This window comes from Sphingobacterium lumbrici (assembly GCF_006476045.1).
Lineage (GTDB): Bacteria > Bacteroidota > Bacteroidia > Sphingobacteriales > Sphingobacteriaceae > Sphingobacterium > Sphingobacterium lumbrici.
The window spans coordinates 1-57,671 of the sequence record NZ_SRZY01000032.1; the positions used below are offsets into that span (position 1 = coordinate 1).

The 57,671-nt window shown below is 38.6% G+C and carries 58 protein-coding genes and 1 pseudogene (1 of these 59 running past the window's edge); 35 read left to right on the plus strand and 24 right to left on the minus strand.

Features of this window, described 5'->3' with window-relative positions; translation table 11 throughout:
* Positions 1 to 89 precede the first annotated feature (89 nt).
* The gene (locus E4F24_RS12770; RefSeq protein ID WP_235891226.1) at positions 90 to 899 is read right to left on the minus strand and encodes a PDDEXK nuclease domain-containing protein; all 810 of its coding nucleotides are present in this window, start codon (positions 897 to 899) and stop codon (positions 90 to 92) included.
* Between the two features lie 65 nt (positions 900 to 964).
* Positions 965 to 2,215 carry a site-specific integrase gene (locus E4F24_RS12775; protein ID WP_140939413.1) on the minus strand — a complete coding sequence of 417 codons (1,251 nt, stop codon included), beginning with the start codon at positions 2,213 to 2,215 and terminating at the stop codon, positions 965 to 967.
* Between the two features lie 290 nt (positions 2,216 to 2,505).
* Between E4F24_RS12775 and E4F24_RS12780 the strand changes: the two genes are divergently transcribed.
* The 3 genes from E4F24_RS12780 to E4F24_RS12790 all read left to right on the plus strand — a co-directional run bounded on the left by E4F24_RS12780 (position 2,506) and on the right by E4F24_RS12790 (position 4,847).
* The gene (locus E4F24_RS12780) at positions 2,506 to 2,733 is read left to right on the plus strand and encodes a hypothetical protein (protein ID WP_140939415.1); all 228 of its coding nucleotides are present in this window, start codon (positions 2,506 to 2,508) and stop codon (positions 2,731 to 2,733) included.
* A gap of 537 nt (positions 2,734 to 3,270) precedes the next feature.
* Positions 3,271 to 4,437: a cysteine desulfurase family protein gene (locus E4F24_RS12785; protein ID WP_140939417.1), complete on the plus strand. Its 1,167-nt coding sequence runs from the start codon at positions 3,271 to 3,273 to the stop codon at positions 4,435 to 4,437.
* Positions 4,438 to 4,520: 83 nt separating this feature from the next.
* On the plus strand, positions 4,521 to 4,847 hold the full coding sequence (locus E4F24_RS12790; RefSeq protein WP_140939420.1) for a HesB/IscA family protein: 327 nt from the start codon (positions 4,521 to 4,523) through the stop codon (positions 4,845 to 4,847).
* A gap of 23 nt (positions 4,848 to 4,870) precedes the next feature.
* Here E4F24_RS12790 and E4F24_RS12795 read toward each other — a convergent pair whose 3' ends face one another.
* From E4F24_RS12795 to E4F24_RS12810, 4 genes are all read right to left on the minus strand, one after another.
* The gene (locus E4F24_RS12795) at positions 4,871 to 6,379 is read right to left on the minus strand and encodes a carbon-nitrogen hydrolase family protein (protein ID WP_140939421.1); all 1,509 of its coding nucleotides are present in this window, start codon (positions 6,377 to 6,379) and stop codon (positions 4,871 to 4,873) included.
* A gap of 13 nt (positions 6,380 to 6,392) precedes the next feature.
* Positions 6,393 to 8,957, minus strand: coding sequence for a glycoside hydrolase family 2 protein (locus E4F24_RS12800; RefSeq protein WP_140939423.1), 2,565 nt, complete (start codon positions 8,955 to 8,957; stop codon positions 6,393 to 6,395).
* A 325-nt stretch (positions 8,958 to 9,282) separates the two neighbouring features.
* A complete protein-coding gene (locus tag E4F24_RS12805; RefSeq protein WP_136902346.1) occupies positions 9,283 to 9,603 on the minus strand; it encodes a DUF3467 domain-containing protein in 321 nt (106 codons plus the stop codon).
* 17 nt (positions 9,604 to 9,620) lie between these two features.
* Positions 9,621 to 10,739 carry a M42 family metallopeptidase gene (locus tag E4F24_RS12810; protein WP_140939425.1) on the minus strand — a complete coding sequence of 373 codons (1,119 nt, stop codon included), beginning with the start codon at positions 10,737 to 10,739 and terminating at the stop codon, positions 9,621 to 9,623.
* A 126-nt stretch (positions 10,740 to 10,865) separates the two neighbouring features.
* Here E4F24_RS12810 and lgt point away from each other — a divergent pair, with 126 nt between their 5' ends.
* Positions 10,866 to 11,702, plus strand: a complete 837-nt coding sequence (gene lgt / locus E4F24_RS12815) for a prolipoprotein diacylglyceryl transferase (protein WP_140939427.1) — start codon at positions 10,866 to 10,868, stop codon at positions 11,700 to 11,702.
* A 67-nt stretch (positions 11,703 to 11,769) separates the two neighbouring features.
* On the opposite strand, the gene aroQ is transcribed toward lgt, so the two are convergent.
* Entirely contained in the window at positions 11,770 to 12,186 is a 417-nt protein-coding gene (aroQ, locus tag E4F24_RS12820) for a type II 3-dehydroquinate dehydratase (protein WP_140939429.1), read from the minus strand.
* A 46-nt stretch (positions 12,187 to 12,232) separates the two neighbouring features.
* Entirely contained in the window at positions 12,233 to 13,867 is a 1,635-nt protein-coding gene (locus tag E4F24_RS12825; protein WP_140939431.1) for a gliding motility protein RemB, read from the minus strand.
* 295 nt (positions 13,868 to 14,162) lie between these two features.
* On the opposite strand from E4F24_RS12825, the gene E4F24_RS12830 reads away from it, so the two are divergent.
* The gene (locus E4F24_RS12830) at positions 14,163 to 15,578 is read left to right on the plus strand and encodes a glycoside hydrolase family 125 protein (RefSeq protein ID WP_140939433.1); all 1,416 of its coding nucleotides are present in this window, start codon (positions 14,163 to 14,165) and stop codon (positions 15,576 to 15,578) included.
* Positions 15,579 to 15,633: 55 nt separating this feature from the next.
* Complete coding sequence (gene murI / locus E4F24_RS12835) at positions 15,634 to 16,458, plus strand: glutamate racemase (protein WP_140939435.1); 825 nt, start codon at positions 15,634 to 15,636, stop codon at positions 16,456 to 16,458.
* A gap of 20 nt (positions 16,459 to 16,478) precedes the next feature.
* Here the strand turns inward: murI and E4F24_RS12840 are convergent, their stop codons facing one another.
* Complete coding sequence (locus E4F24_RS12840; protein ID WP_140939438.1) at positions 16,479 to 16,901, minus strand: SufE family protein; 423 nt, start codon at positions 16,899 to 16,901, stop codon at positions 16,479 to 16,481.
* 67 nt (positions 16,902 to 16,968) lie between these two features.
* Positions 16,969 to 18,192, minus strand: a complete 1,224-nt coding sequence (locus E4F24_RS12845) for an aminotransferase class V-fold PLP-dependent enzyme (protein ID WP_140939441.1) — start codon at positions 18,190 to 18,192, stop codon at positions 16,969 to 16,971.
* A 269-nt stretch (positions 18,193 to 18,461) separates the two neighbouring features.
* Here E4F24_RS12845 and E4F24_RS12850 point away from each other — a divergent pair, with 269 nt between their 5' ends.
* The 3 genes from E4F24_RS12850 to E4F24_RS12860 all read left to right on the plus strand — a co-directional run bounded on the left by E4F24_RS12850 (position 18,462) and on the right by E4F24_RS12860 (position 23,034).
* Complete coding sequence (locus E4F24_RS12850) at positions 18,462 to 19,457, plus strand: acyl-ACP desaturase (RefSeq protein WP_140939443.1); 996 nt, start codon at positions 18,462 to 18,464, stop codon at positions 19,455 to 19,457.
* Between the two features lie 378 nt (positions 19,458 to 19,835).
* The gene (locus tag E4F24_RS12855) at positions 19,836 to 21,158 is read left to right on the plus strand and encodes an NAD(P)/FAD-dependent oxidoreductase (protein WP_140939445.1); all 1,323 of its coding nucleotides are present in this window, start codon (positions 19,836 to 19,838) and stop codon (positions 21,156 to 21,158) included.
* Positions 21,159 to 21,351: 193 nt separating this feature from the next.
* Complete coding sequence (locus E4F24_RS12860) at positions 21,352 to 23,034, plus strand: DNA polymerase/3'-5' exonuclease PolX (protein WP_140939447.1); 1,683 nt, start codon at positions 21,352 to 21,354, stop codon at positions 23,032 to 23,034.
* Positions 23,035 to 23,147: 113 nt separating this feature from the next.
* On the opposite strand, the gene fabV is transcribed toward E4F24_RS12860, so the two are convergent.
* Both fabV and E4F24_RS12870 read right to left on the minus strand, forming a co-directional pair.
* Complete coding sequence (gene fabV / locus E4F24_RS12865) at positions 23,148 to 24,347, minus strand: enoyl-ACP reductase FabV (protein WP_140939449.1); 1,200 nt, start codon at positions 24,345 to 24,347, stop codon at positions 23,148 to 23,150.
* Positions 24,348 to 24,709: 362 nt separating this feature from the next.
* On the minus strand, positions 24,710 to 25,180 hold the full coding sequence (locus E4F24_RS12870) for a Dps family protein (RefSeq protein ID WP_140939451.1): 471 nt from the start codon (positions 25,178 to 25,180) through the stop codon (positions 24,710 to 24,712).
* 184 nt (positions 25,181 to 25,364) lie between these two features.
* On the opposite strand from E4F24_RS12870, the gene E4F24_RS12875 reads away from it, so the two are divergent.
* The 6 genes from E4F24_RS12875 to E4F24_RS12900 all read left to right on the plus strand — a co-directional run bounded on the left by E4F24_RS12875 (position 25,365) and on the right by E4F24_RS12900 (position 29,687).
* Positions 25,365 to 27,140: an RluA family pseudouridine synthase gene (locus E4F24_RS12875; RefSeq protein ID WP_140939453.1), complete on the plus strand. Its 1,776-nt coding sequence runs from the start codon at positions 25,365 to 25,367 to the stop codon at positions 27,138 to 27,140.
* A 29-nt stretch (positions 27,141 to 27,169) separates the two neighbouring features.
* Positions 27,170 to 27,409, plus strand: coding sequence for a pentapeptide repeat-containing protein (locus E4F24_RS14045; protein WP_262709001.1), 240 nt, complete (start codon positions 27,170 to 27,172; stop codon positions 27,407 to 27,409).
* 68 nt (positions 27,410 to 27,477) lie between these two features.
* Complete coding sequence (locus E4F24_RS12885) at positions 27,478 to 27,933, plus strand: SRPBCC domain-containing protein (RefSeq protein ID WP_140939457.1); 456 nt, start codon at positions 27,478 to 27,480, stop codon at positions 27,931 to 27,933.
* Positions 27,934 to 28,069: 136 nt separating this feature from the next.
* Positions 28,070 to 28,444, plus strand: a complete 375-nt coding sequence (locus E4F24_RS12890; protein WP_140939459.1) for a MauE/DoxX family redox-associated membrane protein — start codon at positions 28,070 to 28,072, stop codon at positions 28,442 to 28,444.
* A 166-nt stretch (positions 28,445 to 28,610) separates the two neighbouring features.
* Complete coding sequence (locus E4F24_RS12895; RefSeq protein WP_181182489.1) at positions 28,611 to 29,141, plus strand: DUF1697 domain-containing protein; 531 nt, start codon at positions 28,611 to 28,613, stop codon at positions 29,139 to 29,141.
* 24 nt (positions 29,142 to 29,165) lie between these two features.
* Positions 29,166 to 29,687, plus strand: a complete 522-nt coding sequence (locus E4F24_RS12900) for an SRPBCC family protein (protein WP_140939463.1) — start codon at positions 29,166 to 29,168, stop codon at positions 29,685 to 29,687.
* 111 nt (positions 29,688 to 29,798) lie between these two features.
* Here the strand turns inward: E4F24_RS12900 and E4F24_RS12905 are convergent, their stop codons facing one another.
* Together E4F24_RS12905 and E4F24_RS12910 are read right to left on the minus strand one after the other, a co-directional pair.
* Positions 29,799 to 30,131 carry a HopJ type III effector protein gene (locus tag E4F24_RS12905; protein ID WP_140939465.1) on the minus strand — a complete coding sequence of 111 codons (333 nt, stop codon included), beginning with the start codon at positions 30,129 to 30,131 and terminating at the stop codon, positions 29,799 to 29,801.
* A 207-nt stretch (positions 30,132 to 30,338) separates the two neighbouring features.
* Positions 30,339 to 31,007, minus strand: a complete 669-nt coding sequence (locus tag E4F24_RS12910) for a tetratricopeptide repeat protein (RefSeq protein ID WP_140939467.1) — start codon at positions 31,005 to 31,007, stop codon at positions 30,339 to 30,341.
* 307 nt (positions 31,008 to 31,314) lie between these two features.
* Between E4F24_RS12910 and lon the strand changes: the two genes are divergently transcribed.
* A complete protein-coding gene (gene lon, locus E4F24_RS12915; protein WP_140939469.1) occupies positions 31,315 to 33,786 on the plus strand; it encodes an endopeptidase La in 2,472 nt (823 codons plus the stop codon).
* 50 nt (positions 33,787 to 33,836) lie between these two features.
* Here lon and E4F24_RS12920 read toward each other — a convergent pair whose 3' ends face one another.
* Positions 33,837 to 35,666 (minus strand): alpha-L-fucosidase, encoded by a 1,830-nt coding sequence (locus tag E4F24_RS12920; RefSeq protein ID WP_140939471.1) that lies wholly within the window; start codon positions 35,664 to 35,666, stop codon positions 33,837 to 33,839.
* 178 nt (positions 35,667 to 35,844) lie between these two features.
* Here E4F24_RS12920 and E4F24_RS12925 point away from each other — a divergent pair, with 178 nt between their 5' ends.
* The 4 genes from E4F24_RS12925 to rimK all read left to right on the plus strand — a co-directional run bounded on the left by E4F24_RS12925 (position 35,845) and on the right by rimK (position 39,133).
* On the plus strand, positions 35,845 to 36,345 hold the full coding sequence (locus E4F24_RS12925) for a ribonuclease H family protein (protein ID WP_140939473.1): 501 nt from the start codon (positions 35,845 to 35,847) through the stop codon (positions 36,343 to 36,345).
* Between the two features lie 191 nt (positions 36,346 to 36,536).
* The gene (locus tag E4F24_RS12930; RefSeq protein WP_140939476.1) at positions 36,537 to 37,715 is read left to right on the plus strand and encodes an AIR synthase related protein; all 1,179 of its coding nucleotides are present in this window, start codon (positions 36,537 to 36,539) and stop codon (positions 37,713 to 37,715) included.
* Positions 37,716 to 37,721: 6 nt separating this feature from the next.
* On the plus strand, positions 37,722 to 38,153 hold the full coding sequence (locus E4F24_RS12935) for an ATP-dependent zinc protease family protein (RefSeq protein ID WP_140939478.1): 432 nt from the start codon (positions 37,722 to 37,724) through the stop codon (positions 38,151 to 38,153).
* A gap of 47 nt (positions 38,154 to 38,200) precedes the next feature.
* Positions 38,201 to 39,133, plus strand: coding sequence for a 30S ribosomal protein S6--L-glutamate ligase (gene rimK, locus E4F24_RS12940; protein ID WP_140939480.1), 933 nt, complete (start codon positions 38,201 to 38,203; stop codon positions 39,131 to 39,133).
* A 68-nt stretch (positions 39,134 to 39,201) separates the two neighbouring features.
* Here the strand turns inward: rimK and rplT are convergent, their stop codons facing one another.
* The 4 genes from rplT to thrS all read right to left on the minus strand — a co-directional run bounded on the left by rplT (position 39,202) and on the right by thrS (position 42,383).
* The gene (rplT, locus tag E4F24_RS12945) at positions 39,202 to 39,546 is read right to left on the minus strand and encodes a 50S ribosomal protein L20 (protein WP_140939483.1); all 345 of its coding nucleotides are present in this window, start codon (positions 39,544 to 39,546) and stop codon (positions 39,202 to 39,204) included.
* 103 nt (positions 39,547 to 39,649) lie between these two features.
* Entirely contained in the window at positions 39,650 to 39,850 is a 201-nt protein-coding gene (rpmI, locus tag E4F24_RS12950; protein WP_136902235.1) for a 50S ribosomal protein L35, read from the minus strand.
* Positions 39,851 to 39,884: 34 nt separating this feature from the next.
* A complete protein-coding gene (gene infC / locus E4F24_RS12955; protein WP_394344471.1) occupies positions 39,885 to 40,409 on the minus strand; it encodes a translation initiation factor IF-3 in 525 nt (174 codons plus the stop codon).
* A gap of 48 nt (positions 40,410 to 40,457) precedes the next feature.
* Positions 40,458 to 42,383, minus strand: a complete 1,926-nt coding sequence (thrS, locus tag E4F24_RS12960; protein WP_140939487.1) for a threonine--tRNA ligase — start codon at positions 42,381 to 42,383, stop codon at positions 40,458 to 40,460.
* Between the two features lie 209 nt (positions 42,384 to 42,592).
* Here thrS and rlmF point away from each other — a divergent pair, with 209 nt between their 5' ends.
* Positions 42,593 to 43,501: a 23S rRNA (adenine(1618)-N(6))-methyltransferase RlmF gene (gene rlmF / locus E4F24_RS12965; RefSeq protein WP_140939489.1), complete on the plus strand. Its 909-nt coding sequence runs from the start codon at positions 42,593 to 42,595 to the stop codon at positions 43,499 to 43,501.
* Between the two features lie 48 nt (positions 43,502 to 43,549).
* The gene (locus tag E4F24_RS12970) at positions 43,550 to 43,894 is read left to right on the plus strand and encodes a hypothetical protein (protein ID WP_140939491.1); all 345 of its coding nucleotides are present in this window, start codon (positions 43,550 to 43,552) and stop codon (positions 43,892 to 43,894) included.
* A 280-nt stretch (positions 43,895 to 44,174) separates the two neighbouring features.
* Here the strand turns inward: E4F24_RS12970 and E4F24_RS12975 are convergent.
* Together E4F24_RS12975 and E4F24_RS12980 are read right to left on the minus strand one after the other, a co-directional pair.
* Positions 44,175 to 44,417: pseudogene (locus tag E4F24_RS12975) on the minus strand (IS66 family transposase); the annotation flags it as partial.
* Positions 44,418 to 44,457: 40 nt separating this feature from the next.
* Positions 44,458 to 45,054 carry a hypothetical protein gene (locus E4F24_RS12980; RefSeq protein ID WP_140939493.1) on the minus strand — a complete coding sequence of 199 codons (597 nt, stop codon included), beginning with the start codon at positions 45,052 to 45,054 and terminating at the stop codon, positions 44,458 to 44,460.
* A gap of 146 nt (positions 45,055 to 45,200) precedes the next feature.
* Between E4F24_RS12980 and E4F24_RS12985 the strand changes: the two genes are divergently transcribed.
* From E4F24_RS12985 to E4F24_RS13010, 6 genes are read left to right on the plus strand one after another with little or no spacing between them, the layout of a single operon-like run.
* Positions 45,201 to 45,836, plus strand: coding sequence for a cysteine peptidase family C39 domain-containing protein (locus E4F24_RS12985; protein WP_140939495.1), 636 nt, complete (start codon positions 45,201 to 45,203; stop codon positions 45,834 to 45,836).
* 26 nt (positions 45,837 to 45,862) lie between these two features.
* Positions 45,863 to 46,558, plus strand: coding sequence for a hypothetical protein (locus tag E4F24_RS12990; protein ID WP_140939497.1), 696 nt, complete (start codon positions 45,863 to 45,865; stop codon positions 46,556 to 46,558).
* A 2-nt stretch (positions 46,559 to 46,560) separates the two neighbouring features.
* Positions 46,561 to 47,256 (plus strand): hypothetical protein, encoded by a 696-nt coding sequence (locus E4F24_RS12995; protein ID WP_140939499.1) that lies wholly within the window; start codon positions 46,561 to 46,563, stop codon positions 47,254 to 47,256.
* Positions 47,257 to 47,258: 2 nt separating this feature from the next.
* Positions 47,259 to 47,951: a hypothetical protein gene (locus E4F24_RS13000; protein WP_140939501.1), complete on the plus strand. Its 693-nt coding sequence runs from the start codon at positions 47,259 to 47,261 to the stop codon at positions 47,949 to 47,951.
* A gap of 2 nt (positions 47,952 to 47,953) precedes the next feature.
* Positions 47,954 to 48,382 carry a hypothetical protein gene (locus E4F24_RS13005; protein ID WP_140939504.1) on the plus strand — a complete coding sequence of 143 codons (429 nt, stop codon included), beginning with the start codon at positions 47,954 to 47,956 and terminating at the stop codon, positions 48,380 to 48,382.
* 37 nt (positions 48,383 to 48,419) lie between these two features.
* Complete coding sequence (locus E4F24_RS13010) at positions 48,420 to 48,623, plus strand: DUF1016 N-terminal domain-containing protein (RefSeq protein ID WP_394344477.1); 204 nt, start codon at positions 48,420 to 48,422, stop codon at positions 48,621 to 48,623.
* A gap of 106 nt (positions 48,624 to 48,729) precedes the next feature.
* On the opposite strand, the gene glmM is transcribed toward E4F24_RS13010, so the two are convergent.
* Positions 48,730 to 50,112, minus strand: a complete 1,383-nt coding sequence (gene glmM, locus E4F24_RS13015) for a phosphoglucosamine mutase (protein WP_140939508.1) — start codon at positions 50,110 to 50,112, stop codon at positions 48,730 to 48,732.
* Positions 50,113 to 50,406: 294 nt separating this feature from the next.
* On the opposite strand from glmM, the gene E4F24_RS13020 reads away from it, so the two are divergent.
* Together E4F24_RS13020 and E4F24_RS13025 are read left to right on the plus strand one after the other, a co-directional pair.
* Positions 50,407 to 51,003, plus strand: coding sequence for a phosphatase PAP2 family protein (locus tag E4F24_RS13020; protein WP_140939510.1), 597 nt, complete (start codon positions 50,407 to 50,409; stop codon positions 51,001 to 51,003).
* On the plus strand, positions 51,000 to 51,821 hold the full coding sequence (locus E4F24_RS13025; protein WP_140939512.1) for a ZIP family metal transporter: 822 nt from the start codon (positions 51,000 to 51,002) through the stop codon (positions 51,819 to 51,821). Before E4F24_RS13020 ends, E4F24_RS13025 begins: the two co-directional genes overlap by 4 nt.
* Here E4F24_RS13025 and E4F24_RS13030 read toward each other — a convergent pair whose 3' ends face one another.
* Positions 51,822 to 52,292, minus strand: a complete 471-nt coding sequence (locus E4F24_RS13030) for a MarR family winged helix-turn-helix transcriptional regulator (protein WP_140939514.1) — start codon at positions 52,290 to 52,292, stop codon at positions 51,822 to 51,824. It lies immediately after the preceding gene.
* 113 nt (positions 52,293 to 52,405) lie between these two features.
* Between E4F24_RS13030 and E4F24_RS13035 the strand changes: the two genes are divergently transcribed.
* From E4F24_RS13035 to E4F24_RS13045, 3 genes are read left to right on the plus strand one after another with little or no spacing between them, the layout of a single operon-like run.
* The gene (locus tag E4F24_RS13035; RefSeq protein WP_140939516.1) at positions 52,406 to 52,645 is read left to right on the plus strand and encodes a FeoA family protein; all 240 of its coding nucleotides are present in this window, start codon (positions 52,406 to 52,408) and stop codon (positions 52,643 to 52,645) included.
* A complete protein-coding gene (gene feoB, locus E4F24_RS13040) occupies positions 52,645 to 54,747 on the plus strand; it encodes a ferrous iron transport protein B (RefSeq protein ID WP_140939518.1) in 2,103 nt (700 codons plus the stop codon). Before E4F24_RS13035 ends, feoB begins: the two co-directional genes overlap by 1 nt.
* Positions 54,748 to 54,753: 6 nt before the next feature.
* Positions 54,754 to 54,900 (plus strand): FeoB-associated Cys-rich membrane protein, encoded by a 147-nt coding sequence (locus E4F24_RS13045; protein ID WP_216629184.1) that lies wholly within the window; start codon positions 54,754 to 54,756, stop codon positions 54,898 to 54,900.
* Positions 54,901 to 54,916: 16 nt separating this feature from the next.
* Here the strand turns inward: E4F24_RS13045 and dinB are convergent, their stop codons facing one another.
* Positions 54,917 to 55,990, minus strand: a complete 1,074-nt coding sequence (dinB, locus tag E4F24_RS13050; protein WP_140939520.1) for a DNA polymerase IV — start codon at positions 55,988 to 55,990, stop codon at positions 54,917 to 54,919.
* A 171-nt stretch (positions 55,991 to 56,161) separates the two neighbouring features.
* Between dinB and E4F24_RS13055 the strand changes: the two genes are divergently transcribed.
* Together E4F24_RS13055 and E4F24_RS13060 are read left to right on the plus strand one after the other, a co-directional pair.
* A complete protein-coding gene (locus E4F24_RS13055) occupies positions 56,162 to 57,037 on the plus strand; it encodes a carbon-nitrogen hydrolase (RefSeq protein ID WP_140939522.1) in 876 nt (291 codons plus the stop codon).
* A gap of 48 nt (positions 57,038 to 57,085) precedes the next feature.
* A protein-coding gene (locus tag E4F24_RS13060) for an agmatine deiminase family protein (RefSeq protein ID WP_140939524.1) crosses the window boundary here: on the plus strand, positions 57,086 to 57,671 show its 5' portion. The gene runs 461 nt beyond the window's last position; 586 of the gene's 1,047 nt are visible here — the first part of the coding sequence; it begins with the start codon at positions 57,086 to 57,088; the stop codon falls past the right edge of the window.

Sequence of the window (57,671 nt, forward strand, 5' to 3'; positions counted from 1 at the left end):
ATGTCTTTTACAAATTTTTCAGTACTCTTTTTCTTTGGAGTTTCCATATCTAAATCTAATTGTTTTTCTTGAAAACTCTCCTTAAGTTTTTATAATAGTGTGTCCACTTTTTGCTGACGATTTACAGTTTTGATTTCAATAATGACAAAGCATTGCAAAATGCGGTTGTAAAATACCAAGTCCACAAAAAACTCATCGCCCTCAATATGTATTCTTTTCTGTCTTGCTATAAAAGAAAACCCATTACCTAACTCTAACAAAAATTCCTGTAAGTGTGTGATAATGGCACTTTCCAAATCTCTTTCGTAATAAGATGCTTCTCTTTTCAGTCCCAAAAACTCCAAATACATAGGGTCTTTGATAATTTCTTTTGCATCAGAAGGTAATTTTTCATTTTTGGCAACCGCTAAAACACTTTCTTTATCGTTGCTCAACAAAATCCGTTCGTACAAACTACTGTAAATCTGGCGTTCCAACTGCCTTACCGTCCAATTGTTCTTTATGGTTTCAGCGATATAAAACTCTCTTTTATCCTGACTATCAACACTTAAAAGTAGCTTGTATTGGCTCCAACTCAATTGTGCATACAGTGTATGCACATTCTCAAATGTGCGGTAAAACTGTCTGTAAAGGTTTATTTGTCTTGTAGAAAAACCACTTCCAAACTCTGGTTGCAGTTGTTCTGAAAGATATTTGATAAGAAACGTTCCGTAATCTGCACGTTCTTTTCCCTCTTGTTCTTCTTCAAAGATACGTTTACCAATATGCCAATACATCAGCGTTCGCTGATGGTCAACGGCACGTATAGCCTTGTCTTTCGACTGGGCTATAATGGCTTTTATATCTGTTATAATGGATTGGTTTACAAGCATGCTTAAATATTCATCTACATTTAACAAAGATACAAATTATACTATAGGCTACTTCTGATTACACCTAATTAATGTATGTAATGACGTCATTATCAAAGTTGAGCAACAAAAGACTGCTCCATACTCTTAAATTTATGCGATACCTTTTGCATATCCTTACCAACTTTCTCGTTGAGTATCTTGGCGTAAATCTGCGTGGTGGCGATATTCTTATGTCCTAACATTTTGCTCAAACTTTCCAACGGAACGCCCTCACTCAAAAACAATGTGGCAAACGTATGGCGTGCCAAATGAAAGGTTACTTTCTTATCTTTAAAGCAGTCGATTTGTTGGGATATTATTTTTAATCTATCATTACAGGAACTATTAGACGGAACAGGAAAAACCTTGCCGTCCTTTGACAATCCTGCATATTTTTCGATAATCATTTTGGGAATATCCAATAGCATTACATTGGAAGATGTGGCTGTCTTTCTCCTGCGGACGATAATCCATTGATTGCCATCAAAGAACTCCTGAAGATTCCTGTTTTTAAGACCTTTTATATCCGAATAGGAAAGCCCTGTAAAGCAACTGAAAACAAAAAGGTCTTTAACCAACTCGTCTTTCTTTTTCTCACAGTTGAATGTTACAAGCTGTTCCAACTCGTTCCGCAACAGATAACCTCTGTCCTTATCCTTTTTGGTGTTCTTGTACTCGCTGAACGGATTAAAAGCAAGGTGCTTTCGGTTCATTGCCAATCGGCAAAGCGTAGTAAAGCCAATCATATAATTCCAAATAGTGTTATGATTGAGGGTTAAATCGTCACGCAGATAATAGTCGAAATCCTGTACAAAATCAGAAGTAAGGTCGTTAAACATTACATCGGTATAACCGTATTGGGTAAGAGCGAAATTCCGCAGGTGCTTTAAAAGCGTTTTGTACCTACGGTGTGTACCTTGTACCCGAAGTCCGCTGTTTACCTTTTTTTCAAAGTCTGCTATAAACTGTTCATAGAATTTGAAAAAGGTCAGTTCTCCACTTTCAATACCGAGAAAAGCATTTTTAAGTTTGGCACTGTTTACCGCTCCCTCGTTCTTTAGGATTTTGGAATAGCATTCCTCAATACCCAAACGTATCTTGTCAAGCTTGCCGTTTACGTCTTGGGCTTCTCGGCTTTTACCCAAAACCCTGCCATACTTCAAATCCCAATTCGATGCGGAAATATCCAACTTGGTACTGAATGCAGATTGTTTGCCGTTTACGGTAATCCTGCACATAACCGTAACTTTTCCGTTTTTCTTCGGGGCGTTCTTTTTAAGGTAGAAAAGTACCTTAAATGTTGATTTTTTTGTCGTTTCCATACTCACAATTCTTTAATGATAAAATTAAACCTATGTGAGCCACGAAACAATATGAAAAACTACGCAAAACACTGAAATACATATTTTTAAAGCTATTATTTGCGATGTTTAAAAGTAACGTTTTAGTAACCTTACTTTTGCCAATAGTTGCTCTTTACTGCTTTTTACCTCATTACCAAAAATCATAAAACGGCTGTAAAGTCTTTATTTACAACCGTTTTACCTGTTTTTAATCTTTGATGTATTTTTACTGAAAATTTATTTTAAACTGAGATTTAACCTGGAAAAGAATGCTCACGGCTAAAATAGAATCTCAACGAGTGTTCCACAGGCACAACAAAGAGGCATCAACTCCAGGTGTAAAAGTTTTGGGGAATAATAAAAAGAAGGATTGTTTTAATCAAATTTATTTTCGCCTCTATGCCGGCGAAGGGCATCCTACTTTTGACCGCAAAAGTAGCAACCTGCCTGCCGGCAGGCAGGAACTCATCGCTGTACCCATTTGCCACAGTGGTTAGTGCTTCCTCCTGCTATTGGCAAATGGCTAAGGCGACATTTGTCGGGCATGTAAGGATAGTGCTTCCCACTGCTATTGCCAAAAACTTCACAGGCGACATTTGTCGAATTTGTAAGGACACTGCACGTGTTACGCACCTTTTAAGTTTCGACTGGAAATCCCGGTATTATTGATAAATAACAGCAGAATTATTTTTTTTCTTCTCATTTACAGCGGCGGAGAAACAAAGAGAATGAAGGTGGATATGTGCGCGAGGAGAGGCCTTGGATCATTTCCGAAGACCAACAAAAAGGGCTTCGGAATTTATCCCAGCCTGTGCATTCTCTTTGTGCGGAAAGGACCGTGCGACAAAGCTGCCTTAAATGGAAGAAGCCCCTTGGTCCTTGGGGGCTCCAAGGACTAGGCCTCCGCGGCCAATGAGCGGAAGTAAAATCGAATAAAGAAATTGACTAAAATAATCCTTCATTAAAATTTATCTCCTCATCAGAACTTAACCTACCTTATCAAATAGATGGAAAAATTTCAATAACTTTATCCTATGATTTATTTGGACAATAATGCTACCACGTACATCGCAGATGAAGTTTTTGAGGCTATCCTACCCTATTTGAAAGAAGAATATGGAAATGCTTCCAGCATTCAGCATAAAAAGGGAAGAGCTGCCAGCCATGCGGTGGAATATGCGAAAACTGTAGTAGCTAACCAGCTCAATGCCAAACCAAAAGAAATCGTATTTACGAGTGGTTCCACAGAATCTATTAATATGGTATTAAAAGGTGTCTTTGAGCGGTATCATTTAAAAGGTAATCATATTATCACATGCGAGACTGAACACAAAGCTGTACTCAGTACCTGTGCATACTTAGAAAAAAAAGGAGCGACCGTAACCTATCTCCCTGTCGATAAGAACGGACAAATAGATCTTCAGCTCTTACGCAGTAATATCAGTAGACAGACAATCTTAGTATGCCTGATGGCTGCGAATAACGAGACGGGAGTTATACATCCACTAGAAGCCATAGCCGAAATCTGTCAGGAAAAAGAGACCTTATTCTTCTGTGACGCTACACAGTATATCGGTAAAGAAAAATTAGATTTACAGTGCATTCCAATCGACATCATCTGTTTTAGCGGACACAAACTACACGGTCCGAAGGGAGTTGGAGCACTTTTTATCCGGAGAAAATCCAAACCGATTCAAATCGCACCCCTTTTCCATGGGGGGAACCAAGAAAATGGTCTCCGAGGTGGCACGTATAATGTTTCTGGCATCGTGGGCCTTGCCAAAGCCCTCGAAGTTATAGACTACTCAACACACGTAAAAGAGCTTCGGGATTATTTTGAAGAAACCCTGATGGCACACATCGAAGAATGCTGTATTCATGCGATTCAGTTTCCTCGAATCCATAATACGAGCAATGTCTTATTCAAGTATGTAAAGGGATCGGAATTAATGACAAAATTGCCTAATATCGCCATATCATCGGGCTCGGCATGTGTTTCGGGAAGCCGGGATCCATCGCATGTGCTCAAAGCTATGCACTTGTCTGATGAAGATGCTTATTGCAGTCTGCGGTTTAGCTTTAGTCGTTACAATACGAAAAACGAAGTAGATGTCGTCGTGCAGGAATTAATCGATGCTGTGACCAAAATTAGAGACTCTTCTCCCATCTGGCAACTGTACAAGTCGGGGAATCTTGGATAATTTTACAATCGACAAACGATTAGCTATTGAGAAAAGCAAAATTATTACCGAAGTTTGTAATATTCTATTTTAAAGAAGTACTTATGGTCACCATCACTGATAAAGCAAAAGAGCGTATCCTTAATATACTTGAGGCAGAAAATTACGATCAAAACTATTTTGTCCGTGTTGCGGTAGAGAGTGGCGGATGTTCGGGACTATCATACAAGTTAGACTTTGATAATGAAGAAAAAAAGGGCGACCAATTTTTCGAAGATAAAGGGATAAAAATCTGCTTGGATATTAAGTCTTACCTCTATTTAGCAGGAACCGAATTAGATTACTCAGACGGATTAAATGGCAAAGGGTTCGAATTTAATAATCCGAATGCTTCCCGGACCTGTGCATGTGGAGAAAGTTTTTCCGTTTAATAACATTGCACAATAGCTAAAATCTATTTAAGCAGGTTAACCGAATACAGATCTGATCTTCTGTCTTTCAATATTTTTACTGTGCCATATTCATGCAGATCTCGCAATGCGTATAAATCCACGTCAGCAATCAACACCATTTCTGTATTGGGTGTAGCTTCTGCTTTTATGGCGTTATTTGGAAAAGCAAAATCAGAAGGTGTAAAAACGGCCGATTGTGAATATTGGATATCCATATTATTGACCCGCGGCAAGTTGCCGACTGAACCGGCAATTGCGACATAACACTCATTCTCTATCGCCCGGGCTTGTGCACATGCTCTGACACGCATATACCCATTCTGTGTATCCGTCATAAACGGAACGAAAAGGATCTGCATACCTTGATCGGCTAAGATTCTTCCCAGTTCAGGAAACTCAACATCATAACAAATAAGTAAGCCTACCTTACCACAATCCGTATCAAAAACTTTTACTTCGTTTCCACCGACCATGCCATAGTATTTAAACTCATTCGGTGTAATGTGTACTTTCTTAAAAGAATCTAACTGTCCGTTGCGGTGGCACAAATAGGATACATTGTACAATTTATTTCGTTCAACCAGTGGCATAGAACCTGCAATGATATTGATATTATAGGAGACAGCAAACTGTTGAATTTTCTGGATAATTTCTTTGGTATGTTCTGCTAATTTTTCCATCGCCATACGCTCAGGCATTTCATTGTAAGGACGCATCAACGGTGTATTGAAGAACTCAGGAAAAACAACAAAATCGGATCCATAATCACTAACGGCATCCACGAAAAACTCCACCTGATCATAGAACTCTTCAATATCTTTGAACAACCGCATCTGCCATTGTACCAATCCTAGCCGGATCGCTTGCTTCGTCGCCGACGGAGATTTCACGTCTGGTTCGTAATAAATATTATTCCATTCCAACAACGTGGCGAATTCCATCGACTCTTTATCTTCAGGCAAATAGTGCTTTAATATCTTTTTTACATGAAAGTCGTTTGATAATTGGAACGTCAACGTGGGATCGTAAATTTCTTTTCGCTTAACCCGGTCAATATATACACGCGGGCTGATGTCGTCCGAATAATTATGATAATTGGGAATCCGTCCGCCTGCAACGATACTTTTCAGATTCATCTGCTCACATAATTCCTTTCTTGAATCGTAAAGACGGCGCCCAAGGCGAATCGAACGGTATTCGGGGTGTACGAAAACTTCTATTCCGTAAAGTGTATCTCCCTCATTATCATGTTTAAAAAACTTCCCGTCATCAATTATTTCGTAATAACTGTCAAAGATGTTTGATTTTTTAGAATTCAGGATAATCGACAAGGCACAGGCTACTACCCTTCCGTCTACCTCCACACATAACTGCCCTTCCGGGAATAAATCAATCAAATCCACTATATTTTCCCGGGTCCAAATTTCACCGGAACCCTGATAAGCCTCCGTCATTGATTTTTTTAAATCGGAATAATCCTTTTTTGTCAGCACTCGTACGTTGATATCCATAGATTTTTGTTGATTAATTTGCGATCAGTCGCTGGGCTTGTCCACCTGGAAAATCCAATGCTTTCCCTTTATCAGCGCCCGGAAATACGTCAAGTTCTACCGTACCTTCATGAAAAGCCTTCCCTTCATCTGAAAAAAGTGCAACTCTGACGGTAATCTTGTTACGTTGAGCAACCTCCGGAAGTACAACCTGAACCCAACCTTTGAATTCTGAATTACTTGCCAATATCGATACTTTCGTATTTCCTGTTTGAATTATTTTCCCTTCAAACTCCACTTGATACCTTAATGTAGCATCCTGAATCTTTTCAGGAATATCATTACAAATCCAGACCCCAATCTCATTCATTTCTCCAGAAAAGCCATAAAAAGCAGCTGGACGCAGATTCACTGCCAAAGGCGTTAACGCATCTCGATAAGCAAAGTAAGCTGGCTTAGCTACACGGTCATAGCTCACAATTGATTTCAACCAACTGGCTGGCCACGCATCAATAAGCAGGTGAATAGCAAAGGAATTCATCTTATTATCCCGACGCAATGATTCCGTAAACAAACGGGTTGCCCACATTTGATGATGCTGACTACTATAAACCCAGTCTTCTATTCCTTTATCTGTTAAGTTTTGCCATTTCATTCCAATGGTAGGTGTTTGACATCTTGGTATCGCTTCAGGAGACCAGACTCCATCAGAACCAGTAGCTAACCATTCTTCAGGGTAATATTTTTTCATAGTCGATACATGATCAAGCCCCTCTGCACCAAATTCACCACAGGCATGCATCCATCCCGCACGGGTATCTATCCAATTTCCAAAATATTCACTTTTTATACCTGAGCCATACCAAACATTATAATTATGGTGATCGGAATATCGGGGGCTTAAGTTCACATAATCTCCATCAACCCACTTTGTTACTTGCCCGGGATTAAGAATTTCGGCTACCGTATCAAAACTTGTAAAAAGCATCCGATGCCCCTCTCGATCCAGCATCATCGGCTTTGTAAAGTCTGGTTCGTTGAGATAGGAAATAATAATATTTGAGGGGTGCCCCCGGACTAACTTCATCATTTCTACAAACTGTGTTTTTGCAGTCTCAACAACATCTTTACGTATTCCGTTAAACGTAGGGAAGTCTGTTTGAGCCATCATTCCTATTCGGTCAAAATAGTCGTACACCTCTTCTTGACAAGGCTGTTGGGTCATGCGCCAAAAATTCATATTGGCAATCTTTGCTAACAAGATATCATCCCGTAGCTGATTATAATCTCTACGGATGACACTTTGCATGAGATTTCCCATCATATTCGCCCCACGGAGCTTGATTTCCTTCCCATTCAGATAGAATCGGCCTTTAGGGATGCTCTCCTCCGATTGTACAAATGATCTCATCCCGAATTGACGTTTGGCAGCGTCTAAAAGCTTCCCTTTATGCTTTACCTCAACTTGTACCTGATAAAGCCAGGGCTCGTCTGGTGACCACAACTTAAGCTGTTCATCTGGAATAGCGACGTGAATTTTATAAAGATTAAACCCTGGAGAAGCCGGAGCCGGCACCGCATCAAGGAGATCGTAAATATTATTTTCCGTAATGGTCCGCTTGAAATTCTGACCGTAGAGTGAATAGGAAAGTTCAATGTCATGGAGATTTTCAGGTAACTCAACCCATACCTCAGCCATATTTTCTTCAAGTAGCGGATTCACAAAGAGAGAATTTATAAAAACATCGCTTCGTGTTTCCAAATAACACTGTTGCCAAATACCAAAGCCGGGGGCGCTCATGTGCCATCCTTTGGCCAATCCAGGTTCATCCCAACCCGGCCCTCCACAAGCAGCAATCTTCTGTCCAAACTTGCGGTCCGGACCTAAGAAGAAATTATCGCCCATCATGACAACGTCATTAAATATTCGAACCTCCAGGAGATTTTCCCCAATATGAACCCATGGCTTGACATCAAACTCGAAAGCGCCAAAAAGACCGGTATGCTTGCCTACCTTTTTTTGGTTTATAAAAACTTCTACACTATAATCCGCAGCATTAAAATGCAAAAACAGTTTATCCGCTTTCAGCTGGCTTTCTGCTATCATTAATTTCTTACGATAGCTGGCTTCTGCTTTATTAATTGGCCCTGTGTAATGGGGGATTGTCACTTCCTGCCAATCCTGCTCAATATTGACGGGCTCCATTTCAGATGACACCAACCGCCATTCAAATGTATCCAGATAGACACGATGACGGGTCAATGGCAGACTAGGGCTTCGATCAGCCATGAAAGGTTCATACTTCTTACGCATCCTTTTCAGTTCTGTATCGAGTTGTTTCTGCGTGGTTATTTTACGCAAAGGCGTAAAGCCTTTACCTAAAACACTGTCCATTGGCAACACCAATATAGGGAGCTCCGGTGCCCTGTTTGACTCAAGACCGGGAACATGTACATTTTCCTGCAATGCGAATCGCTCAAATATATCAACTCCCCTATCAGAAGAAGGAATAGGGGGTACTTGCTGCATAGCCGCATACAGTGTATGCTGAATAACAAACATTGCTAATACGAGAATAAGTTGTATTTTATTTTTCATAGCTTGGTTTATAACGATCTGACACCTAATCCATCGTCACTGCTGTTAATTTAACATTTTCTATGAAATTCTTTGCTAACTTTTTTAAAAAAGGGGCTAAAAAAGCGGACAATAGCTAATTGTGACACCAATATCAATTAACACGACAAGAAGACATAGTACCTTCGCGTAAAAGTTAAGTCGCTTTGTACTTATCGAATCTACGAACAACACACTTGATTGTCCGATAATTTGTTGAGTAGTGCTGGGGATAGCGCTCTTTAATAACTTCATTCCCAAATAGAAATGGCCTTACAACGTGTAAGACCATTTCTATTGCTAAAATCTAGGCCTCTCCTTTTGGTCCGCCAAAATTCAATGGAAAAGGAACATCTCTGGAATCGATGGCTCCATTTTGACTTTCGAAGCGATTAACATTGTCTTGCAAGGCTCCTAATAAACGCTTTGCATGCTCTGGAGTAAGGATAATTCTAGACTTCACCTTTGCTTTCGGTACACCCGGCATAATACGAATAAAATCTACTACAAATTCGGTATTGGAATGCGTTATAATAGCTAAATTCGAATAAATACCTTCGGCAGTTTCTTCACTTAATTCTATGCTGATCTCGTTGTTATCCGGATTATTTTGATTGTTGTCGTTCATCATTTTATCAATAAATATTAATTACTAAAGGTACGGAAATCCTGATCTTTTTGTATAGTCAGCACCGTTTCATAAATTAAACGGATCACATTGTCAACATCTTCCTTGTGAATCATCTCTACAGTCGTATGCATATACCGTAGTGGCAAAGAAATCAATGCTGACGGAACACCACCATTCGAATACGCAAACGCATCGGTATCAGTCCCTGTAAAACGTGATGAAGCTTGACGTTGGAATGGAATATTATGCTGTTGAGCAACCGAAATAAGCAACCTGTTGAGATTGATTTGTACCGCCGGTGCATAAGAAACTACGGGACCTTTTCCACAAGCAAGATCACCCTGTGTAATCTTGTTGATCATTGGAGTTTGTGTATCATGGGTCACATCTGTCACAATAGCGACATTCGGTTTAATATAATCAGCTATCATCTCAGCTCCGCGAAGCCCGATTTCTTCTTGCACGGAATTAACGACATACAAACCAAAGGGAAGCTTCTTCTTATTTTCTTTCAGCAGACGGGCTACTTCAGCAATCATAAACCCTCCGGCACGATTATCTAAAGCCCGGCCTACATAATACCGGTCGTTCAAGACCATAAACTCATCTTCATAAGTCACAACCGTACCCACGTGAATACCCAATGCCTCTACTTCCTCCTGTGAAGTACATCCGCAGTCTAAAAAGATATTTTTCAGTGACGGCACTTCTTCTTTCTCTCCCGAACGGGTGTGAATCGCCGGCCATCCAAAAACAGCCTTTACCATCCCATTGTCTGTATGGATATTGACACGTTTGGATGGGGCAATCTGATGGTCAGAACCGCCGTTCCGTATCACATAGATCAATCCTTCTTTTGTAATATAGTTCACAAACCAGGAAATTTCATCCGCATGGGCTTCAATGACCACTTTATATTTAGCATCCGGATTGATAATACCGACTGCTGTTCCGTAATTATCGATATACGTCTTATCTACATAAGGTTTTAAATAGTCAAGCCACAACCGCTGACCTTCCCATTCAAATCCTGTAGGAGACGGGTTATTAATATACTTTTCAAAAAATGCTAATGATTCCGTTGTAACCACCCTTTGGTGGGCACTTTCTTCTTTATTACTCTTCTTTACCATCGTAATCTATTGTTTGGTCACAAATTAAAAATTATTCAGCTAATCCAAAAATATAATCTGAAGTTACTGTAGTTGGGTCTTTAAAATAAAATTATAAGCTTATATTTACAGCTCAAAATTTTATTTATGGATTTTATTTTTAATGTAATTCATTGGAATATTGATCAAGAAATATTCAAAATTGGATCATTCGGATTAAGGTACTATTCCCTGTGCTGGCTGTTGGCTTTTGTCGCCTCTTATATATTGATGCTCAAGGTATTCAAGCGCGAAAACAAATCTCAGGAGGATCTTGATAAATTAACAATTTACATCTTCTTAGGTACATTGATTGGTGCACGTATTGGTCATTGCTTATTTTATGAGTTCAACCATTACATTCAAAACCCGCTCCTCATGATATTGCCTTTTCAAAAAGTCAATGGCAATTGGGAATTCACAGGCTTTATGGGGCTCGCCTCTCATGGAGGTGCGATCGGGATCTTGATTGCACTCTATATGTACACCCGTAAAACTAAAACAGATTTCTTATGGATTGCTGACAAGCTCGTCTTAGTCGTTCCTGTTGCAGGCGCTTTTATACGTATCGGGAATTTTTTTAACTCTGAAATCTTAGGGAAACCAGCGGATCCGAGCCTCCCCTGGGCTGTCATATTTGCGCAGGAAGATAACATTCCAAGACATCCGGCTCAGCTTTACGAAGCATTGGGCTATATCCTGTTATTTGTTGTACTTTGGGTCATGTACCAAAAGAATCAACGCTCGAAACGTGGTTTACTATTTGGTATATTTTTGATAGCGTTATTTACCATTCGATTTTTCGTCGAATTTTTCAAAGAAAATCAAGAAGTGTTTGAAAATGACATGACCTTCAACATGGGGCAGGTATTAAGTATACCATTCATTTTAGTGGGACTGTACCTCGTATTCAGGAAACCGAAAGAAATTTCAAAAAAATCTTAATATACACGTTGGTATCTCCGTTGTTTGTCTTGGACAAATATCGGAGATACCAACTTTTTTTGTTTGTTTACAAGAAACTTTCGACCGCTAACCGGTAACTGTCCAGACCAAAACCTAAAATCACACCTTTGCAATTTTTTGAAAGATAGGAATGATGTCTAAATTCTTCACGCTGATGCACATTGGAAATATGGACCTCAACGACTGGCGTATTGATCGCAGCAATAGCATCAGCTATCGCAATTGACGTGTGCGTATACGCCCCGGCATTTAATACGATCCCATCATAGTCAAAGCCAACTTCGTGTAATTTATCTATGATTGCCCCTTCGCCATTGTGTTGAAAATACGTCAAATCAATCTGTGTGTACTGTGATTTCAGCGTCTCGAAATATTCTTCAAACGACTGGTTTCCATAAATTCCTTTCTCCCGAACACCTAAAAGATTCAAATTTGGACCGTTAAGAATAAGTATTTTGTTCATCAATAATTATATTTAGGACGTGTGTGTAAATATACCCATTATCTACTTACATATCACCATAGAAATTACGGAAACTCGAACGAAGTCCTACCGATATGACACCTGATTTCTGTGTCGCCTGGTCTTCGATAGATCTAAATCTTTGCGTGTATCCTACCTCAAGACGAAGGTTATACTTAGGATTCAATATATATGCCGCCTTTGCATCTGCATAATACAAATTATTTTCCACCCCTTGTCCGATAGCATTACCGTGCATATTAGGTATCGTTCTGTAGGACTGAAAAATGTCTCCTCCCATGTTGGTTCCATCGGCCGGATCTGTTCCAAAGCGACTGTAAACACCTTGCAGTGAAAAATCAAATCTATTCCATGAATAATTCGCTATACCGAGCGCTTCATGAAAATTTGCCCCCCGTGGATGCGCCAACGGTTCACCGTGATTACTATAGTTCGATATGGACACAAAATGTTGATACGTATAAGGCCGGGTGACATTATATTCAGCTAAAAAATTCAAGTTTCTTATTCCGAAAGCATCATAGCCCCTTACGCCCAATTGTGCTCCCCATTTATTGTGCGCGTATCCATTTCCACCAAAAAATTCTTTGGCAGTAAATTCACCCAATAAGAATTGTCCATAGACAGTTGCATTTTTGAGCACCTTATACTTCGCGTTTAAACCCATAAACATTTTATCCGGAGAGGTTGAATTCGTCGATTCGACAGGTCTTAATAGAATACCGGGGTTTATATAATTAAAATCAAAACCTCTATGGCCTGCCTGATTGGCATTCGACCATATAACGGATTGAAATAATCCAACAGATAAACGATTATTGACATTATAATCCAAATATTGAAACGCCCCCCATTTGATTCCATCGCCGAACCGACCACCGGAATCCAACGAATCCCTTCTTGGGTTTCTGGGATCTAGCATGTATGCCCAAATAGAAGTGTACTGTACATTACCAATGTTACCTGTAAATTTTAAATGCGTATAATTTGAAGAAAAATCGGATAATAACATCGATCGATAACCATCTCCGATATGATTTTTGTCATAGGCTAAGGTTAATTGAAAGTAGTCGCTAAAATCATAAGTCAAGCTTGCCGTTGCATACATCCAGTCCTTTTTATGATTAGATAAGTTTTCTACTGTACCCTGCCCCGGAACGATCTTGTTTACAACTATGTATTCATCTAGGTAATTTGGAAATACACCCTGATTCTCAAAGAAACTAGCATAGAACGTGAATTTATCTTTAATCGTTAATCCCGCCTGTAATCCTCTTGTATTCAGCCAGGTTGTTCTTTTCTCACTGTCTATCCGTTCGGAACCAATCTGAAAATCTGGCAAAAAGTCCAAATAAAATGTGTGATCCTCTTTATTCACGTCTACTAAATGTTCATTAAAGAGCTTACGCATAAACCAATTATCCGAAGAAGTCGAATGTGTACCCGTTAATGAATCGTACTTCACTAACAATTCGCTTCGAAAAAGAAACGGCTTAGAAGCGGTATGAAGCCGTGTATTTGGACTATACAAAATTTCATTATATTTTTGACTGTGCTGATACGAGTAAGGTTGATTTTTTACTTGAGCAATCAAATTGGAAACACTGCATAATACCATTAAAAACAGGCTACAGGATAAGGAACGTAAGCTTGGATTCATAAAGTAATACAATTAAAAGTTATTGTGAAGATCAAATTCTATACCTAAAGTATCCACAAAAGTAATTCAATTTATATTATTAATGGAATAAATGAACGTACTATATGCTAAAACGTTTTTCTTCTTTTTTTTATCAAAAATAAAATGCACCTTGTACTAGATTATATCTGATAAACATTACGACAGATTAAAATAATAAAATATCCAATGTACTATTCGGCGAGACCAATACATGGGGATATTCCCTGCCTGCGGTAGGCAGGCATATAGCCATTAAAAATCAAATAATACATATATGAAACGTAGAACTTTTATTCAAAACTCCGGATTATTGGGCGCAGGTATGCTGGCAAGTAAGCTATCTTTCGCCGAATTAAATTATCCTACAGTTAGAGTGGCAAAAGATAAAAGACATTTTACAAGCCAGGTTATTGAAAATGTGATCCTTGAATTTCAAAAAAAGGTTCCCAATAAGGAGCTTGGCTGGCTATTTAACAATTGCTTTCCCAATACGTTAGATACCACAATTTACGATGAATCTACCGCATCAAAAAAATTAACCTATGTTATCACCGGAGATATCGATGCCATGTGGTTACGCGATAGCAGTGCCCAGGTATGGCCCTATCTGCAGTTCATGAAAAAAGACAAAAATCTGCAAAATCTTATTCTTGGATTAATTAACAAACAATCTCAATGTATCAATATTGATCCGTACGCCAATGCGTTTTACAACGATCCAGCTAAAAAAGGAGAATGGTTTACGGATCATACAGATATGAAACCCGGAATTCACGAACGTAAATGGGAAATCGATTCGTTATGTTATCCGGTTCGACTAGCATACGCGTACTGGAAAGAAACCGGTGATACGACCCCTTTCGATGCGGAATGGCTACGTGCGCAGCAAAACACGTATAAAACCTTTGTTGAGCAACAACGCAAGGATAACCTCGGACCTTATAAATTTGAACGTACTACCGCACGTGGCAGCGATACGCTCCAGGTAGATGGCTATGGCTATCCGGTGAATCCTGTGGGTTTAATCTGTTCAAGTTTTAGACCTTCAGACGACTGCAGCATTTTCCCGTTCTTAATACCATCTAATTTATTTGCCATCAGTAGCTTGAAACAGTCTGCGGAAATATTAAAAAGTATAAAAGATAGCAGTGGATTAGCTGATAAGATGCTTGCACTCGCACATGAAGTTGAAGTCGCGGTGAATAAATATGGTATTATAAACCATCCGGATCATGGTCGCGTGTATGCCTTCGAAGTTGATGGCTTCGGCAGTTACCTGATGATGGACGATGCAAATGTACCTTCACTACTTGCTTTGCCTTACTTAGGAGCTGTTGATGTTAACGACGAAGTATATCAACGTACACGTAAGTTCATCCTCTCCGAAAAAAATCCGTTTTTCTTTAAGGGCACAGCGGCTGAAGGGATAGGCGGCCCACATATCGGCCGTGATATGATCTGGCCTATGGCTATTACAATGCGTGCCTTTACCGCTGTAGATGACAACGAAATCCGCGCCTGTATTCAAACCCTTGCAAAAACCCACGGTGATACAGGATTTATGCATGAGTCTTTCCACAAAGATAACCCTAAAAATTTCACACGTCACTGGTTCGCATGGGCCAATACATTATTTGGAGAATTATTATGGAAAACTTATAAAGAAAAACCATCTTTGCTTACGGAATAATCTCTATAATCATGAAAGTGATTTGGGGTTTACTCCTCAAATCACTTTTTTTGTTATGAACACAAGCGGTCCGATAGGTATTTTTGATTCTGGTTATGGTGGTTTGACTGTATTCAAAGAAATACATAAACAACTTCCACAATACGACTATATATATTTGGGAGATAACGCTCGTGTGCCGTATGGTACCCGATCATTCGAAACGGTATATGAGTTTACAAAAGAGTGCGTTTTCAAACTATTCGATCTGGGATGTAATTTAGTGATATTGGCCTGCAATACGGCTTCAGCAAAAGCATTACGCACGATACAACAGAAAGATCTCCCTCCGGGAAAGAAGATCTTGGGTGTAATCAGACCTACTGCCGAACGGATCGATCAATATACAAAAACCAACAAAATAGGAATCCTTGCGACACCCGGCACCGTATTATCGGAATCCTATAAAATCGAAATTCAAAAGTTTTTCCCTGACATCGCGGTGTACCAACACGCCTGTCCTTTCTGGGTTCCTTTGGTAGAAAACAATGAAATTCAAAGTGAGGGTGCGGCATATTTCGTGGAGAAGGATATTCGCGAAATACTATCACAATCGGCAGGTATTGACACATTAGTGCTCGCGTGTACACATTACCCATTACTGCTTCCTGTTATCGAGCAATACGTACCGGAAGGAGTCACCGTACTCGCCCAAGGCGAGCTTGTAGCAAACAGCCTTTCCAATTATCTCATGCGCCATCCTGAAGTCGAACAAGCGTGTAGCAAGGAAGGGAATTTAACCTTTTACACGACTGATGATGCAGCAGACTTTGCCGAGAAAGCAAGAATATTCTTTGGTGAGAAGATAGTAGCCACAACGATCAGTACGACTATCTCATAGCGACACCTATCGTTTGATAACTAGTTCTGCTTCGCCTGCAAGGCTATGGCATACAATTTCATCTGTTTAACCATTGACAGTAGTCCGTTAGCCCGAGTTGGAGACAAGTGTTCCTTAAGACCGATATTATCTATAAAATACAGATCGGTATCTACTATTTCCTTTGGCGTATGTCCAGACAACACCTTTACCATCAAGCTTACCAACCCCTTTGTAATCACGGCATCACTATCTGCGGTAAAATACAATTTACCGTCTTTCAATTCGGGGTACAGCCATACTTTTGATTGGCAACCCTTAATAATGAATTGGTCTTGCTTATATTCTTCTTTAATTAATGGCAATTCCTTTCCCAACTGAATAATATATTCGTATTTTTCCATCCAATCCTGATAGAAGGAAAAATCTTCTATTAATTCATCTTGTATTTCGTTGATCGTCATTCGTAAAAAGTAATAAGTTAAAAGTCAAAAATGATAAGGTAAAAATAAAAAGTGCCGGGCATAACGGTTATTTTAACATATTTACCGCACGTTTTACGCCTTCGACCAAACTATCCACTTCTTCTTTGGTATTATACATTGCCAGGCTTGCTCTCACTGTGCCCGATATCCGGAACTGATCCATTACGGGTTGGGCACAATGGTGACCTGTGCGTACAGCGATTCCTAATTTATCCAGGATCACTCCTACATCGTATGGATGAACACCTTCTATTACAAAAGATATGACAGAAGATTTTTGCGCAGACGTACCGATGAATTTTATACCCTCTACCTCGGCTAACCGTGTTGTTGCATAGTTCAATAATTCGTCCTCATAGGCTTTAATTTGATCTAAGCCTATTTCTTCGATATAATCAATAGCATTGGCCAGACAGATTCCGGCTTCGATATTCGGTGTACCTGCTTCAAATTTAAGCGGTAGATCATTGTATGTGGTTTTTTCAAACGTCACTTCCTTAATCATATCACCACCACCTTGGTAAGGAGGCATTGCATTCAGCCATTTTTCTTTTCCATATAATACGCCTACTCCTGTAGGTCCGTACATCTTATGTCCGGAAAACGCTAAGAAATCCACATCCAATTCCTGTACATCAATTTTTAGGTGCTGCACAGCCTGGGCGGCGTCTAACAGAACCGGCACATTACGTTCATGGGCCAACTTAATAATCTCTTTCACCGGATTAATTGTCCCTAATGCATTGGAAACATACGTAATTGATACGATTTTTGTCCTATCGGATAACAATTCCTTATAAACTTCAATATCCAGTACACCATGTTCGTCCATCGGGATCACTTTTAACTTCGCTCCCTTTTCGTCACAGAGCATTTGCCACGGAACAATATTGGAATGATGTTCCATCGCTGAAATGATAACTTCATCACCGGCATGTACAAACGCCTTTCCATAACAATTAGCGACTAGATTAATCGAATGGGTCGTCCCGTTGGTTATAATTACTTCATATTCATGCGCTGCATGAATAAACGACTGTACTTTACGACGGGCCACTTCAAACGCATCTGTTGAAATCTGGCTTAAATAATGGACTCCACGATGAATATTACTATTCATATCTGTATAATAAGATACAATAGCATCAATTACCTTAGACGGTTTCTGTGTAGTTGCGCCATTATCGAGGTATATTAAGGGCTTACCATTTACCTGTCTTTTCAGAATAGGGAAATCTGCTCTTATTTTATTAATATCGAAATTTTTCAAAGTATAATGTCCTCTTTTTAATAGATTACAAAGTTAAGGTTTATCTCATCAAAAAAAGTCAATTGGATGTATCTTTTATCGGAAGAAGGAATACGATCAATATAGAATAGCTTAGAATTCGGAGGTAATAATTCTCTGCTATTAGTGGTATTGGAATGTTGATATATGGCTTTATTTTCGGGAGAATGAACATTTCTATGTCATTTCCGATTTTTTATTGGCAAATATACCGTATTAATTAAATCGAATTTGATTACCTTTGTACTAATATGCAAGAATTACCATTAAATCTTCCAGAAGGGTCAAGAAAAGAAGTTATGGCTTATTTAGAACCGTTCATGCTGAATGAAATGAGCGAGTACCTTAAGCCGGTTGAACAGATGTGGCAACCTGCTGATTTCTTGCCCGATTCGTCGAGAGACACATTCTTCCAAGAAGTAAAAGAGTTACAGGAAAGTGCGAAAGAACTTCCGTATGACCTGGTGGCCGTGCTTATCGGTGACACAGTCACAGAAGAAGCTTTACCTACTTATGAATCATGGTTAACTATGGTAGAGGATGTCGACAAAAATGAACAGGGTGGATGGATGAAATGGGTTCGTGCCTGGACCGCAGAAGAAAACAGACACGGCGATCTTCTAAATAAATACTTGTATTTGTCTGGCCGCGTAGACATGCGACAGTTCGAAATCAGCACACAATACTTAATTAAAGATGGGTTTGATATCGGTACGGGAGCAGATCCTTACCGAAACTTTGTTTATACTTCTTTTCAGGAACTAGCCACTAACGTATCCCATCGTCGGGTAGCAGCCATTTCTAAAAAGAACGGGGATAAGTTATTGGCAAAAATGTGTGGTGTCATTGCAGCCGATGAGGCGCGCCATGCAAAGGCATACATGTCTTTTATCTCGCATGCTTTTGTAGTAGATCCAAGTGAAGTAATGTTAGCCTTTGAAGATATGATGCGCAAGAAAATTGTCATGCCGGCACATTTTTTAAAGGAAGCAGGCGAACCGCAAGGTGAGGCATTTGCACACTTCTCCGATGCTGCTCAACGACTGAATGTGTACACTGCTCTGGATTATGTAGACATTTTAAAAGAGCTTATTGCTGATTGGAAGATCGATCAAATTTCAGGTCTGAATGCGCAAGGTGAAAAAGCCAGAGATTACCTGATGCGTTTACCCGATAGACTTATTCGACTTGCAGATAGAATAAAAGTACCCGAAAAAGAATATAAATTCAAATGGATTTATGGATAAATAAAAACATTTCAACAATTTAATTTACAAATTAAATTGTTGAAATGTCAAAATTGCACCCGTTCACGACGACCCCGGGGAACAGGTCTCCTCTTTACTTACCGAAGAACTGATAAAAAAATAACGTAGAGGCTACATCCAATAAACTTCAATGAACCTTTTGGCTTGTCGATCGTAGAGGCTATGGCCTGTTACAATAAATGTGTATTTTATACACTAAGCAAAATAGCTTAAAATGGAATAATCTTTGTTTTTGAGCTATAAATACAACTTTAACACCATATTTAATACAATATTATTGAAAAATAATTACCGAAATGAAGTAATTTTTTAAGATATTTGACCGTTAATTTTTTATTAAAACTAAACAAACAATATATGTTGTTGACCCGTTCTGAGCGTTCTTTCCCTCGCGTAATTGTTATTGGTGGCGGCTTTGGTGGTGTAGAGGTAGCTCGCAAACTAAAGGATAAAGATCTGGAAGTATTATTAATAGATAGAAACAACTTTCATACGTTTCAACCGTTAATGTATCAAGTTGCTACCGGTACATTAGCCTCAGATGCGATCTCGTTTCCGATTCGGAAGATGTTTAAGTCACAACATAATTTTAGATTCCGATTAGCGGAAGTTAATCATATTGACCACAAACAGCAAGTGGTACACACTTCGGTCGGTAACTACGATTACGATTACCTGGTGATAGCTACGGGCGCTACAACAAACTTTTTCGGTAATAAAGAAGTAGAAACATATTCTTTGCCTATGAAAAGTATCAAAGAGGCTTTAAATATCAGAAGTTATGTTTTACAAAATCTGGAAGAAGCTGTATTGCGCAAAAATATGTCGGAAAGAGAGCGATACCTCAACTTTGTGGTCGTAGGTGGTGGGCCTACCGGAGTAGAGCTATCGGGAGCTATTGCCGAAATCCAGCTTCACATGTTGAAAAAAGATTACCCTGAACTCTCTGAACACGAAATGAAAGTATTTCTGATTGAGGGAACGGGAAAAATACTAGGAGCACTATCCGAAAAGTCATCACGTGACGCAGAACGATATTTAAATGAGCTGGGTGTAAAGGTGATGTTGAATACACAGGTTACAGGCTACGACGGTAATACAATTACGTTTAGCAACGGAGAAAACATCCCTACCAAAACGGTGATCTGGGGAGCTGGTGTGAAAGGACAATATCCGGAAGGGCTGAATCCGGAAATTATAGAACGTGGCAACCGGATCCGCACGAACGGAAAATGTCAGGTAGAAGGTCTGGAGAATGTATATGCTATCGGAGATGTCTCTGCAATGTTGACTCCTGAAAATCCCAGAGGTCTTCCCGGAGTAGCTCCCGTGGCACAGCAACAGGGAAAATACGTCGCCGAACACATTGTAAATTTATTATCCGGAATCGAACCTAATGCAGATTTCACTTATTTTGATAAAGGATCAATGGCTACTGTAGGGCGTAATAGAGCGGTAGTCGATATGGGTAAAATCCACATGAAGGGATTTATAGCCTGGATGACCTGGATGTTTATCCATTTGGTTTCTATATTCGGATTCCGTAACAAAGTGGTCACTTTTGTAAACTGGTCGATTAAATTCTTAACGAAAAATTCGGGCATTCGTTTAATTGTCAACAAATACCACAGACCCGATCCGATTACGATGCAAAAAGAAACGGTAGAACAAGGCTCTTAATATCATAAATCCGTCAACATCACATCTCTAAAAAAACGAATTGGGTATCCTTTACGCTATGTGCTCGCTAACCGATACCCTTATTTATATTTATTTTCAATGGTATGAATAAACTCATGATATTCGGTTCGTGAATGCAAAGCATTTTATCTAAGTTTGAATACACAAAATTTTAGATTTTACTTAAAAAAAAATGGATAACAAGTCTATAGCTAAAGTATTCAAACTTTGCGCTCAATTGATGGAATTATACAATGAAAACCCTTTTCGCACCAAAGCTATGGGGAGCGCTGCATTTAAAATCGACAAATTACCATTTTCGGCTACAGATGCTTCATTGGATCAGTTGAGTAATCAGCAAGGGATCGGAAAAAGTACAGCCGAAAAAATCAAGCAGGTTGTAACCTCGGGCACATTCCCTGACCTAGAGAATCTGCTGGAAAAGACTCCTGAGGGTATTTTGGAAATGCTTAAGATCAAAGGATTGGGACCTAAAAAAGTACAGATTGTCTGGAAAGATCTAGCGATCGAATCTGTTGGTGAATTATATTACGCTTGCAATGAGAATCGCTTAATCGAAGCCAAAGGCTTTGGATTGAAAACCCAGGAAGATATTAAGAGAGCGATCGAATTCACTATTGCTAACGAGGGATGGATACTCTATGCCAAAGCATTGCCTTCCGCTAATCAGGTTTATACACATTTAAAAAATCAACTTCCTGCTCATCGCGTTTCGTTTACCGGAGAATTTAGACGCAAATGCGAAGTGCTTACCCATATTGAACTTTTATCAGATGCTTCTGCAGACCAAATCTATAAGGCGGTTGAAAAATTGAATCACGAAATCATTTTAAATGAGGATACACATAGTATTTCATTCAAAGACGAGAACAACTTCTCCTTCGTGATTTATTTTACTTCTGAGGTTGAATTTGCTCAGGAATTAATGATAACTACCGGTTCTGAAAAGCATCTTGAATTGATCCGACAAATACAGCCTGTAATACCGGTATTAGGCTCGGAAGAAGAAATATACCAACAGTTAGGTCTACGCTACATAGAACCTGAACTCAGGGAAGGGCTTGACGAGGTTGAATTGACTAAAGCGAATCTATTGCCCACATTGATTACATTTGAAGATCTCAAAGGGACTTTACACAATCACTCTACATATAGCGATGGTGTACATACCCTTGCAGAGATGGCCCGATACTCGAAAGATGAACTCGGTCTAGCTTATTTGGGAATCTGTGACCACTCTAAAACGGCAGTTTACGCCAATGGATTATCTATTGAACGACTGGAAGAACAGTGGATAGAAATAGATCATTTGAACGAAACCTTAGCGCCGTTCAAAATATTCAAAGGTATTGAATCAGATATTCTTTCTGATGGTGCTCTGGACTATCCGGATACTGTGTTGGCAAAATTCGATTTTGTAGTAGCATCTGTACATAGCAATCTAAAAATGGAGGAATCTAAGGCCACAGCTCGATTAATAAAAGCAATTGAAAATCCATACACAACAATATTAGGACACCCTACCGGAAGACTGCTGTTATCCAGAGCGGGCTATCCGATTGATTACAAAAAGGTAATAGACGCTTGTGCAGCTAATCATGTCGTCATTGAAATCAATGCGAATCCGTTACGTCTGGATCTGGATTGGCGTTGGCACAGATACGCGCTGGACAAAGGCGTATTGTTATCTATTAATCCGGATGCGCACCGTACAGAAGGTTTGCTGGACATGCACTATGGTGTATTTGCAGCAAGAAAAGGAGGATTATCAAAAGAAAAATGCTTAAATGCGTATAGCTTAAACGATATTTCAGCACATTTCTCAGCTAAAAAATCAAAAATCAACAACACTTAGTACCGTACGTTTGTTTAGGCAGATATACATTTCATTGAAGAAAGTATTTTCAAAATATAAGTCAGCAAATTTAGGTTTGCTGACTTATATTTTGAAAATACAACATCACAGAATTAATCGATGATGCTAGGTACATTTACAACCTCATTTGTATCTGCTTCGTAATCGATCGCATCGAGATTAAAACCAAACAGGTTAAAGAAGTCCTTCCGATACCCTTTGATATCAGAAATCTCTTCTAAGTTTTCCGTAGTGGCTTGTTCCCACAATTTAGCAACCTCCTCTTGTACATCCGGACGCATTTCTAAATCATCTACACGAATACGACCTTTTTCATCCAACTGCATATCACCACCATTGTACAGGCGCTCTGCAAATAAGCGCTGCATTTGTTCTATAGTACCCTCATGGATACCTTTCTCTTTCATTACCTTATAAAGCAATGAAATATATAACGGCACCACCGGAATGGCCGAACTGGACTGTGTTACCAATGCTTTATTCACCGACACGTAAGAAACACCTCCCAGGTCTTTTAACAGTTCGTTCAATGCAGGAACCGTTCCTTCTAAATCATCTTTGGCTCGGCCTATTGTACCATTTCGATAAATCGGATATGTTAACTCAGGGCCTATATAGGAATATGCTACCGTCTTAACCCCTTCTGCCAATACCCCGGCAGCTTTTAAATCCTCAATCCAGAATTTCCAATCTTCGCCTCCCATTACGGCAACAGTATTTGTAATATCCTCCTCATTTTCTACGGGTTGAATGGATATATCAGAAACCACACCGGTATGGAAATCAACTGTTTTATTAGTAAAAGGCTGTCCAATAGGCTTTAAGACCGAAGCGTGTGCTATACCTGTTTTGGGATGAGTACGACGTGGAGATGCCAAGGAATACACGACTAAATCTACTTCCCCTAAATCTTTTTTTATCAAATCGATCGTTTGCTGTTTAATATCGTCGGAAAAGGCATCGCCATTAATACTTTTAGCATATAAACCTGCTGCTTGTGCTTCTTTTTCAAAAGCAGCGGAATTGTACCAACCTGCAGTTCCCGGCTTACCTGCAGCAGCGGGTTTTTCGAAAAATACGCCAATGGTAGCGGCGTCCGAACCAAAAGCAGCACTAATACGAGACGCTAATCCAAATCCGGTAGAGGCACCTATGACCAATACTTTTTTTGGACCACCCGTAATCTTACCTTTTGACTTTACGTATTCAACTTGATCCTTAACATGTTGCGCCGTTCCTTCGGGGTGTGACGTCAAACAAATAAATCCTCTTACACGTGGTTGTATAATCATATTCTTATATTAACAAGTTTCAAATTCTAATTTAAGGTACAAATTAAGCAATTTTTAAGGAATATACCGCAATAGCCATAGTTAATAGTTGTTCTCAAAAAAATTAACCACGGATAAAATTAAACTTTTCTACATAAAAACAGGGATATCGATTTTAATTTCAATATCCCTTAATTATATCTTACCCCTTGTGCATGATGAAATCGTAAAACGCTTTAATGTTCATGCTGAGCGAAGTCGAACCGACCTCAGGGAGCTCATCGAAGATAACCATCTGAACCGGATTGTTAGATCCCTGACTGCCGTCAGGATGACGGCTTTGAAGTAATCATGTACAGCGGGGGTTCTATCTCGTCTTTTACTTACTTAATGTGTGCCCTTAACATCCAAGCTGTCTTCTCATGTTTTCCCAGAATGCCAACTAGAAAATCTTCGGTTCCGGCATCACCTGCCTTTTCGACAGTATCGATATCTTCGCGAATGGAAATAATCAGGCTTTCAATATCATTTAACAGTTCCTTGATATAGCCCTGACTATCATTTTTACCGTATTTCATTTCGGTCAACTGTGTAAGTTCCAAGAATTGCTTCATGGTACCAATAGCAAAGTGACCAATAGAGCGGACACGTTCGGCAATCTCATCTATCAACTCTGCTAATTCTCCATAGATGGTTTCAAAAAACAGATGTTGTGCATGAAAATCCGACCCCTCCACATTCCAATGTGCATTTCTCACCTTAGTATACAGTACATTTTCGTCTGCCAGCAGTTTATTCAAAATCTGTGCTACCACAGCCCTGTCTTTTTCTTTAATTCCAATATTTGCTTTCATTGTTTTTATTTTGTGTTTTAGTTAACAGACACCTACCGGAAGGCAGGAGTCTATAATTAATAATCGTTTGTAAATACAACAACAATTTACCTTTTAAGTTTGAATTAGTACATCGCCTAACTACATTTAATTGTCATAAATTTCGGTATTCTTCCTATTTTTGTGGCACACAACAAATTATACTATGCGGTCATCACCTTCCTCTTCATGTCAAAATAAATTGTCTTTTAAAGGTGATGATACTTGTACAAGCCGTGTTTATTACGGTCCTTTTTTGAACGACAACTTATACAAGCTGCATCCTTTTACGACAGATATATCTCTTATAGAAAAACCGCAGAAATTCACTTTTCCTTTTTATTACGAACCTCACGCATTAAGCATTGTGGCAACCAAAGAGCTACAAAAATACTTAACAGAACAAGATGATTTCGTCCACAATTTTGGATTAAGTGAACGACAGGAAGGGTTGGTAATCGGGAAAATGTTTGGTGTGCTTGTGGTAGAAACTCCTTCCGGTGAAATAGGTTATCTGGCAGCCTGCTCGGGTAAACTTGCCGGCACAAATAGACATCACTATTTTGTCCCTCCTATTTTTGATATGTTGGATGAAGAGGGGTTCTTTTTGAAAGAAGAATCGACCATCAATCAGCTGAATCGAAAAATCGAAAAATTAGAAACTGGTGAAGAACTTAAATATGCGGTTGCCGATTTGGAAAAAACTAATGAGGGCGCAGTCGTCAAATTAACCAACATGCGTGTGCTACATAAGCAGAATAAAGCAGAGCGCAAACAAATACGGACACATCAGAAATCCTTATTAGCGGAAACGAAATACCAAGAAGTGGAGGCTGATCTCATAAAACAGAGCTACCGCGATCAGCATGAATATGACATACTGAAGGCGCAATGCAAATTAGATATGGAACAAGCAAAGTTAGTCGTAGATCAGCTTCAGGGGCAAATAGCAAATTTGAAAGAAATCCGAAAGCAAAAATCTGCCGCGTTACAACGCAAACTTTTTGATCAGTATCAATTCCTCAATGCTTACAAAGAGGCTAAAAATGTGTTGGGCATTTTCGAAGAGGCAAATAATATTATGCCACCTGCTGGCGCGGGCGAATGTGCCGCGCCAAAACTATTACAATACGCATATCAAAATGCTTTAAAGCCGGTATGTATGGCCGAATTTTGGTGGGGGGCATCCCCTTCTTCTGAAGTGCGCAAACATAAAAGTTTCTATCCGGCATGCCGGGGTAAATGTGAACCCATTTTGGGCCACATGTTACAGGGACTAGCCGTAGACGACAATCCGATGTTACAAAATCCGGCTATGGGTAAAGAGTTGGAAATAATATTTGAAGATGAACATCTAATCGTCATTAACAAACCTACAGAATTCTTATCGGTACCCGGCATTCATATTCAAGATAGTGTACAGCAAAGGATTCTGGCACGCTACCCCAAGATTACAGGGCCTTTAATTATTCACCGCTTAGATATGTCTACTTCGGGAATACTTGTACTCGCAAAACACAAACATGCACATCAGTTTATTCAGGATCAATTCATCCGTCATACCGTGCGAAAACGGTACACCGCCTTACTAGACGGGCTGATTACGCAAACCGCAGGAATAATTGATTTACCGTTGCGTGTAGATTTGGACGACAGGCCGCGTCAAGTCGTTTGCTACGAATACGGCAAGGCAGCACAAACTCAATTTGAGGTAGTGGGTATAGAAAACGGAAAAACACGCATACATTATTTCCCGCTTACAGGACGCACGCATCAACTACGTGTTCACTCCGCTCATCAGCTTGGTTTAAACACACCTATCGTCGGGGATGATTTATACGGAACACGAGCGGATAGACTCCACTTACATGCGGGATTTATTTCTTTTGTGCATCCGGTCTCCCGAAAAGTAATTGAATTCGAAATAGCAGATCCATTTTAATTTACTACTTTAGTTTTAAATGGATAACCATATTCCACACCTGCGAATTAAAGGAAGTCGACTTTGAACAATGTAATCTCACACAATCTATATTTGACAACTGCAATCTGCTCAATAGTAAATTTTTTCACAGTGTATTGGAAAAAGTAGACTTCAGAACTGCCTACAACTATAGCATCGACCCGGATAACAATAAACTTAAAAAAGCTAAATTCTCGTTAATCGGTCTACCGGGATTACTGGAAAAATATAATATAGACATCAGCTAGCGGAAAATGATAGGTGCAACGCAAAACCAATTGTGATATTAATTGTTATCCTTGAAATTTGAATTATCATGGGAAAACACCTTTCTGCTAAAGCTGCTATTCAAATTCAAAAACCCATCGCAGAAGTTTTTGAAGCGATCATAGATCCCGAAAAAATGTCGAATTATTTCATCTCAAAAAGTACAGGCCGACTAGACTCTTCCGGTACCGTTGAGTGGAGTTTCCCTGAGTTTGAAGGAATTTTTCCCGTTGAACCTCAAGAAATCCAACCCTTTAGTTATATTTCCTTTGACTGGAGCGGTGGTGCAGAAGACATGCTTGTTGAGATTTTTCTCGAACCACAGGAGAATAATTCGACAGTGGTACACATTAAAGAAAAGCAAATGAATGTCGACGAAGACGGTATCCAACAGGCTATAGGCCAGACCGAAGGTTGGGCTAACTTTTTAGCCTGCTTAAAAGCCTATCTGGAATACGGCATTAACCTCAGAAAAGGTGCATTTGATTTTATGAAAGAAGAGTAAATACAATATTGTATTTACCGCTTATCACACCCGTATATACCAGTAGAAAATTACACTTTAACAGATAACCACACGTTTTATATTCGAATTACAAACTAAATTTAGAACTTAGAGAAATTAATTAAATTATATACCGATGAAAATTTTTAAATACATTATTTGCATACTCTTTGGTGTCATGTTTATCAATGCAGGCCTCAATAAATTCATTATGTACATGCCTGCGCCAGAGTTGGAAGGTGAATTACTGAAAGTTAGCGAAGCAATGGCCAGCATCAAATGGCTATTGCCTTTGGTGGGGTTCATCGAAGTGCTGGGAGGACTTCTATTTATAATTCCCAAAACACGAGCGTTAGGTGCTATAATGATACTCCCTGTAATGGTAGGTGTGATCTTACAAAACGCAATATATTCACCCGCTACATTATCGATAGCAGGCATATTATTTTTGATCAATTTGTACATCCTGTTTGATGAAAGGCGCAAATATAAACCTATGATTGAAAAATAATCGCCTTTGGCGAGAGAGCTTATTGATCCCTAGAAAAAATTAAATTTATCAATAAATAGATGGTTTAGTGATGGTATCCGATTTGATTTTATTAGCAAAATGTTATAATCATTTTAAAGAAGCTAACACGGGAAATGAAATTTGCAAAATGTATAATCATAATAAAATGACGAAACATATTATATTGCTACGGGGCATTAATGTATCGGGAAAAAACAGCATTAAGATGCAAGATCTAAGACTCCTTTTGACAAATGCAGGATTTGATGAAGTCATTTCCTACATTCAAAGTGGTAATATTATTCTTTCCTCTCCTCTCGCTAAAAACGATGTAAAATCGACTATACATCATCTTATTCAGGAGAAATTGGGATTAGATATCGAAGTTTTTGTAATAACTGCTGAAGAACTGCATCAAGCACTTTTAAACAACCCTTTTCAAATGGAGCACGAACCCAATAAGTTATTCATCACATTTTTATCTGCTCAACCGAGCACCGATTTAGTAAACAAGTTGCAAGCAAAAGATCACGGACAAGAAGAATTTCAGCTCATCAATAATGTGCTATATTTTTACCTGCCGGACGGAATGGCAAAATCCAAAATGAATAATAATTATTTTGAGAAATCGTTAAAAGTAAAAGCAACAGGACGAAATTTGAATACCGTACAAAAATTAATAAGTCTCATCCAATAAATTAACTAGTAATACGAAATACACATGAAAATCTTAAAGTACATCTTATTTACACTTTTAGGACTAATTGCATTGGTATTAATTATAGCACTAATAATACCTAAGAACTTCCATGCCGGAAGTGAAATAGCTATCAACAAGCCAAGACAGGAAGTGTTTGATTACGTAAAGCTACTACGCAACCAATCGAACTACGACAATTGGTCTAGACAAGATCCCAATATTCAGCAAACTTATTCCGGAACTGACGGAACAGTAGGCTTTCGCTATGTATGGAAAAGTGATAAGGTAGGTGAAGGTGAACAAGTTATTACACGAATTGAGGAAGGACAGCAAATGGATACTGACTTGTTTTTCAACGGATCCAAAGATGTCAATAAATCCATTCTTCGTGTCGAAGAGTTGAGTCCAACACAATCCAAAGTAATTTGGGAAATTGATGGAAAGATGCCCTACCCTTTTAACATCATTGGGTTATTTTTTGACATGAACAAAGACTTCGACAAGGGTCTTCAGAACTTGAAATATATTTTAGAGAACGAATAGAATATATTTAAAAAGTATAGCAAAAAAAATCCTACAACAAGAGGTGTTCAAAAAACTCATCATATTGTTTTTTTGAACACCTCTTTTATTTTTTCCGAGATCGGCTATCAACTATTTTGCCTGTAAGGCAATTCCTTCAAACGTCACACCTTCCCACCCGTTCAATATAAACTGACGGATGTTTTGATGATCTGTAGCATCGGGAGAGGCCAATACCGCCTCTCTATGTTCGGCAAATAAAAGCAACGTATCTTCTTTTGAAAGTCCGTTTATCTGTGCGAAAGAAAAAACCTTTGCACTTCCCTGGTTTTCATTTTCAGTATTATATTGTTTGCCGTTTGTAAATGCAGTCGGCGTATGTAAATATCGTTCATCAATAAAAGCTAATACGTCCTCAAATTTTACTTCCTTATTTTTTAATCGTTGTATTAATTCCTGAGCCATAATATTGTTTTTTATGCGAATATAGTAAAGGGAACTGAAAACTCAATTCCTGTTATTTCTTTTGTCCTGTTTTCATAAAAGCAGGACTAAAAACAGAAAATATTCTTTTCCATGAATATTGTAACATAAAACAATAATTTTTGCATACAGCAAAGAAGGCGAAAAATATGTTATTTTTCGCCTTCTTTGTTCTAAACGGAGAATAACCTATTTTAAGTTATCCCTATACACTTTTGCTTTTTTTACTTCAGTTTGAATATCTTTACGGGCAGCGTCATACGTCAACACTTTTTCATAATCTACAATCGCTTTGTTATAAGCATCAGTTGCAGCCGCTTTGTTATAATTTGCGGTCTCAGAAGTTCCCTTCAAAATTCCTAAATCACGATAAGCAATAGCACGATTTTGATATAATTTAGCGTCGTTCGCATTGACGGAAATAGCTTTAGTATAATCATCGATAGCTGACGTTAATAACTGCTCTTTTTGAGCTAACGACAACTTGCTTTCTTTTGCAATGGCCAAATTGTTGTTTGCTTTTGCTTTATAATAGTATGCATTTGCATTTTTACTGTCCAGCGCAATTACTTTACCAAATGAAGCTGCTGCTTTTGTATAATCACCATTGTGAAACTGTGAATAACCCAACAGGTACAACACATTAGGGTCTTTACTTTCTGCAGGAAGGGCTTTTTCCAAATGTAAGGCCGCACTTTTAAAATCGCCATCCAACAATGCTTTTTGCCCGAGACGGACATTTGGATTGCTGTGTTCTTGTTGCTGTGCTTGAGCCGATAGCGTAGTTACTGCTAACGCTAAAGTAGCAATTCCGAGTTTTAATGTTCTTAAATGAGTACCCACAAATTTTAAATTCATATCCTTATTTTATATAGTTTCTATCTAATAGAGTAAATATGCCGGATTAAGTTTAAGCAAACAATTATTATTTATAAACATTTCCACATTATACACTGTTCCTCCAATAATCGTTACCTTTACGCCTATGAAAACAATGCCAATCTAAACTTATTTTCTGACGTTTTAGCAGTATCCAAATTAATATAGCATAAATAATACCAAATATTCAAGTTGGCATCGGACTTGCAATATAAGCAATCACAGTTTATTAAAGATTTTATACTAAACAATCTGACATCTTGTCGGATTACCAAACAATATATAGATGAGCAAATTTGACACATTCGACTTCAATCAGGCTATACCAATGATTAGCGAAGATACAGAATTCTTTCCTTTGCTAAGTCAGCAAGATGAAGACGAAATGAGTAAAGCAGATATTCCTGAAGATTTATCCATTCTTCCTCTCCGCAATACCGTGTTATTTCCCGGAGTTGTCATACCGATTACCGTAGGCAGAGATAAGTCTATCAAACTTGTAAAAGATGCCTATAAAGGAAATCGAACGATTGGCGTGGTTTCTCAAAAAGACATGAATATTGAAGACCCCGGTTTTGATCAACTGAACAAAGTCGGCACTGTAGCAAATATCATTAAGATCTTGCAAATGCCTGATGGGAATACTACAGTAATCATTCAGGGAAAGCAGCGCTTCAAACTTATAGAATTGATTCAATCGGAACCTTATATCAAAGCTAAGGTTGAACGTTTTCCGGAGGATAAACCCAAAACGAGCAGCAAAGAGTTTAAAGCCTTGATATCTTCTATCAAAGAATTAGCACTTCAAGTGATTCAACTTTCTCCCCATCTTCCTAGCGAAGCCGGTATTGCAATAAAGAACATTGAAAGTCCTACATTTTTAGTCAACTTTATATCCTCAAATTTATCTCTTGAGATGATCGACAAGCAGGATCTTTTGGAAATGAAAGATTTTGTTAAACGTGCCAAGTTATTACTGGAGTACCTGACAACTGAAATTCAGATGTTAGAGCTTAAAAATCAAATCCAGAATAAAGTCAGGATCGATTTGGATAAGCAACAACGCGATTATTACCTCAATCAACAATTGAAAACAATCCAGGAAGAATTAGGCGGGAATACCCCTGATTTAGAGATGGAAGAATTAAAAAAGAGAGCTAAAACGAAAAAATGGTCTCAGGAGTTAAAACAACATTTTAATAAAGAAAGTGAGAAGTTAGCCCGTATTAATCCGGCAGCAGCTGATTATTCGGTACAACTGAATTACTTAGAATTGCTTTTGGATCTACCTTGGGGAGAATACACGAAAGACAATTTTGATCTGAACCGTGCAATCAAGATATTGGATAAGGATCACTATGGATTAGAAAAGGTAAAACAACGTATTATAGAATACCTTGCCGTGTTGAAACTTAAAAACAACATGAAAGCCCCGATCCTTTGTTTGGTCGGCCCTCCGGGAGTGGGAAAAACTTCGCTGGGTAAATCTATCGCACGTGCACTAGGAAGAAAATATACACGTATGGCTTTGGGTGGCGTGCGTGATGAAGCTGAAATCCGTGGCCATCGTAAAACGTATATTGGTGCTATGCCCGGTCGTATCATTCAATCGCTAAAAAAAGCAGGAACTTCAAATCCTGTTTTCGTACTGGATGAAATAGATAAAATCGGTTCAGACTTTAAAGGCGATCCATCATCTGCTTTATTGGAAGTATTGGATCCGGAACAAAACACTAATTTCTATGACCATTACGTAGAGATGGAATACGATTTATCTAAAGTAATGTTCATTGCTACCGCAAATTCATTAAATTCCGTCCAACCGGCATTGCTTGATCGGATGGAAATCATAGAAGTGAACGGTTATACGATTGAAGAAAAAATAGAGATTGCCAAAAAACATCTATTACCAAAACAACGTGAAATGCACGGTTTGAACACCAAAGATGTATCATTATCTCCTAAAGTTATTGAGAAAATAATTGAGGAATATACAAGAGAATCTGGTGTACGGGGTTTGGAAAAGAAAATAGGCTCTGTAGTACGCGGTGTAGCAACCAAGATTGTTATGGAAAAACCGTATAACACAAATATATCTGCCCCTATCGTAGAAGAAATATTAGGTGCCCCGATTTTTGACAAGGACATCTATGAAAACAACGAAGTAGCAGGGGTTGTTACCGGACTAGCTTGGACATCTGTAGGTGGTGATATCTTGTTTATAGAATCTAGCTTAAGTCCGGGAAAAGGCAAATTGAGCTTAACAGGAAACTTAGGTGATGTAATGAAAGAGTCGGCAGCTATTGCAATGGCTTATCTTCGTTCGCATGCAGAAGAGTTTGGTATTGATTATAAAATATTTGACCAATGGGACGTGAATGTACACGTTCCGGCAGGAGCTACGCCTAAGGACGGCCCTTCTGCAGGTATCACCATGCTCACCGCATTGACTTCTTTATTTACACAGCGCAAAGTAAAAGAGAAATTAGCAATGACCGGAGAAATTACGCTCAGAGGAAAAGTATTGCCTGTTGGAGGGATAAAAGAAAAAATACTCGCCGCAAAACGTGCCAATATCAAGGAGATTATACTTTGTAAATCCAACAAAAAAGATATTATAGAAATAAAAGAAGACTATATTAGAGATCTTACATTCCACTACGTAAGTGAGATGTCGGAGGTCATTGAGCTGGCTTTACTCAAAAACAAAGTAAAAAATGCTAAGGAGCTAAACAGAGAAGTTGCAGAGCAGAAATAATATTTGGAAAGCCATCAAAAACTTATTTTTGATGGCTTTTCCTTTTATATTTACAAATTACTTTCTATAGCCCCTACTTCCTCACGGTATAATTCAATAGGCTTATCCAATAAAACTGCAACAACAGTAATATCCTTATCTAATCTGGATGCCGGCAGATCTATATATACGATACCCGGAATAGGCGACCAATACAATTTATTGAAAATATCATGATCTATCATTGAACCTTCACCCACAATACGGATACGCGCTATCCCACTTTTCAACCCCTTCACTGCAAGAGGTCCTGTCGGCCTACCTTCCACAAACAGATAGAGTGTCTGTTTATCTCCTGAAAGAGCTGTCGCTCCGGCGTAATGCCCGGAGGCTATACCGACCTGTGCATTGTGCAATACTTCTGCGTGTTTCAATATCCATTCCTTTACCCTTTTGTTTGCAAATTTCAAATCACTATCTATTTCACTTCCATCACTTTGTAATTTACCTTTTAATAGATTTGATCCGGCATCAGTCCATTTTACCAATGTTGAAATGGCTTTTGAAGCATCCTCCATACTTAAAATACTTTGCAGAGAAGGGACATCTTCTGCCTCATGGACACGAAATTCAGGTTTCTCATCAAACGTGATAGCAACGACCGTAACGGCGGAGTCAAAATTATCGGGGGACAACGACAGATTTAAATGATATCCATCGTATTTAGGAATAATTGTTTCAGATGTCCCTATTATCCGCACCGACTTGGGCTTCGTACGCAACCCCGTTATACGAACTTGATCTTTTACATTTTCCAAATACACAAACAACGTTTTACCATCTTTAGAAAACGCACTTTTATCTTTTAAAAAAGATGCCGTTAATCCTTCTCTTGTTCCATATACTGCTTCTTGATGTTTGGCCGTCCACCGACCCAGTTCCTTTAAGATCGCTATTTGTGGCTCCGGGATCGTTCCATCTTCTTTTGGCCCGATATCAAGCAACAGATTTCCACCCATCGAAATACATTCTACTAATGTACGAACAATCATATTTGGTGTTTTATAATGCGTATCAAAAGGTTGATATCCCCACGAATCGTTCATCGTATAACACAATTCCCAATATCTGTTCTTCGGTCTGGTAATAGGTACTCCCTGCTCCGGCGTTTCATAATCTCCAAGATGATTCAACCTGGAATTGATGATAATATCCGGATTATAAGATTTCAAAAGTGACAGGGTTTGTGGTGCTTTCCATTGTTCAGAATTATGTTCCCAATCCCCATCAAACCAAATCAGATCCGGATTGTACTTCGTAGACAATTCCTTTAATTGTGATTGATAATATTCCACAAAATCAGCCCACCGTTTCGGCTCGTCTTGCAGGTCATATCGTTTTTTAGTACGTGTATTAATATCATACCATGGGTGGCTCCAATCGGGAAGCGAATAGTATAAGCCTGTCTTTAAGTCTGTTTTCTTTAATGCAGAAATAAAGGGTGTTAATACATCCTTTTTCGCAGCAGCATCTTTGACCGTAGTAATAGCACGCTGTGCTTTGCTATCCCATAAGGATACACCATCATGATGTTTCGTTGTGATAACAGTGTACCTGGCACCGGATTGCTGAATAAGATCAATCCATTCCTCTGGTTTGTAATTGGAAGCCGTAAAACCGCCTAATTGTTTCATGTAGTTTGCATGGCTGGTGTAATTGTTAAAAAACGCCCATGATTCAGATATACCATCTACAGAATAGATACCCCAGTGAATAAATATACCAAGTTTTGCATCTTCAAACCATTCCATTTTCTTTTCAGAATTGTGCTGAGCTTGCAGATTTAACCCCGTACTGATCACCAACAACGAGAGTGCACTAAAGAATTTTCGTAGATTCATATTAAGTATGTATATAATTTGATCGGTGAAAATAATCAATTTTAAAGCAATTTCAAACTTAGACTGATTTTGTATTTACTCGGTTTACCTAACCACCGCCATTCTCCATTCCCTTTAAAATTTATTTTTAGCGGAAATATTGGTCGTCTATATTCAGATTAAGTGTATTTTTGCACGAATGATCGAATTATATACAGACGGAGCATCAAGTGGAAACCCTGGTCCTGGCGGATACGGCACGATATTACGAACGATTTATCAAGGTTCAAATCCGGAATATCAGGGTAAACTAATTGAAAAAGAGTTTTCAGGTGGTTTTAGAAAAACGACCAACAACCGTATGGAACTACTCGCCGTAATAATTGGGTTAGAAGCGCTAAAAAATATAAAACAAAACGTAACTATCTTTTCCGATTCGAAATATGTGATCGATGCAATCGAAAAAAGATGGGTATTTGGCTGGATTCAAAAAGGCTTTCAAGGAAAGAAAAACAAAGACCTTTGGATGCGGTTAATACAATCATACAAACTTCACGATGTCAAATTGATTTGGGTAAAGGGACATGCTGGTCATCCGCTAAATGAACGTTGTGATCAGTTGGCGGTAGCAGCTTCGAAAGATAAAACAAATTGGAAAATTGATTCCGTATTTGAAATGGAAGAAAAATGTAAAATATGATCAAACAATCCTTTCCTCCTGTATTACATCTTGAAGCTACTGTGCTAATTATATCAAATACCATACCTTACCAAGTAGCAGTCCGGCCAATGCACAATTTACTACAGAAAAGTTGCTGACGGCATGGTCAATTATAAGGTAATAAAAAACTATTACCAATAGTCATTCAGTTTGTTTATTTTTGCGCTAAGATGTCAGATTTAAAATACAACCAACGAGGTGTATCCGCTGGTAAAGAGGATGTACACAATGCTATAAAAAATATCGACAAAGGTCTTTATCCTCAGGCCTTTTGTAAGATCATACCTGATATATTGGGGGGAGATGAGCAATGGTGTAATATTATGCATGCAGATGGCGCGGGTACTAAGTCGTCTTTGGCCTATGTGTATTGGAAAGAGACCGGAGATGCATCGGTATGGCGCGGTATTGCACAAGACGCAATCATCATGAACATTGATGACCTTCTCTGTGTAGGTGCTATCGATAACATTTTATTGTCTTCAACGATCGGACGTAATAAAAATGTTATCCCCGGTGAAGTCATTGCCGAGATTATCAATGGAACAGAAGAAATATTAGCGGAATTGCGCGAATTAGGTATCGGTATTTATTCTACCGGTGGAGAAACTGCAGATGTTGGAGATTTGGTTCGTACAATTATTGTCGACAGCACGGTAACATGTCGGATGAAACGCGCAGATGTTATTTCTAACCATAACATAAAACCCGGAAATGTAATAGTAGGCTTAGCTTCGAATGGCCAAGCTACTTATGAAAAAGAATACAATGGAGGCATGGGTTCCAATGGGTTAACTTCTGCCCGCCACGATGTGTTTAATAAAACCGTAGCTGAAAAATATCCGGAGAGCTTTGATCCTGCTGTGCCTTATGAACTTGTATTTTCAGGGGGAAAAACCTTGACTGACAAAATAAAGGTGGAAACCGGAGAAGAGATCACCGTTGGAAAACTGGTCCTTTCTCCCACCCGTACCTATGCTCCTGTGATCAAAAAAATATTAGACAAGTACCGTAGTCAGATCGATGGTATGGTACACTGTTCGGGTGGTGCCCAAACGAAGGTACTGCATTTTATCAATGACATGCATGTCATTAAAGATAATCTGTTCCCTATCCCTCCACTGTTTGACCTGATTCAAAAACAGTCGAATACAGATTGGAAAGAGATGTACAAAGTTTTCAATATGGGGCATCGCATGGAGCTATACGTATCCGAAGAAATCGCTACCGACATCATTGCAATTTCAAACTCGTTTGGCATTCAGGCTCAAATTATCGGACGTGTCGAAGCTTCTGACAGAAAACAGGTTACGATTACGTCGTTATATGGTGAATTCACATACGAATAAATAGGTTTGAAAGCAAAAAGGATCATTGGTCGTCATGAACTCGTGGACCTGCCCGAGTTGGGCATGTATAACATCCATGCTAAAGTAGACACCGGTGCTGAAACTTCTGTTTTACATTGTGAAGATTTTGAGGTATTTGAAAAAAAAGGACACCGTTATATTACCTGTCACATTAAACCTCATTTAGACGAAGAAGAAATTTTGACATTGACATTTCCTGTACACCGCGAGCGTGTCGTAAAAAGCTCTTTCGGTCAGACAGAAACCAGACATATTTTTATCACTCAAATCAGAATGTTTGATCGCTTATTTGACATCAAGCTCTCCTTAAGAGATCGCTCTTCCATGTCCTATCCTATGTTACTGGGCAGAAACTTTATTAACCAAAAATTTCTGGTTGATGTTTCGCAAAAGTACTTGGCTAAGAATAGCCTTTAAGCAAACTTATCTTTCCCTATTTTATTACAAATTATAAACAGATCTTTGTGAAAATCGCCGTATTATCCAGAAATAAGCATTTATATTCTACCCGCCGACTTGTAGAGGCCGCATCAGCCAGAGGTCACGAATGTATCGTTATTGACCACAGCAAATGCTATGTTGGTATCCGACAAGGGCAACCAAGTATACACTACAAAGGTCATGATATAGCCGATATAGATGCTATTATCCCTCGTATCGGAGCTTCAGTTACATTTTATGGGTCAGCCATTGTAAGACAATTTGAAGTAATGAATGTCATCTCTGCCAATCCAAGCCAAGCCATCACACGCTCCAGAGATAAGCTGCGTTGTATGCAAATCCTTTCCGGTGCAGGACTCGGACTTCCTATCACCGGTTTCGCTCGCACAGCTTCGGATGTTGATGATTTAATTAGTATGGTAGGTGGAACCCCTTTGGTCATCAAGCTTTTAGAGGGAACTCAGGGTGTCGGTGTGGTACTAGCCGAGACGAAAAAGGCCGCCTCTTCTGTAATTGAAGCTTTTTATGGTTTGGGAAATAACATCCTCATTCAGGAGTACATCAAAGAAGCCAAAGGCAGTGATATTCGTGCTTTCGTAGTAGACGGTAAGGTTGTCGGCGCTATGAAACGTACCGCTAAAGAAGGGGAATTTCGTTCAAATCTACACCGAGGTGGGACAGCAGAAGTCGTTAAATTAACACGAAAAGAACGTGAAACAGCGGTTGCCGCAGCAAAGGCGATGGGCTTAACTGTTGCCGGGGTAGATATGTTGCCTTCAGATAGAGGTCCATTAATTCTAGAGGTCAACTCTTCACCGGGTTTAGAAGGGATTGAAACAGCCACACACAAAGACATCGCTAGCGAAATCATAAAATATCTGGAAAGACAATATGAAGTAAAACAGCTGTTAAAGCCAATCGTGAAACGCAAGATCAAGAAAGAAAGCAAATTATAGTTTATAAAAAAAGGAACCCAAATGGGTCCCTTTTTTTATATCTAACAAATTGATTGCGGATTAAAACTCTATTTTACTGCGTCTATAACTGCTTTGAAAGCATCTGGATTGTTTAAAGCTAAATCAGCCAAAACTTTACGGTTTAAGCCAATATTTTTAGCACTTAATTTACCAATCAACTGAGAATATGAAATTCCGTGTTGACGGGCTCCAGCATTAATACGTTGAATCCATAAAGCTCTAAACTCGCGTTTTTTGGTTTTACGGTCGCGGTAAGCGTACTGTAAACCTTTTTCTACTGTATTTTTAGCAATAGTATATACTTTGCTACGTGAACCGAAATAGCCTTTAGCTAATTTCATGATTCTTTTTCTTCTTCTTCTCGAAGCTACTGCGTTAACCGAACGTGGCATAATTTTTAAATTTTAGTTTGGTACAAGGTGTTACGTTTTTCAGCAATCTTACTACCCGATACCCGGTTAAAAAAATGTTATTAATAAATAATGATGATAAAACTTATTTACCGATACCTAGCATACGTTTTACGTTACCTGTATCACCATCAGAAACATAACTGGTTGTTGTTAAGTTACGTTTTTGTTTGGTAGTTTTCTTAGTCAAGATGTGGCTTTTGTAAGCGTTCTTTCTTGCAATTTTACCTGTTCCAGTCAATTTGAAGCGTTTTTTCGCGCTGGAATTGGTTTTTACTTTTGGCATAATACTTAAATTTTATATCAATCTGTTAGATTTTCTATTTTTTAACAGCCTTTGGAGCTAGGGTCAAGAACATACGCTTACCTTCTAATTTTGGCAGCAATTCTACTTTACCACAATCCTCTAAAGCCTGTGCAAATCGAAGCAATAAGATCTCGCCTTGTTCTTTAAATACAATAGCACGACCTTTAAAATGTACGTATGCACGTACTTTCTCTCCTGCTTCCAAAAAGCGGATGGCATGTTTTAATTTAAATTCAAAATCATGCTCACTGGTATTAGGTCCGAAACGGATCTCCTTAATGACAGTTTGCTTTGCGTTTGCTTTGATTTCTTTTTGCTTCTTCTTTTGTTCGTAAATGAATTTACTGTAATCAATTATTTTACAAACCGGCGGAACAGCATTTGGCGAAATCTCCACTAAATCAAGCTCCAACTCATCGGCTAATTCCAATGCTTTTCGCGTAGGGAAAACCCCTTGTTCCACATTATCTCCCACTAAACGCACCTCTGGCACGCGAATATGTTCGTTAATGCGGTGATCTGGTTCTTTCTTTCTCATTGGTGGTCTTGGACCACTCGGTCTTTTTAATGCCAAATGTTTAAAAATTTAAACGGTTATTTCTTTAATTAATACTTCTCTAAACTCGTCAGAGGTCATTGAACCCAAATCTACTGACCCATGCTTACGAACAGAAACTGTGCCGCTTTCCATCTCCTTTTCCCCTACAATCAACATATAAGGCATTTTTTTAACTTCAGCGTCACGAATCTTACGACCAACCTTCTCGTCACGAAGGTCAATCAGACCGCGAATATCGGAATTATTTAGCGATTCTAAAAGTTTTTGTGCATAATCTTCATATTTTTCTGATACAGGCAGGATGATAAATTGCTCTGGCGCAAGCCATAATGGAAATTGTCCTGCACAATGTTCGATCAATACCGCTACAAAACGTTCTAATGAGCCAAAGGGAGCACGATGAATCATAACAGGGCGGTGTTTTTGATTATCGCTACCGGTATACTCCAATTCAAAACGCTCAGGCAAATTGTAATCTACCTGAATGGTACCCAACTGCCATTTACGTCCCAAAGCATCCTTGACCATAAAGTCTAGTTTAGGACCATAGAATGCCGCTTCACCGTATTCAACGACTGTACTTAATCCCTTTTCAGCAGCTGCCTCAATAATTGCATTCTCTGCTAAAGCCCAATTTTCGTCTGTACCGATATATTTCGTTCTATTCTCCGCATCACGTAACGATACTTGTGCCGTATAATCTTCAAAACCCAAGGCCCCAAAAACATACAATACCAAATCGATTACTTTTTTAAATTCTTCCTTCACCTGGTCCGGACGGCAAAATAAATGGGCATCGTCTTGTGTAAATCCACGTACACGAGTTAAGCCGTGTAATTCACCCGATTGCTCATAACGATATACTGTACCAAATTCAGCAAAGCGAACCGGCAGCTCCTTATACGACCGAGGTTTTGTTTTATAAATCTCACAGTGATGTGGGCAGTTCATCGGTTTCAAGAAGAATTCTTCTCCCTCTACAGGTGTATGAATAGGTTGAAACGCATCCGCACCATACTTCTCGTAATGACCGGAAGTAATGTATAATTGTTTGTTTCCGATATGCGGTGTAATCACTGGTTCATAGCCCGCTTTTAACTGCGCTTTTTGTAAAAAATCCTGTAATTTTTGGCGAAGAGCTGTCCCCTTTGGCAACCAAAGTGGCAAACCTGCTCCCACTTTTTCAGAGAAAGCAAACAATTCCAATTCTTTCCCCAATTTACGGTGATCTCGCTTCTTGGCCTCTTCTATAAATTTCAAATACTCTGAAAGTTCAGAAGCTTTAGGAAAAGTGACCCCATAGATACGGGTCAATTGTTTGCGGGTTTCATCCCCCCTCCAATATGCTCCGGCTACATTCGTAAGCTTTATTGCTTTTATAAATCCTGTATTGGGGATATGTGGACCGCGACACAAATCTGTAAAATTCCCTTGCGAATAAAATGTAATCTTTCCGTCTTCCAGATCTTTGATGAGATCCAGCTTATACTCATCTCCTTTTTCAGTGAAATAAGATAACGCATCTGTTTTGGAAACGGCTTTACGCTCAAAAACTTCTTTTTGCTTCGCTAATTCCAACATCTTATCTTCAATCTGCTTGAAGTCATCTGAAGAAAATTCACGATCACCAAAATCTACATCGTAGTAAAAACCGGTTTCGATAGAGGGACCAATCCCGAATTTAACACCAGGGTAAAGAGATTCTAAAGCCTCGGCTAATAAATGAGCTGAGGAATGCCAAAAGGTTGATTTACCTTTATCATCATTCCATGTCAATAATTTTACGCCAGCGTCTTCTTCAATAGCACGAGAGGCATCCCAAACCTCACCATTTACTTCTGCTGCTAACACATTTCTTGCTAAACCTTCGGAGATAGAAAGGGCTACCTGCAGAGCAGTAGTACCTTTTTCATACTGACGTACCGAGCCGTCAGGGAGTGTAATGTTAATCATGAACAACTATGATTTTAAATTATTTAAAGTTAAAGAAACGCTTGAAATCAGTATGCACAATTATACTGTTAACGATCAAGCGACCCTATGAATTGACAGGTTACAAAGGTATCTATTATTTAGCAGGATAGAAAGCGAAATAACATCTAATCTTTAGATTTTCTTACATCTCAAATCTAAACAGTACCTTTGCATCAAAACATACAAAAATGGCTAAAAACGCAAAATCCGCTCCCAAACTACATGTTCGGAACAAGCACCAATCCGGATACGATTTAAAAAAATTGAGCAGCAGATATGCTGGACTTAAACAGCATGTATTTGTCAATGATTTTGGCAAGGAAACCATAGACTTTTCTGATCCTAAAGCCGTTTTTGAACTGAATAAATCTATATTATTAACCGATTATAAGCTAAAACACTGGGAGATTGCTAAAAACAGTCTTTGTCCGGCCATTCCCGGAAGAGCAGATTATGTGCATTACATGGCGGATTTATTGGCTTCTGAAAATAATGGAGAGATTCCAAAAGGGCCAAAAATAAATATCCTGGACATCGGAACAGGGTCGAGTCTGATATACCCTCTGATAGGGGTCCAAGAATATGAATGGAAATTTGCAGGAACAGAAATTGACAGAACGTCCATCCACCATGCCGAAATTAATATCAATAAAAACGTATGGTTGAAGAAGCAGATTGATCTTCGTTTTCAAGACGATAAAAATAAAATTTTAGCAGGCATCATATACGACAACGACAAATTTGATGTCGTAATGGGCAATCCGCCATATTACGGCTCACGGGAAGAACATTGGAAAAGTACCACCAAAAAATTCGACAACCTGAACAAAAAGAAAGACGCTTTGCCGGTTCAAAACTTTGGTGGCCACGCCAATGAGCTATGGTATGAGGGAGGCGAAAAGGCTTTCATCAGTAAGCTTATTTACGAAAGCATGGAGTTTAAGAAAAATCTAAATTGGATTACTTCTTTAGTCTCCAGCAAAGATCATTTAAAGCCACTGATATCTATTTTGGAATACCACAAAGCTTCCAAAATTGAAGTAATTGAGATGAAGCAAGGTCAAAAAACATCACGGATATTGGCTTGGAAATGGTAGGGACGGCGCACCCTCACCTCGTAATACTGTCCCGCTTCCAGCGGTGCAATGATATTGTTGCGTGAAGAGCTGGTCGTAAGGCGGTCGTTCCAGGGCGCTTCGGGTACCTGGCATATTCTCCAAAAACGACATACAGTCCGTGACAGACTAACAGTAGTACGTAATAAACTCAGGGTAGTATTTCATAAACAACATGTAGTAGCCAATACACTACCTGCAGTATGCAGGATACGCATAGTAGTACGTAATAAACTAACGGTAGTCCGCAATAAACTCAGGGTAGTATTTCATAAACGACATGTAGTAGCCAATACACTACCTGTAGTATGCAGGATACGCATAGTAGTAAGTAATAAACTAACGGTAGTACGCAATAAACTCCTGGCAGTATGAAAAAAACTAAGGGCAGTTCTTCATAAACGACATGTAGTCTGGGACGTACTACATGTCGTTTGTTGCACTAGCTCCTACGTTTGCCCGTTGAGGCCAGCAGTACTTTGTTCAGTTCCCGTGGGAAATAGTAATCGATCTTGCCTAGCCAGAGGGGCTGCAGCTTTCCTGCGTCCACATAGGCACGATAGGTCGAGTCGGCAATGCCTAATTTGGCCATTACCTGGGGTTTGAGGAGCAATGGCTGGCCTAAAAGGCTGAGCAGGTGTATCCGTCCGACGAACTACAGGAGTCTTGATTTCTTGAAGTTTTGAGTGTATAGCTCCTTTAGGTTTTTGTGATTGATGGATGCTATGTTGAGCAGTGTGTGTTTGAGCCATTGGAATGGATGCACTTCATGCTTTTTACAGATGGCAAAGAACGAGTATATCATGGCTGATCGCTGGGCTGCCTCATGACTGCCTGCGAAGAGATAATTTTTGCGGCCGAGTGCTACGGGACGAATGGCGTTCTCGATAAAGTTATTAAGGAAAAAAGTGGGATACAGGACCTCGTATTACATGAAATTATCTGTTGATTTCTATTTTCTTGTTGATAAAGTCTCTTCTTTTTAATTCAGGTACTCCACCAGTACTCATTTCGTATTCTGTCCCCCGATAATTATTGTTCACGATAAACTCGATCAGCACATACTCGCCCTTAAAGGTCGATCTGGGATCAGTTTTTCTGGTAATTTTAACGTGGTCTATTTCCTTAATTTTAGACAACATAGGAGTTTTAGAGTAAAGATGATCCAACAAAAGGTGTGATCCGTTGATTTTAATGGTGAGCTTAAATGTCTCAGGGCTTTTAATAATGGATACAGAGGAAAACGGTGTCATCCAAGTAGAAGGTAATCTTTGCGCTCTATTAAGGTAAACATCACTTGCATAGTAATAAAAGTAGTCCACAACAGAAATATCAAACTCTTTCTTCAAAACCGAATCGAGTATCGTCTTTGTTGGGATCTTTATATCCGGAATCAAATTAAATCTCACAGAGTCCACACCATCGGGATAAGGAGTGTCGGCCAGTCCTTGGGCCTTAACAACATTAACACCCCAGCAGGATAAGATAATTAAAAAGAAAAAAGCTTCAAAGCTTAATTTGATTTTCCTTTTCATAATTTATTCGTTTATAATTTATTATCACCTAATATAGAATAAGCTAAGTGTCTTTTCAAACACAAAAAGAACACAATCGATTGTTTTATTTTTAGGCTTGGTGTTAATTATATTAAAAGATACATTTGAACTGTATATGCCAAATTATGAGATTGAAAAAATTCCCCTTAGATAGACAGCTAGACATGATGGACTGTGGACCAGCCAGTCTAAAGATGATAGCTAAGTTTTATGGAAAGTATTATTCTCTACCCTACCTAAGGGATCTATGTGGAAATACACGCGAAGGTGTATCACTTGCAGGCATATCACATGGAGCAGAAACCATAGGGCTACGTACCTTGGCAGCTCACTGCACCATCGATGATATTGTAGAAAAAGTTCCCCTGCATGTCATTATCCATTGGGACAACAGCCACTTTGTAGTCCCCTATGATGTAAAACAATCCCGAAACAAGAATCTAAAATTTTATATAGCGGATCCGGCCAAAGGTTATGTCAGTTATTACCATAATGTGGTCATCAATGGGATAAACACTGCTACTAATCAGTTAACCTGCTTTGATCCCACTACAGGAGATAATTATGAAATTGATAGTCTCAATAATTTAGCAAGTGTATTTGCCGTTTATTCTATGAATCCATTAAATACAAATTATACACAAATGCCTGGAAACACGAGTGATACAGGCACTTATACCACAGAAGATCCGTACGCTACGACTTCATATCCACAAACTACGGACAATTTTGGCAATCCCATTACGACTACTTATCCGTAATTTACTAATTATTAAGAACAACAGAGATGAAATGGTTTATTCTATTTTTCTTGGCTCTATTCCTGCATATATCGAATGGACAAGAACAAAAAAGTGAAAACAAAAAAAAGGTATACAATATCTCCTTTGACGAAAGCCCTGCTCAAGCGGACAGTGCGATGAAAAGTAATTTTGATACGATTCTAACTAAATTCAATATGGAATTGAACCCACATAGTGGATTTAACTATTTAAAAGTCGGAAAGCGAGCAACATCATTTTACTATGATGAAGAGAATAGAGTTTTTATTGGAACTACCTCGTTTCATTTTATTAATAGCGACTCTACAGTACTAATCGCTATTTACCCATTTGATATTCAGCGTGCCAAAGAGAACAAAAGATTGAGTTATTTAGATCGTAATGAGAATCTCTTTAAGGAAATTTCTGGCATAGAACTTCGGACCTCTTTAAAATGTGACACCACAGAAAAGGATGCTGACCCCTATTATGCGTATTTTAATGCGGACAAAATAGGCGTATTCCAACTGCAAAATAGATTTCCAGCGGAAATGCTATCGATAAATAGATTTCCATTGCCATTTATGGGGTACTATTACCAGACTTCCTATTATATGCTTCGAAAGGATGTAGGTTACTTCTTGATCTATCAGTTCACAAAGGAGCCTCATGAGAAAAGTGACACAGAATACCAACTCCCGAAATTATTTAGATTTAAATAAGTATGAAATGGTTTATTCTATTTTTCTTGGCTCTATTCCTGCATATATCGAATGGACAAGATAAAAAAAGTGAAAACAAAAAAAAGGTATACAATATCTCCTTTGACGAAAGCCCTGCCCAAGCCGATAGCGCGATGAGGAGTTATTTTGATACCATTCTAACCAAATTCAATATGGAGTTAAATCCATACAGTGGATTTAACTATTTAAAAGTCGGAAAGCGTTCACCAACATTTTATTATGATGAAAAAAATAAAGTTTTCATTGGCAATACAATGTTTCATTTTATTAACAGAGACTCATCATTGTTAATCGGCATTTTCAGGTTTGACATTCAGCGCGCTAAAGAGAACAAGAGTTTAAGTTATTTAGATTACAATGAGAATATGTTCAGAAATATAGATGGCATAGGACGTAGAACCTCTTTAAAATGTGATACCACAGAAAAGGATGCTGACCCCTATTATGCGTATTTTAATGCGGACAAAATAGGCGTATTCCAACTGCAAAATAGATTTCCAGCGGAAATGCTATCGATAAATAGATTTCCATTGCCATTTATGGGGTACTATTACCAGACTTCCTATTATATGCTTCGAAAGGATGTAGGTTACTTCTTGATCTATCAGTTCACAAAGGAGCCTCATGAGAAAAGTGACACAGAATACCAACTCCCGAAATTATTTAGATTTAAATAAGTATGAAATGGTTTATTCTATTTTTCTTGGCTCTATTCCTGCATATATCGAATGGACAAGAACAAAAAAGTGAAAACAAAAAAAAGGTATACAATATCTCCTTTGACGAAAGCCCTGCCCAAGCGGACAGTGCGATGAGGAGTAATTTTGATACGATTCTAACTAAATTTAATATGGAATTGAATCCGCACAGTGGATTTAACTATTTAAAAGTCGGAAAGCGAACAATGCCATTTGACTATGTGCCAAATAGAGTTTTTATCAGCGATATCATGTTTCATTTTGTTAACAGCGATTCTACAGTTCTAATTGGAGTTTATCTGTTTGATATTCAGCGCGCTAAAGAAAACAAAAGATTGAGTTATTTAGATTATAATGAGAATATGTTCAGAAATATAGATGGCATAGGACGTAGGACCTCTTTAAAATGTGACACCACAGAAAAGGATGCCGACCCCTATTATGCGTATTTTAATGCGGACAAAATAGGCGTATTCCAACTGCAAAATAGATTTCCAGAGGAGATGCTATCGATAAATAGATTTCCATTGCCATTTATGGGGTACTATTACCAGACTTCCTATTATATGCTTCGAAAGGATGTGGGTTACTTCTTGATCTATCAGTTTACAAAGGAGCCTAACGTCAAAAGTAGCACAGAGTACCAACTCCCCAAATTATTCAGATTTAAATAGGTATGATAAGGATTTTCATCTTCGACTATCACAATGCTGTAAGAAATGGCATTAAGACCTATATCCATAATCTAATCGAAGGTTTTGAAAATCACAAGCAAATCAGAATCACTCAAGTAATTTTAAATTCAAATTTCAAGGATGGAATTGTAATTCAAGAAATAAACTCCATAACTAAGTATCATGTTCCATTTGATATTGGTCAGGGAATACATGTGAATGATAATCTTTTAATTGAATTTGTAAAGGATAATTTAATTAAAGGGGAAAAGAACATATTTCATTTTAACTGGATAAATCATGGTGTTTTCGCTCACTTATTAAAGAGGCTGTTTTCCACTCCTCGAAGATATTTGCACTCCATTTTGGGGTATACAGGTCACAATGTGCGAACCAAGCAACAGATTGCGAATGCCTTAGGCGGAACCTGAAAGCGGCCTCACAGCAAGGCCTACTCCTACGTCCCTTATCAGGCGATCAAAACTTCTATGGCCGAAGCACACGGGTTGGCGGGCAAGCGGACATCACAGAGCTATTATGCGCCTAGAAAATGAACGTGCCGGAGATTGTTATATCCGTGAAGCCGAAGAACAAAATTGGAGCACACGAACAGTAGAACGAAATATTAATTCGTTCTACTACGAGCGGTTACTATCTTCAAAAGATAAATAATCCGCAGTACAATACAGTGCTGCACAGGAGAAACAACTTCCCGAAGGATTTCATTGTTCCAACCATCGAAAGAGGAATGGCGTGAGGGGCTGTCTGAAAAGCCTTATTAACCAATAATCTCTTTCATCTCGGCAATAATCCGTTCGGCAATTGCTTCTGCTGCCTCGGGTGTCTGCCCTTCCGAGTAAATACGGATAATCGGCTCGGTATTCGATTTACGAAGATGTACCCATTCGTTTTCAAAGTCGATTTTCAATCCATCGATTACCGAATGATTTTCATGGGCATATTTTTCCTGCATTTTAGCCAATAAGTTGTCGATATCCAATTCGGGAGTTAGTGTAATTTTGTTTTTCGACATAAAATATTGTGGAAGCTCCGCTCTGTATTGCGAAACTTTCTTCCCTAACTTAGCTAAATGTGACAAGAAAATAGCTACGCCTACCAACGCATCCCGTCCATAATGCGAAGCCGGATAGATAACACCACCATTTCCTTCTCCACCAATCACGGCATCTACTTCTTTCATCTTAGTCACGACATTTACCTCGCCAACGGCTGCCGCAAAATATGTTCCACCATGTTTTTGTGTGATATCGCGTAATGCCCTGGTCGACGATAGATTTGACACGGTGTTGCCCTTTTTATGCTGAAGGATATAATCGGCCACGGCAACTAATGTATATTCTTCTCCAAAAAGTTCGCCGTCTTCCATCATGAATACTAAGCGATCCACATCCGGATCTACGGCAATCCCCAGATCGGCTCCATGCTCCAATACGGCAGCGGATAGATCCGTCAGGTTTTCTTTAAGCGGTTCAGGGTTATGTGGGAATTTACCATTTGGTGTGCAATGGATCTGATAGACTGTTTCAACGCCTAAAGCCGCCAATAATGCAGGGATGAATATACCGCCCGAGCTGTTAACCGCATCAACAGCTACTTTAAAATTAGCTTTTTTAATAGCTTCCACATCAACATATTCCAACGCTAAAACAGCGTCAATATGCTTTTGCAGGTAACTTTGATCATGAACAACTTTTCCCAGATCTTGTACCTCAGCAAAATCGAAATCCAAACTTTCACCTAATGCAAGTACTTCCTTGCCCTCCAAATCGGAAATAAACTCCCCTTCGTGATTTAACAGTTTTAAGGCATTCCATTGCCCCGGATTATGTGAAGCTGTGAGGATAATCCCTCCTGCCGCTCCTTCAAGTGGCACGGCAATCTCTACGGTAGGTGTCGTAGACAATCCCAAATCGACAACCTCAGCACCTATACTTTGTAATGTACCGACTACCAGATTATTCACCATCTCACCTGATTCGCGCGCATCTCTCCCAACCACTATTTTCTTATTACCTGTTTTGCCGATTAAAATCTTACCAAAGGCTGCTGTAAACTTAACAATGTCAATCGGTGTTAACGATTCACCTGATTTCCCACCTATAGTACCTCGAATACCGGATATGGATTTAATTAATGTCATAATCTTTCTAATATTTATAGATCGTAAAAATAAGCTATTAATAAGAAATATCCATGAAATCCAAACACAAACACACATAAAAATATCCGGGACATTCCTTATGACTTTAAAAAACAAACCGAGCTTGCGAGCTCATGAAATAATTATTGACATAAGAATTTACAACAAATACTTCAATAATTGAATCCAAAAGCATACCTTTGTTGCAACTTTGTGTATTTAAACAGTATTTACTTATTTTATTCCTTATAAAATAATGTACTTTTATCGGATAAAACCACAAAACCACTACGTATGTTGCAGCAAATAATAGAATTAGATAAAGAAATATTCCTGATTATCAATCAGGGGATGAGTAATCCCGTATTTGATTGGTTGCTACCCATACTTCGGAATCCATATACATGGACACCCCTCTATTTGTTTTTAATTATTTTTTTTATAAAAAATTACGGCAAATTCGGTATTGCAATCGTCCTTTGCACTTTAATTAATTTTGGTGTTTCGGATGGTCTTTCGTCACACCTTATCAAAAAATCAGTAAAACGTCTCCGCCCCTGCAATGACATTGAATTCAAGCATGACATTAATCTTCGTGTTCGATGTGGTTCGGGCTACAGTTTTACAAGTTCTCATGCTGCGAATCACTTTGCCATGGCATTTTTCTGGATTGTACTCTTCAGAAGAAGATGGAAACACACCCTGTGGCTATCTATAACGTGGGCTGCATTAATTTCGATTTCCCAGATATACGTAGGCGTACACTATCCTTTTGACATCTTATGCGGAGCTATCTTTGGTGCATTAATAGGCATCCTTAATGGAAATCTCTTCGTAAGATTACTACCTAAATTCACAAACGAAAATATTCAAGAAAACACTTCTATATGAGTTTTGCTCTAATTATTACAATTTTATTTGGCTCTGCTTTAGCTAGTGGATTAGCTGTATTTTTTGTCAAACGCAACAATACAAATTTACTCAAGCTTATCCTGTCTTTTAGCGGCGCATATTTATTTGCTATAACGGTACTACACCTCATACCGCATGTTTACCATTCCAATGCCAGCAGTCCGGAGGTCATCGGATTATTTATATTAGGAGGCTTTATTTTCCAATTGATATTAGAACAATTTTCTCAAGGTATCGAACATGGACATATACACCACGATAATCATCAGGCTTTTCCGATAGGGATAATGGTAAGTTTATGTCTACATGCGTTATTAGAGGGAATGCCATTAGCTTCTGAACATCAATCTCAGCTAGTTTTTGGAATCGCTATACATCATATTCCGGCAGCGTTTGCCCTTGGAAGTTTATTGCTGCATACTTCGTTAAAAAAACAAAGCATTATTCTAATGCTAGTTATATTTGCCATTATGACTCCATTGGGTTTTATACTAAGTAAAACCATTAGCAATGGTAGTATTGGAAATATTTCTCAACACTTTGACAAGATCATGGCGGTAGTAATAGGGATATTCTTACATATTTCCACCACAATTTTATTTGAATCCGGATCTGCCGATCATCATAAATTTAACAAGAAAAAGATGATAGCTGTATTCCTCGGAATAGCTGTTTCATTGAGCAATTTCCTGTTTGAGTCTCATACACATAGTCATGATACACCTCATCCGCAAGAACATCATGGTCATGACCATGACCATGACCATGATCACGATCATGACGATCATCACCATTAACTATTCATCTGTATCATTATTGGCGCCACGAAACTTATCTAACAAATTACTTAATTGAAGTGCTTCTTGTTCGGTGATATTGCTGTTGATTAAATCCGTCAACATCATATCTTCTTCAATCTCATCAAGAAGTCGCAGACCTTTGTCTGTAATCTGTAGATCAACGGATCTTTTATCCCGAATACTTTTGGTACGTATCACCAAGCCTTTAGCGACAATACGGTCTACCAATCTTGAAATATCAGGTGTACTATTAATCATTCGTTCTTTTAAAAGATTATTAGATGCGGCTTTGGGGTATTGCCCTCTTAGAATTCGTAAAACATTAAATTGCTGAAGTGTAATTTCTTTTTTATGTGCTCGTTGCTCTAAATTTTTCACAATCCAACTATTTGTATAGATGATATTTATAGTTGTTTTATGCCAATCGTCTCTAAATTTTTTAACTTTCACCAGCTCGTTAATCTTCATGTTTATAATAATTCTAAATAATACAAAATCGTGACAGACTCTGCTCCCGTAAACCGCCCATTTTGACTATATTTGGACATTTCTAATGAATAATATCTTATCTAAGATACAAAATGCAAAACAATATTACTTTAGACAAATTAAAAAAAGGCGAAAAAGCAATAATTCACTCTTTTAAAAGTAATGAACTTCCTGCGAAGTTCTATGAGCTGGGATTCACGCCGGGAACGGCCATAGAAATAAAACATATAGCCCCTTTACAAGGTCCAATGTGTATAAACATCATTCATCAAGACTCTTTAATTGCTATTCGCAAAAAAGAAGCTAACTTAATTTTGATTAATAAGATATAATGAAGAGAAAGACAATAGCTTTATTAGGAAATCCCAATGTAGGTAAGACATCATTATTTAACAGATTAACAAAATTAAATCAGAAAGTTGGTAATTATCCCGGTATCACGGTAGATAAACGAATTGGCTCGTTAAAGGCAAATGAGACAGAATACAAAATAATCGATCTTCCGGGGACTTACACACTATTTCCCAACTCTCTGGATGAGGAGGTTGTTTTCAATATTTTAAGCAATCGGTCTAACGAAGATTTTCCGGACTTAACTGTAGTCGTTACTGAACCATCTAGTATCAACAGAGGGGTAGTGATATACCAGCAAGTTCGTGAATTAGGCTTACCCGCTATTTTTGTCATCAATATGATCGACGAAGTAGACCAAAAGGGTTTACATGTAGATTATACCGCGCTCGAAAACTATTTACAAACAAAAGTTGTTCAAACCAATGCCCGTTCGGGTAAAGGTATAGATCAATTAATTCAACATTTTGACATTGAACTAAAACCTTATTTTGGCGCATTTGATTTACCTCAAAAATATCAGAACGCATTAAAGGATGCGAGACAGTTATTTCCGTTGGCAACAGAGTACCTAACTTGGCAATATTTAGCACAAGATAGTGTGAGCAGTCTTCCTCCAGAGAAAACAGCTGCATTGCAAAAAATACGTCAATCTCATCAGCTCGACACCCAGGAATTGCAAAAGGATGAGTCTATATCCCGGCACGATAAGGTTGCAAATGACTTGGCACCCATTATCTCTAAGAAGGAAAACAAACGACTATCTATTACAGACAAAATAGACAACCTATTAATACACCCGGTGTTAGGTTACGTCATATTCTTCGGGCTGTTATTTCTTATATTTCAGGCTATTTACAGTTGGGCCGGCCCGTTGATGGATGGCATAGATACCCTTTTTGCTTCTTTATCGGATGCTGTCGCCGCGGCATTACCGGAAGGTCCTTTGAGCGCCTTACTCGTAAATGGGGTTATTGCCGGAATCGGGGGAATCGTCATATTCCTACCCCAGATCGTGATCCTCTTTCTATTTATCGCTATTATGGAAGAGACGGGATATATGAGTCGGGTCGTATTTTTAATGGACCGGTGGCTAAGGCCTTTTGGATTGAATGGTAAATCCGTCATTCCATTAATGTCCGGAGCTGCATGTGCCATCCCGGCAGTCATGTCTGCACGTAATATCGAAAACCCGAAAGAACGCCTATTGACGATATTGGTTACACCATTTATGACTTGTTCTGCAAGACTTCCAATATATATTGTTATCATCGGACTTGTTATTCCGGATGAAACATTTTTGGGATTCAACCTACAGGGCATCACATTATTCGGAATGTACATCTTGGGTGTACTTGGCGCATTGTTGTCTGCCCTCGTACTGAATGAGATTATAAAATCAATTCGTAAATCCTTTCTGATTTTCGAGTTACCTACGTATAAAGTTCCAGATTGGAAGAATGTGTTGAATACCGTATGGGAAAAATCATTAGGTTTTTTAATAGGAGCCGGTAAAATAATCTTAGCCATTTCCATCATTCTATGGGTTCTGGGAAATTTCGGACCTACCGACAGGTTCTCAGATCCGGAAACATATATCGCGGAAGCCAATCCTGAATTCTCACAAGAGGAAATAGATCATGAAGTAACTGCTTACAAAACTGAATACTCTTACCTAGGGTATTTGGGGAGGGGTATTGAACCCTTGATTAGACCGTTGGGATATGATTGGAAAGTAGGGATAGGCTTATTAGCTTCATTCGCTGCAAGAGAAGTTTTTGTCGGCACCATGGCAGTAGTTTATAGCTTAGGAGAAGACGTAGATATCGAAGATGAAGGGCAAAGACAAACATTATTTGAGCGCATGAAAGGTGAAATAAACCGCAATACGGGCATGCCTACATATAATTTTGCCACAGGAATATCATTATTGTTATTTTATGCTTTCGCGATGCAATGTATGGCAACAATAGGCGTTGTAAAAAGAGAGACAGGTTCTTGGAAATGGACACTGATACAAACAGGATTCATGACCGGACTCGCTTATTTGGTCGCGTTAGTTGCTTATCAGCTTTTAAAATAAATTGATATGGAAACCATTCAATATATCATTATCGCACTCATATTCATAGCAGCAATAGTATATGTAGCGAAGAGATTCGTCCCCTCAAAAAATAAGCAAGGTGGTTGTGGCAAAGGTTGTGGTTGCGATTTTAACCCTAAACAATCCGAATAATTGTATTTACAGACTTCTAAAACAGTGACAATTGATTGCTTTCCAACTTTTTTATGTCTTCTTCATAGAAATTGGAAAGCGTAACACCAAGAAGTCTTACTTTCTTTTCATCTAAATGGAGATTATCAAATAATTTTTCAATTTGCGCATAGATATCAGCATAAGAGTTGATATAGTAAATTGAAGTATAACTACGGGTGATTTGTGTAAAATCTGAAAATTTGACTTTCAAAGTAACCGTTCTTCCCATTTTCGCTTTACTGTCTATTCTCTTTTCAACTTTTAGCACTAGATTTTGCAATTCGGCTTTGAGTAGCATTACATCCGAAATATCTGTTTCAAATGTATCTTCAGCCCCGATAGATTTACTTATCCGATTGGGCTGCACCGGTCTGTTGTCCTCTCCTCTTACAATATGGAAGTAAAACTTACCAGACTTACCAAATTGCCGAATGAGTTCCTCTTCCGAATATTTTTTCAGGTCTTTACCATAATGAATACCTTTTCCTTTCATTTTTTGAGCCGTAACTTTTCCGACTCCAAAAAATTTATCAATAGGCAATGCTTCCATAAATGGAATTATTTTAGACGGCCCTATAAACGTCAATCCGTCAGGCTTATGGTAATCCGAAGCAATTTTCGCAATAAATTTATTGGTCGATACACCTGCTGAAGCGGTAAGATTTAACTCGTTACGAATCGCATCTTTTATTTGCTTTGCTATTTCTATAGCTGACCCAATTTTTAATTTATCTTCAGTAACATCCAGATAAGCTTCGTCCAGAGACAATGGTTCGATCATATCGGTATACCGCTTAAAAATAGTACGGATATGAGACGAAACATCTTTATAAACATCAAAACGGGGCCGTGTAAACAACAAATGTGGACACAACTGAAGGGCCTGACGCGAAGACATAGCCGATCGCACCCCGTATTTACGTGCTTCATAACTGGCCGTAGCTACAACCCCTCTTCCGTCCGGAGAACCTCCAACAGCTAAGGGCTGACCCCGAAATTCAGGAAAATCCCGTTGCTCTACTGATGCGTAGAATGCATCCATATCGATATGTATAATTTTACGCAACATGCCCCTTAAAAGGTGTTTTCTTGACCAGCTACCATTTTACATTTATCGATTAACATGAATACTGTTTTAGATATGCAAATTTATGTAATAAATAATCCAGATTATATCCCCTTTAGATATAATTAATGCAATAATCTTATCTTTGCAACGTACGATCATAATTTAGAAAAAATGAGCAAAGTAAACGTTGGTATAGTTCAAATGTCTTGTGTAGAAGACAAGCAACAAAACCTGGATAAAGCAATTAATAAGGTAAGAGAAGCTGCTGCTAAAGGCGCTCAAATTATATGTCTTCAAGAATTATTTACTTCATTATATTTCTGTGATGTTGAAAATTATGACAACTTCGACCTGGCAGAAACTATACCCGGTCCATCAACAGATGCCTTATCAGCTGTGGCGAAAGAACTGAATGTTGTTATAATTGCTTCGCTATTTGAAAAACGTGCACAGGGTTTATATCACAATACAACAGCGGTATTGGATGCGGATGGCAGCTATTTAGGGAAATATCGTAAAATGCACATCCCCGATGATCCGGCATTTTATGAAAAATTCTATTTTACTCCGGGGGATTTAGGTTACAAGGTATTCTCTACTAAATTCGGAAAAATCGGTGTATTGATCTGCTGGGATCAATGGTATCCGGAAGCCTCACGTATTACCGCTTTAATGGGGGCTGAAATTTTATTTTACCCTACCGCAATTGGCTGGGCAACGGATCAAGATGAGGAAACAAATCAAGATCAGTACAACGCCTGGCAAACGATTCAACGCTCGCATGCAGTAGCCAATGGTGTACCTGTGGTATCTGTAAATCGTGTTGGTTTTGAACAAGAAGGTGCGATGAAATTTTGGGGAGGAAGCTTCGTAACGAATGCGCAAGGTAAATTATTATATCTCGCCTCTCATGATAGCGAAGAAGTGGATGTGGTAGAGATCGACCTGCAACAATCAGATTATTTCCGTAAGCATTGGCCTTTTTTACGCGACAGACGTATCGAAACCTATGCTCCAATAACAAAACGGTTCCTGGATGAAGATTAATATTCAAATGAAGATGGTAATTTCCGTATATACTAAACATTCGATAAATTGAATAATTTAAATACCCCAAAAAAGGAAGGCTTTAGTTTCCCTGCCGAATGGGAAAAACAGGATGCCTTATGGCTAAGTTGGCCGCATAAAGAAGAATCGTGGCCCGGAAAAATTGAATCAATTTTCAAGCCATATTCTGAATTTATTAAAGCTGTAGCGGATGGTCAGAAAGTAAGGATTAATGTGAGAGATGAGGAGATGAAATCCTTTGCTTTAAAATACCTGACAGAAACATCTGCTAATTTAAAAAACATTGAATTCTTTTTTCATCCGACCAATGATGCCTGGTGTAGGGATCACGGTCCAGCTTTCTTGTTGAATAAACAAACCGGAGAAAAAGCAGTGGTGGATTGGGGCTATAATGCCTGGGGAGATAAATATCCGCCCTACGACTTAGATGACATTATTCCAACTAAGATCGCTAATCATTTCGGACATAAACTCTTCACCCCTCCTATTGTTATGGAAGGCGGTTCTGTCGAGTTCAACGGTAATGGAACAGTTTTGACAACCACTGCCTGCCTGCTTAATAAAAATCGTAATCCACATTTGAACCAAGAGCAAATCGAAGTCTATCTAAAAG

Excerpts from the sequence above, each read along its gene's own strand:
- E4F24_RS13005 (WP_140939504.1), top strand. The coding sequence starts at position 47,954 with ATGATAAGGATTTTCATCTTCGACTATCACAATGCTGTAAGAAATGGC.
- E4F24_RS12930 (WP_140939476.1), top strand. The coding sequence starts at position 36,537 with ATGTCAGATTTAAAATACAACCAACGAGGTGTATCCGCTGGTAAAGAG.
- E4F24_RS12840 (WP_140939438.1), bottom strand. The coding sequence starts at position 16,901 with ATGACGATCAACGAAATACAAGATGAATTAATAGAAGATTTTTCCTTC.
- E4F24_RS12775 (WP_140939413.1), bottom strand. The coding sequence starts at position 2,215 with ATGGAAACGACAAAAAAATCAACATTTAAGGTACTTTTCTACCTTAAA.
- E4F24_RS12920 (WP_140939471.1), bottom strand. The coding sequence starts at position 35,666 with ATGAATCTACGAAAATTCTTTAGTGCACTCTCGTTGTTGGTGATCAGT.
- E4F24_RS12830 (WP_140939433.1), top strand. The coding sequence starts at position 14,163 with ATGAAACGTAGAACTTTTATTCAAAACTCCGGATTATTGGGCGCAGGT.
- E4F24_RS12805 (WP_136902346.1), bottom strand. The coding sequence starts at position 9,603 with ATGAACGACAACAATCAAAATAATCCGGATAACAACGAGATCAGCATA.
- E4F24_RS12980 (WP_140939493.1), bottom strand. The coding sequence starts at position 45,054 with ATGAAAAGGAAAATCAAATTAAGCTTTGAAGCTTTTTTCTTTTTAATT.
- E4F24_RS12990 (WP_140939497.1), top strand. The coding sequence starts at position 45,863 with ATGAAATGGTTTATTCTATTTTTCTTGGCTCTATTCCTGCATATATCG.
- E4F24_RS12995 (WP_140939499.1), top strand. The coding sequence starts at position 46,561 with ATGAAATGGTTTATTCTATTTTTCTTGGCTCTATTCCTGCATATATCG.
- rpmI (WP_136902235.1), bottom strand. The coding sequence starts at position 39,850 with ATGCCAAAAGTAAAAACCAATTCCAGCGCGAAAAAACGCTTCAAATTG.
- E4F24_RS12985 (WP_140939495.1), top strand. The coding sequence starts at position 45,201 with ATGAGATTGAAAAAATTCCCCTTAGATAGACAGCTAGACATGATGGAC.
- E4F24_RS12855 (WP_140939445.1), top strand. The coding sequence starts at position 19,836 with ATGTTGTTGACCCGTTCTGAGCGTTCTTTCCCTCGCGTAATTGTTATT.
- E4F24_RS12905 (WP_140939465.1), bottom strand. The coding sequence starts at position 30,131 with ATGGCTCAGGAATTAATACAACGATTAAAAAATAAGGAAGTAAAATTT.
- E4F24_RS12800 (WP_140939423.1), bottom strand. The coding sequence starts at position 8,957 with ATGAAAAATAAAATACAACTTATTCTCGTATTAGCAATGTTTGTTATT.
- E4F24_RS13035 (WP_140939516.1), top strand. The coding sequence starts at position 52,406 with ATGCAAAACAATATTACTTTAGACAAATTAAAAAAAGGCGAAAAAGCA.
- E4F24_RS12885 (WP_140939457.1), top strand. The coding sequence starts at position 27,478 with ATGGGAAAACACCTTTCTGCTAAAGCTGCTATTCAAATTCAAAAACCC.
- E4F24_RS12860 (WP_140939447.1), top strand. The coding sequence starts at position 21,352 with ATGGATAACAAGTCTATAGCTAAAGTATTCAAACTTTGCGCTCAATTG.
- feoB (WP_140939518.1), top strand. The coding sequence starts at position 52,645 with ATGAAGAGAAAGACAATAGCTTTATTAGGAAATCCCAATGTAGGTAAG.
- E4F24_RS12850 (WP_140939443.1), top strand. The coding sequence starts at position 18,462 with ATGCAAGAATTACCATTAAATCTTCCAGAAGGGTCAAGAAAAGAAGTT.
- E4F24_RS12900 (WP_140939463.1), top strand. The coding sequence starts at position 29,166 with ATGAAAATCTTAAAGTACATCTTATTTACACTTTTAGGACTAATTGCA.
- E4F24_RS13045 (WP_216629184.1), top strand. The coding sequence starts at position 54,754 with ATGGAAACCATTCAATATATCATTATCGCACTCATATTCATAGCAGCA.
- E4F24_RS13020 (WP_140939510.1), top strand. The coding sequence starts at position 50,407 with ATGTTGCAGCAAATAATAGAATTAGATAAAGAAATATTCCTGATTATC.
- E4F24_RS12875 (WP_140939453.1), top strand. The coding sequence starts at position 25,365 with ATGCGGTCATCACCTTCCTCTTCATGTCAAAATAAATTGTCTTTTAAA.
- thrS (WP_140939487.1), bottom strand. The coding sequence starts at position 42,383 with ATGATTAACATTACACTCCCTGACGGCTCGGTACGTCAGTATGAAAAA.
- glmM (WP_140939508.1), bottom strand. The coding sequence starts at position 50,112 with ATGACATTAATTAAATCCATATCCGGTATTCGAGGTACTATAGGTGGG.
- E4F24_RS13025 (WP_140939512.1), top strand. The coding sequence starts at position 51,000 with ATGAGTTTTGCTCTAATTATTACAATTTTATTTGGCTCTGCTTTAGCT.
- E4F24_RS13055 (WP_140939522.1), top strand. The coding sequence starts at position 56,162 with ATGAGCAAAGTAAACGTTGGTATAGTTCAAATGTCTTGTGTAGAAGAC.
- rplT (WP_140939483.1), bottom strand. The coding sequence starts at position 39,546 with ATGCCACGTTCGGTTAACGCAGTAGCTTCGAGAAGAAGAAGAAAAAGA.
- E4F24_RS12895 (WP_181182489.1), top strand. The coding sequence starts at position 28,611 with ATGACGAAACATATTATATTGCTACGGGGCATTAATGTATCGGGAAAA.
- lgt (WP_140939427.1), top strand. The coding sequence starts at position 10,866 with ATGGATTTTATTTTTAATGTAATTCATTGGAATATTGATCAAGAAATA.
- E4F24_RS12795 (WP_140939421.1), bottom strand. The coding sequence starts at position 6,379 with ATGGATATCAACGTACGAGTGCTGACAAAAAAGGATTATTCCGATTTA.
- E4F24_RS12870 (WP_140939451.1), bottom strand. The coding sequence starts at position 25,180 with ATGAAAGCAAATATTGGAATTAAAGAAAAAGACAGGGCTGTGGTAGCA.
- E4F24_RS13030 (WP_140939514.1), bottom strand. The coding sequence starts at position 52,292 with ATGAAGATTAACGAGCTGGTGAAAGTTAAAAAATTTAGAGACGATTGG.
- infC (WP_394344471.1), bottom strand. The coding sequence starts at position 40,409 with ATGAGAAAGAAAGAACCAGATCACCGCATTAACGAACATATTCGCGTG.
- rlmF (WP_140939489.1), top strand. The coding sequence starts at position 42,593 with ATGGCTAAAAACGCAAAATCCGCTCCCAAACTACATGTTCGGAACAAG.
- E4F24_RS12910 (WP_140939467.1), bottom strand. The coding sequence starts at position 31,007 with ATGAATTTAAAATTTGTGGGTACTCATTTAAGAACATTAAAACTCGGA.
- E4F24_RS12890 (WP_140939459.1), top strand. The coding sequence starts at position 28,070 with ATGAAAATTTTTAAATACATTATTTGCATACTCTTTGGTGTCATGTTT.
- E4F24_RS12925 (WP_140939473.1), top strand. The coding sequence starts at position 35,845 with ATGATCGAATTATATACAGACGGAGCATCAAGTGGAAACCCTGGTCCT.
- E4F24_RS13000 (WP_140939501.1), top strand. The coding sequence starts at position 47,259 with ATGAAATGGTTTATTCTATTTTTCTTGGCTCTATTCCTGCATATATCG.
- E4F24_RS12785 (WP_140939417.1), top strand. The coding sequence starts at position 3,271 with ATGATTTATTTGGACAATAATGCTACCACGTACATCGCAGATGAAGTT.
- murI (WP_140939435.1), top strand. The coding sequence starts at position 15,634 with ATGAACACAAGCGGTCCGATAGGTATTTTTGATTCTGGTTATGGTGGT.
- lon (WP_140939469.1), top strand. The coding sequence starts at position 31,315 with ATGAGCAAATTTGACACATTCGACTTCAATCAGGCTATACCAATGATT.
- aroQ (WP_140939429.1), bottom strand. The coding sequence starts at position 12,186 with ATGAACAAAATACTTATTCTTAACGGTCCAAATTTGAATCTTTTAGGT.
- E4F24_RS12970 (WP_140939491.1), top strand. The coding sequence starts at position 43,550 with ATGATATTGTTGCGTGAAGAGCTGGTCGTAAGGCGGTCGTTCCAGGGC.
- E4F24_RS12810 (WP_140939425.1), bottom strand. The coding sequence starts at position 10,739 with ATGGTAAAGAAGAGTAATAAAGAAGAAAGTGCCCACCAAAGGGTGGTT.
- E4F24_RS12780 (WP_140939415.1), top strand. The coding sequence starts at position 2,506 with ATGCTCACGGCTAAAATAGAATCTCAACGAGTGTTCCACAGGCACAAC.
- E4F24_RS12825 (WP_140939431.1), bottom strand. The coding sequence starts at position 13,867 with ATGAATCCAAGCTTACGTTCCTTATCCTGTAGCCTGTTTTTAATGGTA.
- E4F24_RS12790 (WP_140939420.1), top strand. The coding sequence starts at position 4,521 with ATGGTCACCATCACTGATAAAGCAAAAGAGCGTATCCTTAATATACTT.
- dinB (WP_140939520.1), bottom strand. The coding sequence starts at position 55,990 with ATGTTGCGTAAAATTATACATATCGATATGGATGCATTCTACGCATCA.
- fabV (WP_140939449.1), bottom strand. The coding sequence starts at position 24,347 with ATGATTATACAACCACGTGTAAGAGGATTTATTTGTTTGACGTCACAC.